Source organism: Streptomyces sp. KL116D, assembly GCF_030766975.1.
GTDB lineage: Bacteria > Actinomycetota > Actinomycetes > Streptomycetales > Streptomycetaceae > Streptomyces > Streptomyces longispororuber_A.
In genome coordinates this window covers 274,723-326,581 of the sequence record NZ_JASERH010000030.1, presented here as the reverse complement: position 1 = coordinate 326,581, position 51,859 = coordinate 274,723, and the positions used below count along the sequence as shown (strand labels likewise).

43 protein-coding genes and 1 pseudogene (1 of these 44 cut by a window edge) are annotated in these 51,859 nt (G+C 72.6%); 22 read left to right on the top strand and 22 right to left on the bottom strand.

Features of this window, described 5'->3' with window-relative positions; all coding sequences use genetic code 11:
- Nucleotides 1-1,062, bottom strand: a pseudogene (locus RBJ77_RS11610) (hypothetical protein); the annotation flags it as partial.
- Nucleotides 1,063-1,170: 108 nt separating this feature from the next.
- On the opposite strand from RBJ77_RS11610, the gene RBJ77_RS11605 reads away from it, so the two are divergent.
- Nucleotides 1,171-3,648, top strand: a complete 2,478-nt coding sequence (locus RBJ77_RS11605; RefSeq protein WP_372344928.1) for a hypothetical protein — start codon at nt 1,171-1,173, stop codon at nt 3,646-3,648.
- Here the strand turns inward: RBJ77_RS11605 and RBJ77_RS11600 are convergent.
- Nucleotides 3,635-3,877 (bottom strand): WhiB family transcriptional regulator, encoded by a 243-nt coding sequence (locus tag RBJ77_RS11600; protein ID WP_372344927.1) that lies wholly within the window; start codon nt 3,875-3,877, stop codon nt 3,635-3,637. The two genes, RBJ77_RS11605 and RBJ77_RS11600, sit on opposite strands and share 14 nt — an antisense overlap.
- A gap of 94 nt (nt 3,878-3,971) precedes the next feature.
- Nucleotides 3,972-4,763, bottom strand: a complete 792-nt coding sequence (locus tag RBJ77_RS11595; RefSeq protein ID WP_372344926.1) for a VOC family protein — start codon at nt 4,761-4,763, stop codon at nt 3,972-3,974.
- Between the two features lie 257 nt (nt 4,764-5,020).
- Here RBJ77_RS11595 and RBJ77_RS11590 point away from each other — a divergent pair, with 257 nt between their 5' ends.
- A complete protein-coding gene (locus tag RBJ77_RS11590; RefSeq protein ID WP_372344925.1) occupies nt 5,021-6,241 on the top strand; it encodes a glycoside hydrolase family 64 protein in 1,221 nt (406 codons plus the stop codon).
- 27 nt (nt 6,242-6,268) lie between these two features.
- Here RBJ77_RS11590 and RBJ77_RS11585 read toward each other — a convergent pair whose 3' ends face one another.
- On the bottom strand, nt 6,269-7,855 hold the full coding sequence (locus RBJ77_RS11585) for a GMC family oxidoreductase (protein ID WP_372344924.1): 1,587 nt from the start codon (nt 7,853-7,855) through the stop codon (nt 6,269-6,271).
- A 126-nt stretch (nt 7,856-7,981) separates the two neighbouring features.
- Here RBJ77_RS11585 and RBJ77_RS11580 point away from each other — a divergent pair, with 126 nt between their 5' ends.
- Nucleotides 7,982-8,860 carry a hypothetical protein gene (locus tag RBJ77_RS11580; protein ID WP_372344923.1) on the top strand — a complete coding sequence of 293 codons (879 nt, stop codon included), beginning with the start codon at nt 7,982-7,984 and terminating at the stop codon, nt 8,858-8,860.
- Here RBJ77_RS11580 and RBJ77_RS11575 read toward each other — a convergent pair.
- From RBJ77_RS11575 to RBJ77_RS11550, 6 genes are read right to left on the bottom strand one after another with little or no spacing between them, the layout of a single operon-like run.
- Entirely contained in the window at nt 8,847-9,980 is a 1,134-nt protein-coding gene (locus tag RBJ77_RS11575) for an LLM class flavin-dependent oxidoreductase (protein WP_372344922.1), read from the bottom strand. The genes RBJ77_RS11580 and RBJ77_RS11575 overlap by 14 nt on opposite strands.
- Nucleotides 9,977-10,852, bottom strand: a complete 876-nt coding sequence (locus RBJ77_RS11570; RefSeq protein WP_372344921.1) for an ABC transporter substrate-binding protein — start codon at nt 10,850-10,852, stop codon at nt 9,977-9,979. Before RBJ77_RS11570 ends, RBJ77_RS11575 begins: the two co-directional genes overlap by 4 nt.
- Nucleotides 10,853-10,857: 5 nt before the next feature.
- Nucleotides 10,858-11,646, bottom strand: a complete 789-nt coding sequence (locus RBJ77_RS11565) for an ABC transporter ATP-binding protein (RefSeq protein ID WP_372344920.1) — start codon at nt 11,644-11,646, stop codon at nt 10,858-10,860.
- Nucleotides 11,643-12,551 carry an ABC transporter permease gene (locus tag RBJ77_RS11560; protein WP_372344919.1) on the bottom strand — a complete coding sequence of 303 codons (909 nt, stop codon included), beginning with the start codon at nt 12,549-12,551 and terminating at the stop codon, nt 11,643-11,645. Before RBJ77_RS11560 ends, RBJ77_RS11565 begins: the two co-directional genes overlap by 4 nt.
- Entirely contained in the window at nt 12,548-13,549 is a 1,002-nt protein-coding gene (locus tag RBJ77_RS11555; protein ID WP_372344918.1) for an NrtA/SsuA/CpmA family ABC transporter substrate-binding protein, read from the bottom strand. The genes RBJ77_RS11560 and RBJ77_RS11555 overlap by 4 nt, the downstream gene beginning before the upstream one ends.
- 11 nt (nt 13,550-13,560) lie before the next feature.
- Nucleotides 13,561-14,613, bottom strand: coding sequence for an ABC transporter substrate-binding protein (locus tag RBJ77_RS11550; RefSeq protein WP_372344917.1), 1,053 nt, complete (start codon nt 14,611-14,613; stop codon nt 13,561-13,563).
- Between the two features lie 522 nt (nt 14,614-15,135).
- Between RBJ77_RS11550 and RBJ77_RS11545 the strand changes: the two genes are divergently transcribed.
- A complete protein-coding gene (locus tag RBJ77_RS11545; RefSeq protein WP_372344940.1) occupies nt 15,136-15,870 on the top strand; it encodes an IclR family transcriptional regulator in 735 nt (244 codons plus the stop codon).
- Nucleotides 15,871-15,904: 34 nt separating this feature from the next.
- Here RBJ77_RS11545 and RBJ77_RS11540 read toward each other — a convergent pair whose 3' ends face one another.
- Nucleotides 15,905-16,849 carry a multicopper oxidase domain-containing protein gene (locus RBJ77_RS11540; protein WP_372344939.1) on the bottom strand — a complete coding sequence of 315 codons (945 nt, stop codon included), beginning with the start codon at nt 16,847-16,849 and terminating at the stop codon, nt 15,905-15,907.
- Between the two features lie 269 nt (nt 16,850-17,118).
- Here RBJ77_RS11540 and RBJ77_RS11535 point away from each other — a divergent pair, with 269 nt between their 5' ends.
- Nucleotides 17,119-19,632, top strand: coding sequence for a ThuA domain-containing protein (locus RBJ77_RS11535; RefSeq protein WP_372344916.1), 2,514 nt, complete (start codon nt 17,119-17,121; stop codon nt 19,630-19,632).
- A 4-nt stretch (nt 19,633-19,636) separates the two neighbouring features.
- Nucleotides 19,637-21,847, top strand: coding sequence for an OmpL47-type beta-barrel domain-containing protein (locus RBJ77_RS11530; RefSeq protein ID WP_372344915.1), 2,211 nt, complete (start codon nt 19,637-19,639; stop codon nt 21,845-21,847).
- Between the two features lie 36 nt (nt 21,848-21,883).
- Here the strand turns inward: RBJ77_RS11530 and RBJ77_RS11525 are convergent, their stop codons facing one another.
- Nucleotides 21,884-22,165: a hypothetical protein gene (locus RBJ77_RS11525; protein ID WP_372344914.1), complete on the bottom strand. Its 282-nt coding sequence runs from the start codon at nt 22,163-22,165 to the stop codon at nt 21,884-21,886.
- A gap of 239 nt (nt 22,166-22,404) precedes the next feature.
- Between RBJ77_RS11525 and legP the strand changes: the two genes are divergently transcribed.
- Nucleotides 22,405-24,204 (top strand): Dot/Icm T4SS effector Zinc-dependent metalloprotease LegP, encoded by a 1,800-nt coding sequence (legP, locus tag RBJ77_RS11520; RefSeq protein WP_372344913.1) that lies wholly within the window; start codon nt 22,405-22,407, stop codon nt 24,202-24,204.
- Nucleotides 24,205-24,229: 25 nt separating this feature from the next.
- Here legP and ligD read toward each other — a convergent pair whose 3' ends face one another.
- Nucleotides 24,230-25,261: a non-homologous end-joining DNA ligase gene (ligD, locus tag RBJ77_RS11515; RefSeq protein ID WP_372344912.1), complete on the bottom strand. Its 1,032-nt coding sequence runs from the start codon at nt 25,259-25,261 to the stop codon at nt 24,230-24,232.
- A gap of 73 nt (nt 25,262-25,334) precedes the next feature.
- On the opposite strand from ligD, the gene RBJ77_RS11510 reads away from it, so the two are divergent.
- Entirely contained in the window at nt 25,335-26,396 is a 1,062-nt protein-coding gene (locus RBJ77_RS11510; RefSeq protein ID WP_372344911.1) for an ATP-dependent DNA ligase, read from the top strand.
- 91 nt (nt 26,397-26,487) lie between these two features.
- Nucleotides 26,488-27,369, top strand: coding sequence for a DUF3048 domain-containing protein (locus RBJ77_RS11505; protein ID WP_372344938.1), 882 nt, complete (start codon nt 26,488-26,490; stop codon nt 27,367-27,369).
- A 49-nt stretch (nt 27,370-27,418) separates the two neighbouring features.
- Here the strand turns inward: RBJ77_RS11505 and RBJ77_RS11500 are convergent, their stop codons facing one another.
- The gene (locus RBJ77_RS11500; RefSeq protein ID WP_372344910.1) at nt 27,419-27,886 is read right to left on the bottom strand and encodes a MarR family winged helix-turn-helix transcriptional regulator; all 468 of its coding nucleotides are present in this window, start codon (nt 27,884-27,886) and stop codon (nt 27,419-27,421) included.
- Nucleotides 27,887-28,032: 146 nt separating this feature from the next.
- Between RBJ77_RS11500 and RBJ77_RS11495 the strand changes: the two genes are divergently transcribed.
- The 8 genes from RBJ77_RS11495 to RBJ77_RS11460 all read left to right on the top strand — a co-directional run bounded on the left by RBJ77_RS11495 (nt 28,033) and on the right by RBJ77_RS11460 (nt 35,429).
- On the top strand, nt 28,033-28,788 hold the full coding sequence (locus tag RBJ77_RS11495; protein WP_372344909.1) for a CoA transferase subunit A: 756 nt from the start codon (nt 28,033-28,035) through the stop codon (nt 28,786-28,788).
- A 2-nt stretch (nt 28,789-28,790) separates the two neighbouring features.
- Entirely contained in the window at nt 28,791-29,435 is a 645-nt protein-coding gene (locus RBJ77_RS11490) for a CoA transferase subunit B (RefSeq protein ID WP_372344908.1), read from the top strand.
- Entirely contained in the window at nt 29,432-30,634 is a 1,203-nt protein-coding gene (locus RBJ77_RS11485; protein WP_372344907.1) for an acetyl-CoA C-acyltransferase, read from the top strand. Before RBJ77_RS11490 ends, RBJ77_RS11485 begins: the two co-directional genes overlap by 4 nt.
- 21 nt (nt 30,635-30,655) lie before the next feature.
- A complete protein-coding gene (gene pcaH, locus RBJ77_RS11480) occupies nt 30,656-31,429 on the top strand; it encodes a protocatechuate 3,4-dioxygenase subunit beta (protein WP_372344906.1) in 774 nt (257 codons plus the stop codon).
- Between the two features lie 9 nt (nt 31,430-31,438).
- On the top strand, nt 31,439-32,041 hold the full coding sequence (pcaG, locus tag RBJ77_RS11475) for a protocatechuate 3,4-dioxygenase subunit alpha (RefSeq protein ID WP_372344905.1): 603 nt from the start codon (nt 31,439-31,441) through the stop codon (nt 32,039-32,041).
- Nucleotides 32,038-33,348 carry a 3-carboxy-cis,cis-muconate cycloisomerase gene (gene pcaB, locus RBJ77_RS11470; RefSeq protein ID WP_372344904.1) on the top strand — a complete coding sequence of 437 codons (1,311 nt, stop codon included), beginning with the start codon at nt 32,038-32,040 and terminating at the stop codon, nt 33,346-33,348. Before pcaG ends, pcaB begins: the two co-directional genes overlap by 4 nt.
- A gap of 73 nt (nt 33,349-33,421) precedes the next feature.
- Complete coding sequence (gene pcaD, locus RBJ77_RS11465) at nt 33,422-34,555, top strand: 3-oxoadipate enol-lactonase (RefSeq protein ID WP_372344903.1); 1,134 nt, start codon at nt 33,422-33,424, stop codon at nt 34,553-34,555.
- 64 nt (nt 34,556-34,619) lie between these two features.
- Complete coding sequence (locus RBJ77_RS11460; RefSeq protein ID WP_372344902.1) at nt 34,620-35,429, top strand: SDR family NAD(P)-dependent oxidoreductase; 810 nt, start codon at nt 34,620-34,622, stop codon at nt 35,427-35,429.
- A 24-nt stretch (nt 35,430-35,453) separates the two neighbouring features.
- On the opposite strand, the gene RBJ77_RS11455 is transcribed toward RBJ77_RS11460, so the two are convergent.
- On the bottom strand, nt 35,454-38,129 hold the full coding sequence (locus tag RBJ77_RS11455) for an AAA family ATPase (RefSeq protein WP_372344901.1): 2,676 nt from the start codon (nt 38,127-38,129) through the stop codon (nt 35,454-35,456).
- 241 nt (nt 38,130-38,370) lie between these two features.
- Here RBJ77_RS11455 and RBJ77_RS11450 point away from each other — a divergent pair, with 241 nt between their 5' ends.
- Nucleotides 38,371-39,480, top strand: coding sequence for a DUF2510 domain-containing protein (locus RBJ77_RS11450; protein ID WP_372344900.1), 1,110 nt, complete (start codon nt 38,371-38,373; stop codon nt 39,478-39,480).
- 180 nt (nt 39,481-39,660) lie between these two features.
- Complete coding sequence (locus RBJ77_RS11445; RefSeq protein WP_372344899.1) at nt 39,661-39,903, top strand: hypothetical protein; 243 nt, start codon at nt 39,661-39,663, stop codon at nt 39,901-39,903.
- A 154-nt stretch (nt 39,904-40,057) separates the two neighbouring features.
- Here RBJ77_RS11445 and RBJ77_RS11440 read toward each other — a convergent pair whose 3' ends face one another.
- Nucleotides 40,058-40,690 (bottom strand): TetR/AcrR family transcriptional regulator, encoded by a 633-nt coding sequence (locus RBJ77_RS11440; RefSeq protein ID WP_372344898.1) that lies wholly within the window; start codon nt 40,688-40,690, stop codon nt 40,058-40,060.
- A 198-nt stretch (nt 40,691-40,888) separates the two neighbouring features.
- Between RBJ77_RS11440 and RBJ77_RS11435 the strand changes: the two genes are divergently transcribed.
- Both RBJ77_RS11435 and RBJ77_RS11430 read left to right on the top strand, forming a co-directional pair.
- The gene (locus RBJ77_RS11435) at nt 40,889-41,875 is read left to right on the top strand and encodes a phosphatase PAP2 family protein (protein WP_372344897.1); all 987 of its coding nucleotides are present in this window, start codon (nt 40,889-40,891) and stop codon (nt 41,873-41,875) included.
- A complete protein-coding gene (locus RBJ77_RS11430) occupies nt 41,872-42,786 on the top strand; it encodes a DMT family transporter (protein ID WP_372344896.1) in 915 nt (304 codons plus the stop codon). Before RBJ77_RS11435 ends, RBJ77_RS11430 begins: the two co-directional genes overlap by 4 nt.
- Before the next feature lie 384 nt (nt 42,787-43,170).
- Here the strand turns inward: RBJ77_RS11430 and RBJ77_RS11425 are convergent, their stop codons facing one another.
- Nucleotides 43,171-43,749 carry a TetR/AcrR family transcriptional regulator gene (locus RBJ77_RS11425; RefSeq protein WP_372344895.1) on the bottom strand — a complete coding sequence of 193 codons (579 nt, stop codon included), beginning with the start codon at nt 43,747-43,749 and terminating at the stop codon, nt 43,171-43,173.
- 259 nt (nt 43,750-44,008) lie between these two features.
- Here RBJ77_RS11425 and RBJ77_RS11420 point away from each other — a divergent pair, with 259 nt between their 5' ends.
- On the top strand, nt 44,009-45,376 hold the full coding sequence (locus RBJ77_RS11420) for an MFS transporter (RefSeq protein WP_372344937.1): 1,368 nt from the start codon (nt 44,009-44,011) through the stop codon (nt 45,374-45,376).
- A 68-nt stretch (nt 45,377-45,444) separates the two neighbouring features.
- Here the strand turns inward: RBJ77_RS11420 and RBJ77_RS11415 are convergent, their stop codons facing one another.
- The 5 genes from RBJ77_RS11415 to tgmA all read right to left on the bottom strand — a co-directional run.
- A complete protein-coding gene (locus RBJ77_RS11415) occupies nt 45,445-46,365 on the bottom strand; it encodes a phospholipid scramblase-related protein (RefSeq protein WP_372344894.1) in 921 nt (306 codons plus the stop codon).
- 97 nt (nt 46,366-46,462) lie between these two features.
- Nucleotides 46,463-48,517 (bottom strand): phosphocholine-specific phospholipase C, encoded by a 2,055-nt coding sequence (locus RBJ77_RS11410; RefSeq protein ID WP_372344893.1) that lies wholly within the window; start codon nt 48,515-48,517, stop codon nt 46,463-46,465.
- A gap of 700 nt (nt 48,518-49,217) precedes the next feature.
- Nucleotides 49,218-50,678 carry a carboxylesterase/lipase family protein gene (locus RBJ77_RS11405; protein ID WP_372344892.1) on the bottom strand — a complete coding sequence of 487 codons (1,461 nt, stop codon included), beginning with the start codon at nt 50,676-50,678 and terminating at the stop codon, nt 49,218-49,220.
- Nucleotides 50,679-50,710: 32 nt separating this feature from the next.
- A complete protein-coding gene (gene tgmB, locus RBJ77_RS11400) occupies nt 50,711-51,706 on the bottom strand; it encodes an ATP-grasp ribosomal peptide maturase (RefSeq protein WP_372344891.1) in 996 nt (331 codons plus the stop codon).
- Between the two features lie 14 nt (nt 51,707-51,720).
- Nucleotides 51,721-51,859, bottom strand: the 3' portion of a protein-coding gene (gene tgmA / locus RBJ77_RS11395) for a putative ATP-grasp-modified RiPP (RefSeq protein ID WP_255983191.1). 53 nt of this gene lie beyond the right edge of the window; the window shows 139 of its 192 coding nt (coding positions 54-192); its start codon lies beyond the right edge, outside the window; the stop codon is at nt 51,721-51,723.

Genomic DNA, 51,859 nt, shown 5'->3' with positions numbered 1-51,859 from the left:
GCGCTCCCGGGCCGCGCGTGCCTCGGCGCGCGCCACGTCGGCCGCGTGCCGTCGGGGCAGGGCGTCGAGGAGCACGCTGTCCACGGCCCGGTGCGCGGTGCCCCGCCCGGCGACGGCGGCCTCGTAGGTGGCGGGGCGGTCGGCGGGGGCCTGGGCGCGCAGCAGCGCGGCGAGTTCCTGGGGCCGCTCGGCCGCGGCGCTCGCGTACCCGGCGAGTTCGGGTGCGCCGGAGCGGGCCAGGGTGCGCAGCGCCGACGGGGTGAGACGCGCGGCGATCCGCTGCCGCCAGGGCCCGGTGGCCATCCGGAGCAGGCGTCCGGGGGCGGCGGCTGCGAGCAGGCCGAGGCAGTGGCTCATCGCGGGCGGGAAGTGCTGCGGGGGCCGGGTGTCGAGGAGGTCGAGGACGCGCAGCGGCGCGGCCTCGGCGAGCGCCGCGAGGACGGGCCCGTGGCGCAGCCACCAGCCGTCGCGGGAGGCTTCGGGCAGCTCGGCGAGTTCGCGCCCGGCCACGTCGAGCACCGTGCCGGGGTGGCGTCGGACGAGTCCGGTCCAGGCCCTCACGGCGTGGAAGACGTCCGGCAGGACGCGGGCGACGACCTGGGGCGAGCAGCCGGCGAGCAGCCGTCCGGCCGCGGCGTCGCCCCAGTCGGCGCGCAGGCCGTCGACCAGCCGGTCGGCGAGGCCGGTGCGCCGCTCGGCGACGATCGCGCGCAGCAGTTCGCCGCGGATCACCTCCGGCGCGTCCCGCAGCGCCTCCTCGAAGGCGGCGTCCGGGACGCCGAGGCCGCGCGCCGCGCGCCGGGCGTGGCCGCGGACGAACGGATCGGGGTCGGCGAGGTGGCCGGCCGCCCACGCGGTGTCGCGTCCGGCGCAGGCGAGCAGCGCGCCGACGCTCCGCTCGTAGGCACTGCCGCGGTCGAGTTCGGCGACGGCCGCGGGGAGGTCGCCGGTGGCGGCGAGCGTGCGGGCGCGGTGCGCGATCTCGCGGGTGCGCCGGGGGTACGGCAGCGGTTCGAGGTCGGCGAGGAGCCGGGCGGCCGGGCTGAGGTGCGGGACGGACATGGGGAGAGTGTGCCCGGCCGTCGTCGGGAGGCCGAGCGAATATCGCCCTGCGGGCGGACTGGCCGCACCGTCCGTGCGGTGCAACGGTGCGCCCAGGGGGTGAACTCCATGGCGCAGACGCACGAGTGGATGTTCTACGAGGTCATGTGGCGCAACTGGGCCGCGCGGGCCCGGGTTCCCTACCCGGTGCCGTGGTGGGCGCAGCAGGCGTTCCGGCGGTGGAGCGACGACTTCGACGCGGGGACGTACGACTCGAAGGAGGGGGCGTTCGCGTCGAACGCGCTGTACCGGTACTGGGGCATGGTCGGGGTCAAGGACCACCGGCAGGAGTCCCTGATCGGGCAGGCCGGGGAGATCGAGCCGGTCTACGACAAGTACTGCCTGACGTTCTTCCTGTTCGACCCGGCGACGGGCGCGCTGCACCTGCCGCAGCTGCCGGAGGGCGGCACGCTGGAGCAGCGGATGGAGGCGCCGCACCTGCCGGTGGTGCTGACCACGTTCCGTACGGCGGACGGCGTCGAGTTCGTGCAGCGCACGTTCGCCGTGCCGGTGGGTGCGCGGCGGCGGGACGCGGTGATCACCCGGGTGACCGTGGGGTCGCCGACGGGGCAGGCGCGCGAGGGTCTGCTGTGTGCCGCCGTGCTGCCGGCCGGGCCGAGCGGTTTCCAGCGGCACGACCGCAACGGGCGGGAGATCACCGACCGGCGGCTGACCTATCTGCGGTACCTGCGGGACGAGCGGCGGGTGGAGACCAACAGCGGCTGGGGCCCGGCGTTCGACACGGCGCCCGAGCAGTTCGGGGTGTACGGCAACCCGGACTTCGAGCAGGATCCGGAGACGTACCTCCGGCACAGTCCGTTCCACGACCTGGTGATGGGCGGCAAGCTCAACGCGGCGGACGAGGCGCAGGACCAGGTGGCGGGGCTGTGCAGCGCGGTGTTCGGCTGGCCGTACCGGGTCGTGGAGGACGAGACGGTGCAGATCGACGTGCGGCTGCCCGTCGATCTGTACAGCGGCGCCGACGACCTGGCCGAGCTGCGCGGCACGTCCGCCGTCGAGCTGGAGGTGACGAACCAGGACTTCTGGTCGGTGAAGCTGCTCCGGTTCGGGGTGCAGCCGCAACTGCCGCGCCCGGTGGCCCACTTGACGGACCTGTTCCGGCAGGCCCGCTCGCAGCTGCTGATCCTGTCCGACCTCGGGGAGATCCATCCGGGGCCGACGGTGTACGACTCGTTCTGGATCAGGGACTCGTCGGTGGAGGCGACCGCGTGCTCGCTGGTGGGCGACACCGCCCTGGCCGAGCACCAGTTGGGCACGCACTACCCGCTGAGGTTCAACCGGGGCGGCGGGCGGATCGGGCCGTGTGCCGAGTACGGCTTCTACGGCGGGCCGCACGAGAAGGACGACCGGGAGTGGGACAGCAACGGGCAGGCGCTGTGGGCGATCGGCCGGTTCGACCGCACGCGCGGCCGGGCCGCCGCGTTCGGCGCGAAGCTGTACCAGCCGTACGTCGTGGACGGGGCGCGCTGGCTGCGGGACAACCGCGACGGGTACGGGCTGCTGCACAGCGGGTGGAGCGCCGAGCACCTGGGCGAGCGGGACAAGCCGCACTACTGGGACGACCTGTGGGGGCTCGCGGGGCTCTACGAGGCGGCGCGGCTCGCGGAGCGGCTCGGCACCCCGGAGGTGGCCGAGCTCTGGGGCGCCTTCGACGATCTGAAGGCGGCGACGGCGGCGTCCGTGCGCTGGGTGCTCGACGAGCAGCGGCGGCGCGGGGCCTGGGAGACGTACATCCCGACGGGTCCCGGGGACGTGGGGCGGCTCGACTCGACGATGATCGGGGCGGCCGCGTACTTCCATCCGCTGCGCCTGCACATGGGCAGCAAGCTCGGCGACGACGTCGACCGGGCCGCGCGCTTCACCCTCGACACGATGTACGCGCACTTCGTGACGGGCGGGTACCGGCACGAGGCGGCGTGGAACGCCTACGGGCCCTATCTGACCATGCAGCTGGCGCACGCCTACCTGCTGGCGGGTGATCCGCGGCGGATGGACGAGCTGCTCGGCTGGGTGGTGGGCGCCGCGTTCCCGCGCACGCAGGACCGGGCGGCGGCGCTCGGCGCGTGGAACGAGCAGCACGCCTTCCCGATCGCCTCGGACTTCCACGAGGTCCCGGACCGGCACTGGTACATGGGCGACGTCCCGCACGGCTGGGCGGCGGCCGAGTATCTGCTGCTGTTGCGCGACATCCTCTTCTTCGAGGCCGACGAGGACCGGGATCCGCATCTGTACATCGCGCCGGGGGTTCGTCCGCACTGGGTGCCGGACGGGGAGCGCGTGGGCGTGGCCGACGCGCCGACCCTGTTCGGGGAGCCCTTCGGGTACGGGCTGCGGCACGACGCGGGCGCGCGGACCGTGACGGTGTCGATCGGGTCGGCGCCGGCGGGGGTGCGGTTCGTGTATCCGTGCCGGTTCGGGCCGGTGCTGTCGGCCGTCGCGGACGGGCGGGAGCTGGACGTGTCGCGGTTCGGCGACGACGTCCACGTGCCCGCCGGGACGGCCGAGTTCCGTGTCAGGTACGCCTGAGGTGGTGCCGCTCCTTCTCGGAGAGGCCTCCCCAGACGCCGAACCGCTCGTCGTGGCTGAGGGCGTATTCGAGGCAGGCGGGCCGGATCTCGCACATGCGGCAGATCATCTTGGCCTCGCGCACCGAGCTGCCCGGCTCGGGGAAGAAGAAGTCTCCGCCGGTCTGGGCGCACAGGGCCTGTTCCTGCCAGGTGGGGCCGGCAGGCGTGAAGGTCGTGTTGGCGTGCATGGGGTGAGCATGCGGGGTGGCGCAAAACGTTTGATCAACGCCGGATCAACGACACCGTCCTGCGTCACCCTGCGTGTCGATACGCACCCGTTCGTCACGTCTGGTTCGGGTCCCCCTTGATCACGGCGAAGCCCGCCCCGGACGGATCGGCCAGCTTCGCGATCCGGCCCACCCCGGCGATGCTCACCGGAGCCGACCGCACCGTGCCGCCCAGCTCCTGGGTGCGGTCGGCCGTCGCGTCCACGTCCGGTACGTGGATGTACGGCGTCCAGTGCGCGCCCTCCCGCTCCTCCGCGGGGTCCATCGCGAGCGGCACGATCCCGCCGAACATGCCGTTCTCGTCCGTGCCCGCCGGGTTGACCGTCGTGTACGAACCGCCGGGGAACTCCACGTCGAAGGCGCCCCAGCCGAAGACCCCGCCGTAGAACGCCTTCGCGGCGGCGACGTCGGGCACGTACAGCTCCGCCCAGTTCAGGCCGCCGTCCTGCGTGACGTACTCCAGGCCCTTGTTCCTTCCCGGCTGCCAGATGCCGAAGGACGCGCCCGCCGGGTCGGCCAGGATAGCCATGCGGCCCAGGTCGAGGACGTCCATGGGCTGCATGAGGACGGTGCCGCCGCTCTGCTCGACAGCCTTGGCCGTGGCGTCCGCGTCCGCGCTGCGGAAGTGGATGCTCCAGGCGGGCTCGCCTTGGTCGGCGGTGACGGTCATGGCACCGGCGACGGTCTTCCCGTCGAGCTGGAACGTCCCGTACCCGCCGACTTCGGGTCCGCCCGGCTGGAAGCGCCAGCCGAAGAGTCCGCCGTAGAAGGAGATCGCTCCGTCCAGATCGGGGGTGCCGAGGTCCATCCAGTTCGGCGAACCGTTCACGAAATCCGTGGTGATCATGGTTTTGCCCTCCTCGTCGAGGGTCCGTCGTGGGTTTCTTCTCCCGGACTGCCGAGTCTTCCACCGCCCACTGACAATCGCCGTCGCACCGCGCTGACCAGGGAAGGTACAGACCAAGCGGACGCATAGGCGCGGCCTTCAACTTCTGAACGGAATCAAATCGTGGGAGCGCTCCCGGTCATAAGTCTTGACGCTCTTCGTCACTCTCGCCACAGTGGGGCTCCCCCACTCACCCCCCACACTTCAGGAGTGCGATCGTGATATCGCGCAGGATGTTCCTCGCCGGCGCCTCGGCGACCGCCGCAACCGCCGCCGCCTCCCTGGCCGTTCCGTCGTGGACCGCGGGCGCCGCTCCCGCCACGTGCGAACTGGCGCTGGAGAACAAGTCGTTGACCGGCACCGTGCGCGCGTACGTCACCGGGCACGAGCAGTCGACCGGGAACTGGGTGCTGCTCAAGTCCGACGGCAGCGTCTACCGGCCCGAGTCGCCCAGCGCCCCGCAGACCCCGCTGCCCGTCGACTGTGCCATCCCCCTGGGCGCGGCCGGCTCGGCACCGAAGGTGGTGACGCTGCCTCAGATGTACGGCGCCCGGGTCTACTTCGTCCGGGACGACACCCTGGACTTCTTCCTCAACCCGGGCCCGTCCCTGGTCGAGCCGGCCTTCGCCACCAAGGCCGACCCGAACTACGGCAGGACCTGGTCCTTCTGCGAATTCACCTTCAACTCGGACCAGTTGTACGCCAACATCAGTTACGTCGACCTGGTCACGGCCCTCCCCATCGGGCTCACCCTGGAAGGCGACGCGACGCACACGGTCGCCCCGCTGCCGGACGGCGCCGTCGACCGGATCGCGGCGGACCTCGCGGCGCAGGCCGCCAAGGACGGACAGCCCTGGGACGACCTCGTCATCAAGGGCGACGACGGGAAGGTGCTGCGGGTGATCTCGCCGCAGAACCTGATGGCGCCGTACTTCGACCGGCCGGACGAGATGCCGTTCCGCGACGTCTGGAACGGGTACATCGACCAGGTCTGGAGCAAGTACGCCGGCACCGACCTGAAGATCGACCTCCAGGGCGGGCGCGGCGTGTTCACCGGCCGGGTCAGCGGCGACACGCTCACCTTCAACGGCGGCCACACCTTCACCAAGCCGACGTCGAAGGACATCTTCACCTGCAACCACGGCCCGTTCACCAACAACCCGGCCGACTCCGACGACAAGAAGGGCCTGCTGGCCCGGCTCGCCGCCGGATTCAACCGGAGCATCATGCTCACGCACCCCGAGCAGCCGAACGGCACGGCGTCCGGCGACTACTACCAGGACGCCACGACGAACCACTGGTCGCGCGTCGTGCACGCCAACTCGCCCATCGGGTACGCCTTCCCGTACGACGACGTCCGCCCCGACGGCCAGCCGGACGTGTCGGGCGCGGCGCACGACGGGAACCCGCGCCGGTTCACGGTGAGCGTGGGGTCCTGACCCGTCCTGGCTCCTCTCCCCCCGGGGCTACTTGACGGCGTCCTCGCGGATGAGTTCCACCGCTTTCTCCGCGAGGGCGACCGTCGGCGCGTGGGTGTGGCCCCGGGTGATGCGCGGCATGACGGAGGCGTCGACGACCCGCAGTGACCGGGTGCCGCGCACGCGCAGCCGCGGGTCGGTCACCGAGCCCTCGTCGGTGCCCATCCGGCAGGTGCCGACCGGGTGGTAGAGGGTCTCGGCCCCGGCCCGCACCGACCGGGCGAGCGCGTCGTCGTCGACGACGCCCGGGTAGGCGCCCATCGGCGCCGAGTGCAGCGGACTCAGTGCGCCGTCGGCGAGGAGCTCCTCGGCCCGGCGGACTCCGGCGACGAGGGTGCGCAGGTCCTCCTCGTCGGTGAGGTAGCCGGGGTCGATGCGCGGCCGGGAGCCCGGTCCCGTCGGGGTGATGCGGCCCTCGCTGCGCGGTTGCAGCAGGATGACGCCGATGGTGAGGCCGTGCTCGGTCGGCGGGGTCAGCCCGTGGTTCACGAAGGGCACCGGCGCGTAGAGCAACTCGATGTCGGGGGCGGCCAGTTCGGGGCGCGTCTTGACGAAGGCGATGGCCTCGCCGACGTTCGAGGTGAGCGGGCCGCGGCCGCCGAGCAGGAACCGGGCGATGTTCGCGGGCGAGTCCGCGCCGACCAGCGAGACGGGGCGCGGGCAGCGCACGGTCACCGCGTAGGCGAGGTGGTCCTGGAGCCGGCGGCCCACGTCGGGGGAGGCGACGAGCGTGTCGATGCCGGCCGCTTCGAGGACGTCCGGATCGCCGATGCCCGCCTGCTGGAGCAGTTGCGGGGAGCCGATGGTACCCGCGGCGAGGATCACCTCGCGGGTGGCGCGCAGGGTGCCCGCGGCGATGCCGTCGGCGACGACGCCCGCGGCGCGGGTGCCGTCGAAGTCGAGGCGGGTGACGCGGGCGTCGGTGTAGACGTCGAGGTTGGTGCGGCGCGCGGCGGGCTTCAGATAGCCGTCGGCGGCGCTCCAGCGGCGGCCCCGGTACTGGTTGAGCGGGGTGACGCCGAAGCCGGAGTGGTCGGGCTGGTTCAACTCGCCCAGTTCGCGCAGGTTCTGTGCGCGGCACGCGTCGAGGAACGACGACGTGGTCGGGTTCGGATGGCGGGGCGGGGAGATGTGCAGCGGGCCGAGCGTGCCGTACACGGACTGCTCGGTGCGCTCGCCGTGCCACCGCTCGGCGCGCTGGAAGTACCGCACGAACTGCTCGTACGCCCACTCCTCCCCCGCGGCCTCGCCCCACGCGTCGTAGTCGTCGCGGTGCCCGCGCACCCACATCATGCCGTTGATGGACGAGGAGCCGCCGAGCGTGTGGCCGCGCGGCCAGTACAGCTCCCGGTCGTCGAGCCCGGCCTGCTTGGCCGTGGCGTAGTCCCAGTCGTACGGCGTCTTGAACAGTTTCGGGAACGCGGCGGGTATCCGGATCTCGGTCTTGCGGTCGCGCGGCCCCGACTCCACCAGGGCGACCCGCACGGCCGGATCCTCGGACAGCCGCCCGGCCAGCACACATCCGGCGGACCCGGCCCCCACGATGACGTAGTCGTACGTACGGTCCTTGCTCAACTCGGCTCCCTGGGCGGCTCGTCGACTGGTTGGCGCGTACAGGTGTTACCGATGGTTTACACCCATGCGGGGGCGGGCGTACATATGCGGTTGTGCGGGGGCCTGACGGGCCCGGAGGATCTCGCCATGGACCTCCCCCTGACGGACTTCGCCCTGCGTCCCTACGCGCGGCTGCCCCCTCACCACCACGGTCGCCCCGTGGTGTCCTCGACCGTGGACGCGTTCGGGCGCGCCCACTGGCTGCTCAGGGACCGGGTACGGGGCGGCCCGTACGACGCTCTGGTCGTCACGGTGGAGGCGGGCGGGGGCGCGTACGAGACGACGCTGCACAACGTGCGGGCAGGGCTGCCGAAGCTCGACGCGCTGCCCGACGGCGGCTTCGTCGTCGCAGACGCGCGCGACCGTCACCGCACCGACCACGTGCAGGTCTTCGACGCGGAGGGCCACTGCCTGCGGTCGTTCCGTGTCGGCGACGCGATCGCGCACTTCCTCGCCGACGAACAGGGCACCCTCTGGGTCGGCTACTTCGACGAAGGGGTTTACGGGGACGACGAGTTGAGCCACCCCGGGCTGCGCAGGTTCAGCGCGACCGGCGAACCGCTGTGGGCATTCACCCCGGCGTCCGGCACCGAGGACATCAGCGACTGCTACGCGCTCAACGTGTCGGGCACCACCGCCTGGGCCTGCGCGTACCACGACTTCGCCCTGCTGGAAGTGCGGTCCGGGCGGCGACCGTGGCCCCGGCCGAACTCCGTGCACGGCGCGCACGCCCTCGCGGTGCACGGCGCGACCGTCGCTTTCTTCGGGGGCTACGGCGATGACCACGACCGGATCGCCCTCTGCACGCTCACCTGGAACGAGGCGCAGCCGACGGCCACCGGCACCCTCACCCGCCCGGACGGCGGGGTGATCGGCAAGCGGTGGGTCGTCAGCCGCGGGGCACGGGTCTACGTGCAGGAGGACACCCGGACCGAGTGGTCGGTTTTCGATCTCAGCGAGGTCTGACCACCCCCAGCGCGGGCAGCACCGTCTCCGCCACCCGGTACGCCTCCTCCAGGAGGGGGTTGCCGGAGAGGATGAAGGTGTCGACGCCCAGAGACCTGAACTCCTGCAAGCGGTCGATGACTTGGGCGGTCGAGCCGACGATCGCCGTGCCGGGGCCCGGGCGGAACAGGCTCATGCCGGGCCAGAGGTTGGGGTGGGTCTCCAGTTCGCGGGCGCGGGCGGGGACACGGCCGCCGTGCTGACGGAACTGGCGCTGCCAGCCCACCCCGTCCTCGCCCGCGCGGTCGCCGAGCTGACGGGCGTACGTCGCCTCGCTGGTGACGTCGAGGAGCCGGTCGGCGGCGGCCCACGCCTCGTCCTCCGTGTCGCGGACGATGAGGTGCAGGCGCAGACCGACGCGGAGCGTACGGTCGTGGGCCGCGGCGCGCGCCCGGACGTGGTCGAGCTTCTCCTTGAGGAGGTGCGGTGGCTCGCCCCAGGTGAGGTAGACGTCGACGTGTTCCGCGGCCATCTCGATGCCCGGCGCGGAGGAGCCGCCGAACCAGAGCGGGACGTGCGGCGTCTGGACGGGCTTCAGGTCGCGGAAGGACGCGCCCGCGTTCCGCAGGTCGTAGAAGCGGCCCTTGTGGTCGAAGACCTCGCCCGCGGTCAGGCGCTTGACGATCGACCAGTACTCGGCGCTGAGCTCGTAGCGTTCGTCGTGCTCCACGTGCAGCCCGTACTCCTGGAGGGACGTGGTGGAGCCGTTGACGACGTTGAAGCGGAGCCGGCCGCCGAAGAGGTTGTCGAAGCTGAGCGCCGTCTTCGCGAGGAGCGTCGGGGAGATCAGGCCGGGGTGCACGGCGAGGAGGGGTCGGAAGGCGGGGCTCGTCGACGCCGCGAGCGCACTGCCGAGCGGCCACACGTCGTAGAGGTCCGTGGCGAGCAACGCGCCGCTGTAGCCGAGGCGTTCGACCGTCGCGGCGAGGTGGGTGAGGTAGCCGAGGTCGACCTGGCGGCGGCCCTCCGGCTCCCAGGGGTAGGCGCCTTCGCGCGGAATGATGTACCAGAGGACCTCGGGCGGGGCTGTCGTGTCGGTTGTGTCCGGCGTGGTGGTCGTGTTCGTCGCGTCCGTTGTCATGCCGCGTCCTGTCCGGGGCGTGCCACCGCGTCGGCGACCCGCACCGGCCGCTCCACGAAGCCGACCCGCGCGAATATGTCGGCGGCCTCCTGCTGCTCCGCGAGGAACCCGTCCGTGACGTCCTCGATCCGCCACGGCAGGGCGCGCAGCGCGGTCTCCCAGTCGTCGACGCCACCGCCCTGGTGCCCGGCGGCGATCTCGGCCGCCTCGCGCGGGTGGGCCCGCGCCCAGTCGTCGGCGCGCCGGAGGGCCCGGACGAGGGCGGCGACGACCTCGGGGCGCTGTTCGGCGAGGTCGCGGCGGGTGAAGAACACGGACCGGTCGGTGATGACGTCCCCGGTGCGGACCAGGACGCGGACCCCTCCGGCGCCCAGGGCAGCGACGAGCTGCGGACCCTGGGCGACCCACGCGCCGATGTCCCCGGCCCGCAGCAGGCGTTCGCTGTCCTCGCCGGAGCGCACGGCGGTGATGTCCGTGGCGTACGAAAGGCCGTGCTCGTCCAGGGACTTGGCGACGAGGTGCGTCTGCCAGGAGCCGATCGCGAGGTGCACGGTGGCGCCCTTGAGGTCGCCGACGCTCCGGACGTGGCTGTCCGCCGCGACGAGGAGCGCGCCGTGGTCGGGGCGGGGTGCGGAGACGGCGACGTACACGATGTCGTGGCCCGCGGCCTGGGCGGTGACGGGCGGCGTGGAGCCGGTGCCGCCGAAGTCGATGACGCCGCCGGTGAGGAGTTCACCCGTGCGCACGCCGTTCGTGTACGGGTGGAAGGCCGCGGTCTCGCCGAGCGTCGCCAGTTCTTGCTGCGCGAAGTCGAGCCGCGAGAGGTAGTAGAGGGTCGGATTGCTGTTGTGGACACCGATGGTGACGGTCATTCAGTTCACTCCGAAGGAAGCGGTGTACGGGTGGCGGCGTGCACGCCGAGATCGGCGAGGAGTCGGTGGCGCAGTTCGGCGAAGGCCGGGTCGCCGGGGTCGCGGGGGCGGTCGACGGTGACGGGTTCGTCGGTGATCAGCCGGCCGTCGCGCAGCACGCAGACCCGGTCGGCGAGCCGGACGGCCTCGTCGACGTCGTGCGTGACGAGGAGGACGGCCGGGCGGTGCGCGCGGCACAGGTCGGCGACGAGGTCCTGCATGCGGAGCCGGGTCAGGGCGTCGAGCGCGGCGAACGGCTCGTCCAGGAGCAGGAGTTCGGGCTCGCGCACGAGGGCGCGGGCGAGCGCGACCCGCTGGGCCTCACCGCCGGAGAGCGTGCCGGGCCAGGCGTCGGCGTGCCGCTCCAGGCCGACCTCGGCGAGCGCCGTGCGGGCCCGTTCGCGGGTGGCGGCGCCGCGCGGCAGGGCGACGGTGACGTTCGCGAGGACCTTCTTGGACGGGACGAGCCGTGGCTCCTGGAACACGACGGTGCGGGCGGGCGGCACGAGGACCTCGCCCTCGTCCGCGCCGTCGAGGGCCCCGAGGATCCGCAGCAGCGTCGTCTTGCCGCTGCCGCTCGCGCCGAGAAGGGCGACGAACTCGCCGCGTCCGATGGTGAGTTCGAGCCCGTCGAGGACGTTCCGGTCGCCGAAGGTGCGGCGCAGGCCCGCGATCCGGACGGCGGTCTCCGGGCCGGTGCCGCCGGCGGTCCCGGCGCTGGTGGTGGCGCTGGTGGTGGCGCTGGTGGTGCTCATCGAGGTGCTCCGCCCTGCCCCGCGGTGCGCCACGGCATCAGGGCGCGTTCCAGGAGGCGCACGAGGGCGTCCGCGGTGAGCCCGAGGAGGCCGTAGACGAGGATGCAGACCGCGAGGACGTCGGTGCGGGCGTAGCTCTGGGCCTGCGCCATCAAGTAGCCGATGCCCGCGGTGGCGTTGATCTCCTCGGCGGCGATCAGGGCGATCACGCTCAGCGTCATCGACAGGCGGAGACCGGCGAGGAGCGAGGGCAGGGCGCCGGGCAGCACGACCTCGCGGACGATCGCGAGGCGGCCCATGCCGAAGCTGCGCATGGCCTCGACGAGCTTGCGGTCGGCGCCGCGGACGCCGCCGTACGTGGACACGTACATGGGGAAGGTGGTGGCGACCGCGATGAGCAGGATCTTCGCCGTCTCGTTGATGCCGAACCAGACCATGAACAGCGGGACGAGGGAGAGGAACGGGATGGTGCGCAGGGTCTGGACGGAGGAGTCGAGGAGTTCGTCGCCGAGGCGGGTGAACCCGGTGACGACGCCGAGGACGAGCCCCGCGGTGAGCCCGATGACGAGGCCGATGCCGGAGCGGGTGAGGGAGGTGGCGAGCGCGTCGGGCAGCTGACCGTTGCCCCACAACTCCCCTATCGAATCGATGACTTGGGCGGGCGACGCGAGGACGTCCGCGGTGAGCACGCCGGTCGCCGACGCCACCCACCACGCGGCGAGCAGGACGAGCGGGCCGAGGGCGCGCAGGGCCGCGGTGTGCCCGGGGCGGCGGGCCCGGACGCGCGGCGGACGCGGCCGCACCAGGGCCGTGGGTGCCGCGGACGCCTTGACGGCCGTGGGGGCGGTGGGCGCCGTGGGGGTGGTGGACGCCGTAGGGGCGGTGGACGCCGTGGGGGCCGTCACGACAGCTTCTCCACGTCCAGGACGTGGTCCGCGACGGCGACCTTCGTCGGGGTGACCTTCTGGTCGGCGTAGAACCGGGCGACGGCCTCGAACCGCTTCGTGTCGGCCGGGGTGATCGGGTCGACGGTGCCGCCCTGCCGGGTGATCTCGATCTGCCGCTGCTCGGCGGCGCCGGTGAGCGCCTGCGGGCCCGCGTCGGTGTTCACGTTCAGATACGCGGCGGGGTCCTTCTTCTCCGCGGCGCTGGCGGTGTGCAGGTAGCCGTAGAGGGCGCGGACGACCTCGGGGTGCCGGTCGGCGAACGCGGTGCGGACGGCGGTGAGGCTGTAGTTGTCGGAGCCGATCTCCTTGCCGGTGGCGACGAACTCCGCCTTGCCGGTGCCGAGTTCGGCGACCGAGTACGTCGCCCAGACCGCCCACGCGTCGACCTTGCCGCTGTTGAACACGGCGGCGGTCTGGTCGGGGCGCAGATAGACCCGCTCGACCTTCGAGGCCGGGATGTCGTGCTCGGCGAGGGCCTTGAGGAGCAGGTACTCGCCGGTGCCGCCCTGGTTGACGGCGACCCTCCTGCCGACGAGGTCCTCGACGGAGTCGATGCCGGAGCCCTTCCTCGCGAGGATGCCCTCACCGGCGCCGTCGGGTGCGGTGGCGGTGAAGAACGTGAAGCCGGGCGTCCGCGTCAGGGACGTGATGCCGGAGGTGATGGAGCCGGTGGCGATGTCCAGCTGGTTCGCGTTCATGGCCTGCGCGGCGGGCGCGAACGGGCCCGCGCTGCCGGTCCACGCGACCTTCGCGTGGACCTTGGCGAGGGCCTTGTCGAGGCTGCCGTCCTTCTTGCCGACGGCGAGGGCGCCGGAGTTTCCGGGGTCGGGGATGCGGACGGTGATCTGCTCGCCGCCCGTGCTCCCCGAGTCGGCCTCCGAGGTGCCGCAGCCGGAGGCGAGGGCGGTGAGGGCCGCGACTGCGGCGAGGGCGGCGACGGATTTCGGTGTGCGCATGACGGGCGTCCTCACGGTCCTTCTGGAGCAGGGGCAGAGGCGGGAGCAGCGGCGGGGGCGGGGCCTGGGTGGAGCAGGCGGGCGCGGCGCAGCGGCTGCGGGTCGGCCCACTCCCGTACGTCGACGGGCGCGGGCAGGAAGCCGTGGGCGCGCAGCCCGCTCTCCTGCCGGGCGAGCAGGTCGAGGCGGTCGGCGGACAGGTCGGGGTGGAGGCTGCGGTGGGTGCCGGGCCGGTACGCCCCGGCGACGCCCTCGGCACCCGCGCCGGTCTCGGCACCCAGGATGCGGGCGACGTCGCCGGGGTGTCCCGCGGCCCAGTCGGCGGCGCGCAGCAGCACGGCCAGGAACCGGTCGACGAGGTCCGGGTGGTCGTCGAGGAGGCGCCGGTGGACGGTGATGGGCCGCGGTGTGCCGTTGTTGACGCGGTGCGTGCGGTCCGGCAGTTCGTCGAGTTCGACGGCGACCCGGGCGCCGGCGCGGCGGGCCGCCTCGACGGCGAGGGCGCCCTTGACGTAGACCGCGTCGACGTCGCCGCGGCGCAGCGCGGCCAGTTCCGCCGCCCACTGCCCGTCGTGCCCGTCGGCGGGTACGTCGACGCGGCGGACGTCGTCGGGGCCGAGCCCCGCGGAGGCGAGCACGCCGTCGAAGCCGCGCAGCGCCATGGCCCGCCAGAAGTCGATGGCGATGGTGTGCCGGGGCACGGCGACGCGCAGTCCGCGCAGGGCGTCGGCGCCGCGGACGGGGCTGTCGGGCCGGACGAGGATCGCCTGGCGCTCCTCGATCCAGGTCAGCCCGATGAGCCGGGTCTCCTCGCCACGTGCGCGGGCCCACAGGGCGGGCACGTTGCCGCCCTCGCGGAACAGTCCGGGCAGGGCGTGCGTGTAGTGCGTCTGCCGGTCGACGTCGGGGGCGGCGTCCTGGAGGGAGCGGACGGCGATGCCGTCGGCGGCGAACTCCTCGGCCAGCCAGTGCCGGTCGGCGGCGATGCCGGTGGCCGTGGGCACGGGACAGCGGGTGAACCAGAGGGTGTCGGGGGTGGTGCGGGTGGCGGTGTGCGCGGGCATGGCGGATCCCGGGTGTCAGGGGTGTGCGCGGGCGTGGGCGTGCGCGGACCGGCGGGGACCGCCGGGCGGGGCACGGGAAGAGGTCGTACGGCGCTGCGCGTCAGGCGCGGCGGCGACAGGAGGTGCTGCTCACACGGCCGAGGTCGATGTGCCGACGCAGCGTGAACCCGGCCGTGACCAGGGGGACGGCGGGCGCGGCACGGTCGATGCGACGGCGCATGGCGCGGTTCCCCTCTCTGGCCCGGGCACGGGTGGTGCGATGACGTGCTGGTGGTTGCAGCGACGTGCTGGTGGTGCGGTGACGTGCTGGTGGCGGCAGCGTGCCACGGCCGGTGAGGACCCGGCAAGCTGCTTCCCATCATGTGGGAATGAGTGTGAACGCACTGTTGCGGAGCAGGATTTGGCGCCCGTTCCACTGCCGTAATGTGGGAGATCAAGTCGTCGTCCGACCTGGGGGCCGCCGTGACCGACCACCTCGCCGATGCCGCCCGTCCGGCCCGTGCGCCGAGCGGCGCCCAGGCGGTGCGCCGGGCGCTCGACGTGCTGCACTGCTTCCACGACAACGGGCCGGACCTGAGCGCGTCGGACCTGGCGCGGCGCCTGGAGCTGCCGGTGTCCACGGCGCACCGGCTGGCCCGCACCCTGCTGGCCGCGGGGTTCCTGGAGCAGGACTTCCGTACCGCCCGCTACCGGCTCGGTCCTGCGGTCACCGAGCTGGGCCGGCTCTCGTACCACCAGCGGGGCCTGCACCTGGCGGCGCCCGAACTCGCCGATCTGGCCGAACGCACGGGCGCGACGGCCGACTTGGCGCTGCGCAGCGGCCCGTACGCGGTGATCGTGGCGGGCGGCTCGGTCACGCCGAAGGTGGGCCTGCGCCGCCCGCTGCACTCGACGGCGCTCGGCAAGGTGCTGCTCGCCTGGCCGCGGCCCGGCGACGGCGACCTCGCCGCGCTGCCGCCGCTGCACGCCTTCACGGACCGCACCATCGTCGAACGGGAGCCGCTGGAGCGGGAGTTGACGCGCGTCCGAGCGGCCGGGCACGCCCGGAACGACGGCGAGTCCGCGCACGGGGTGCGCACCCTCGCGGTCCCGGTCCTCGACCACGCGGAGCACGCCCGCTTCGCCCTGGCGGTGCGGGCCACGCCGGAGCTGATCACGGACGCGCGGGAGCCCTGGTTCCTGGAGCGGGCCCGGGCCTGCGCCCGGGCCCTCGAAGTGCTGCTGCTCCCGCCGGGCGAGCGCAGGGCCCCGGCGTAGCCCGGGGCAGTGGTACGGCGCGTCGCAGTCCGGGTCAGTGGTGCGGCGCGTCGTAGTCCGGGATCGACCCGTCCGCCTTCTTCACCAGGAACAGCCCCGCCATCCCCATGTCCGAGTGGCTCTGGACGTGGCAGTGGTACATCCAGGCGCCTGCGCCGACGCCCTCGCCCGCGATGATCTGGAAGCCGAAGGAGTCGGCCGGGCCGCAGATCTTGTTGTCGAGGACCTGGCTGGGGTCGTCGGGTCCGGTGAGCATGCCCGTGCGGTTGTCCGCCCAGCGGTGACCGTGCATGTGGAACGTGTGGTAGTACTCGCCGTGCGTGATCATCACGATCTCGACGCGATCGCCCACCGTGGCCTCGAAGTTGGGCGCCTCGTGGGCCGCCTTGTTGTTGATCGTCATGTCGTTGAAGACGATCGTGAACGTCTTGCCGGGGTCGGGCAGGATGTCGCCCTTGCGCCGCACGATGACGGGCCCGTAGAGGCCCTTGCGGATGCCGCCGGTGCCGTGGTCGGTGCCCACCACGTGGTCGTGGTAGTGCCAGTAGCCCGCCGTGCCGGGGCGCCAGGTGCCGTCCTTGCGGCGGCCCGGGGCATGGGTGCGCCAGGTGTAGGTGCGGGTGCCGCCCGGCTCGACGTGGCTGCGGTTCATCCGGGTGCCGTCGCTGGAGATCTCGTAGTCCATGCCGTGGACGTGCAGGCTGGCGTCGGCGTCCGTGAGGTTCTCGAACTCGATGTGCAGCGTGTCGCCCTCGTTGAGCTCGATGAGCGGGCCGGGGACCGACGCCTTGCCCTTCTCGAAGCCGTAGCCGAGCTGCCCGTCCGCGAGCTTCTCCGCGTACATCTTGATCCGCTTGACCTCGCCGCCCGCCGGCGCGGTGCGCGGCGGGGTGTCGGCGCCCAGCGCCTCCGGGGCCGACGCCCCGATGGACAACGATGTCACGCCGGCGGTGGCCGCCACGGCGCCACCGATCAGCATGCGGCGGCTGAGCGCCCGTCTGTCCTGGTCGCTCGCCTTGTCACTCGCCCTGTCGCTCGCCTGGTTCGGTCCGTCGTGCTCCGTCACGGCCAACTCCCCACCCTCGTACGGGCTTTCACGTCGCGCTGTGCACCGTAGCCAGAGGATCTTCGTTTATCCACACTCAGGACAAAGTTTGTGCCATTGCGGTCCAACCTATTGGCGAGCCATGAAAAGAGGTCTAGCTTCATCCGCGCTGTTGCTGTGTCCGATGAGGGGTGGGTGAACACATGCGGCGGTTACCGCATCAAAAGCCGTTGCCCGTACGAGAGTTCAGAGCGAGCAGACGCAGACGTGCCCGGGTCTGGGCGGTCGGGGTCGCCACCACCGCGGTGGCCGCCGGGCTGCTCAGCGGTCCGGCCGCCAGCGCGCGACCGGCGCCCGAACCAGGCCTGACAACGATGTCCCTGCCGTCGCCGCCCGGCGGCGCCAACGTGCGGGTCCTGGTGTTCTACGGGTCCGCGGCCGGCGGTGACGAATCGCCCCTGGTGAACGCGGGCATCGAGGCCATCGAGAAGATCGGTCTTTCGGGGCCCGCCGGGCAGCGGTTCACGATCACCGCGACCGACGACGCCTCCGTCTTCACCAACGCCACCAAGCTGGGCCGGTTCAACTCCGTCGTGTTCCTGACCGGCGGGGGCGACGTCCTCGACCCGGACCAGGAGGCCGGCCTGGAGACGTACATGGAGGCCGGCGGCGGTTTCGTCGGCATCCACGACGCCGCGCGCGCCGAGCCGTACTCGGACTGGTTCACCGGTCTGGTCGGGGCCCGGCCCGCCGCCTCCTCGCCGACCGACGTGCAGCGCGCGACGGTCGAGGTCGGCGACCGGCAGCACCCGGCGACGAAGGACCTGCCGGTGCAGTGGAAGCGCCCCGACCAGTGGCTGAACTGGGTGAAGAACCCGTCCGGCGACGTGCACACGGTCGCGCGGGTGCGGGAGTCGACGTACAAGCCCGGCGACAGCAAGAACGGTGCGGACCACCCGGTGAGCTGGTGCCGTGACTACGACGGCGGCCGGTCCTTCTACACCGGGATGGGCGGCACCGTCGCCTCGTACGACGAGGTCGACTTCCGCGACCACCTGCGCGGCGCCCTGCTGTGGACGTCGCGGATCGTGCGCGCCGACTGCAAGGCCGCGATCAACTCCAACTACAAGGCGGAGCGTCTCACCCAGCCCAACCAGCCCGGGCAGAACGACCAGATCGGCGAGCCGCACGGCCTGGTGACGGCGCCCGACGGCCGGATCTTCTACATCGGGCGCGGCGGCGCGGACTCCTCGCAGCCGGTGATCACCGACTGGAACAACCCCGACATCGGCAAGGGCAAGGGCGAGATCCACGTCTACGACCCGAAGACCAAGAAGGTCACCCAGGCCGGCGCGCTCACCGTCTTCGGCAACAAGGGCGGCGGCGACGAGCTGATCAAGGTCGAGGAGGGGCTGCTCGGGATCGAGCTGGACCCGGAGTTCGAGCAGAACGGGTGGGTGTACCTGCACTACACGCCGCACTCGGGGCTCGACCGCGACAAGCAGATGGCCGTGCGGCAGGTCTCCCGCTTCACGCTCGACCGGACCACGAACAAGCTGGACATGGCGAGCGAGAAGGTGCTGCTCAAGTGGCCGGTGCAGGTGCACAGTTGCTGCCACGCGGGCGGCGGGATGGCCTGGGACTCCAAGGGCAACCTGTACATCGCGACCGGTGACAACAACTCCTCACAGTTCAGCGACGGTTACTCGGGCAACAACCCGCAGCCGAACTACAAGGGCGTCTCGTTCGCGGACGCGCGCCGCACCGCGGGCAACACGAACAACCTGAACGGCAAGATCCTGCGCATCCACCCGGAGGCCGACGGCACGTACACGCTGCCGGAGGGGAACCTCTTCACCGGGAAGGAGACCGCCGAGGGCGGCGGGAAGACGCGGGGCGAGATCTATGTGATGGGCGTCCGCAACCCGGCGCGCATCTCGATCGACAAGAAGACCGACACGCTCTACGCGGGCTGGGTCGGTCCGGACGCCGGCGAGCCGTCGACGACGTGGGGTCCGGCGAAGTACGACACGTTCGCCGTCATCACCAAGGCGAGCAACCGCGGCTGGCCGTACTGCATGGGCAACAAGCAGCCCTACCGCGACCGCAACCTGCCGGATCCGACGAAGCCGCTCGGCTGGTACGACTGCGACCACCCGAAGAACGAGTCGCCGAACAACGACGGTCTCGTGAACCTGCCGCCGGTCACCGGCAACAACATCTGGTACTCGCCGCAGGGCGGCGCCCCGGACTATCCGCGCGACGCCAACGGCGTCCCCTCGTACAAGAAGGAGGAGGCGACGTACCTGCTGCCGTGGCTGAAGGGCGGCGGCCAGGCCGCGATGGACGGACCGGTGTACCGGTACGACGCGGCGATCCCGAACGCGGACAAGTGGCCGAGCTACTGGGACGGCAAGTGGTTCGTCGGTGACTTCTACGACTCCGACCAGCCGCGCCACGCGGTCCTGACCGATCCGAAGACGCACGGCGACGGATCGATCCCGATCCACTCCGAGTCGCTGAAGAAGATCGTCCCGATCGGGAACGACGGCATCAAGAACCTGATGGACTGGAAGTTCGGTCCCGACGGTGCGCTGTACGTCCTCGACTACGGGCGCGGCTTCTTCACCTCCGACGCCAAGTCGGCCCTGTGGAGAGTCACTTACACGGGCGGCGAGGCGACCCCGGCGGCCGATCAGCTGGCCAGGAAGGGCTGACCTCATGCGCAGACATCGCATCCACGGCAGACACAGACTCCTGACCGCGCTGCTCGGCGCCCTGCTGATGGTCCTCGGGCTCGGGGCGCTGCCCTCCGCGAGCGCGGCTCCCGCGCCCGTGGCGGCGGCCGACCAGGTGCTCACCTGGACGGCCGGCGACGACATCACGAAGTACGCGTCGGCGCCGACGACGGCGGTCGCGGGCAAGACCACGATCGTCTTCGAGAACAGCGCGGCGACCGGCAACACGACGGGCATGCCGCACACGCTGACGTTCGACGTGTCGGACCCCGAGTACAACAACGACGTGCCGCTGAACATCCTGGCCAATCCGTTCGACGCGGAGGGCGGCAAGCACTCGGTGGAGGTCACGCTCTCCCCCGGCCGCTACCGCTTCCACTGCTCGATCCCCGGCCACGAGTCGATGCAGGGCATCCTCGTCGTCACCGACGGCGGCACCGACGACACGACGGCCCCGGAGACCTCCGCGAAGGCGGAGGGGCAGACGGACGCCGACGGCGCCTTCATCGGTTCGGCCTCGGTGAGCGTCGCCGCGACCGACGCCGGTTCGGGTGTCGACCGGATCGAGTACGCGCTGGACGGCGGCGCGTACACGCCGTACACGACGCCCGTGGTCGTCGACCAGGTGGGCGCGCACACGGTGACGTACAAGGCGACCGACAAGGCGGGCAACACCTCCGCCGAGAAGTCGCTGGACTTCACCGTGGTCGCACCGCCGACCGACGACAAGACCCCGCCGGAGACGTCGGCGACGGTCAGCGGCGAGAAGAACGCGGACGGCGCGTACGTCGGCATGGCGACCGTGACGGTCACCGCGTCCGACACCGGTTCCGGCGTCAACGCCATCGAGTACGCGGTCGGTGCGGACGGCGCCTGGCAGCCGTACACCGCCCCGGTGATGGTGCACGACGCCGGCGCGTACACGGTGCGCTACCGGGCGAGCGACAAGGCGGGCAACCAGGCCGCCGAGAAGTCCGTCGACTTCACGGTGGTGACGACGCCGCCGCAGGACACGACCCCGCCGACGGTCTCGCTCACGGTGGGCGGCGACAAGAACTCCGACGGCGCCTACGTCAACAGCGCGAAGCTGACGCTGGCGGCGACGGACGACACGTCGGGCGTCGACAAGGTCGAGTACTCGCTCGACGGCGGCCCGTACCTCGCGTACACCGCCCCCGTGGTGGTGGACCGGGTGGGCGCGCACTCGGTGGCGTACCGGGCGAGCGACAAGGCCGGGAACACCTCGGCCGCGCAGACCTTCGTGTTCGCGGTGGCGTCGGGCGGCGGGGTTCCGGCCCCCAACTGCCCGGAGTTCGACGAGCGGTTGACGGTCATCGTCGGCACGGTCGACACCGGCATCCCGAACCGGGTCACGAACAACCGGTGCCGGATCAACGAGTTGATCGAGGACGAGAAGGAGTGGACGTCCCAGGCCCTCTTCCTGAAGCACGTGAAGACGGTCACGGACGCGCTGCTCAAGGAAGGCGTCATCGACCAGCGCGAGTACAACAAGATCAACCGCGCCGCCAAGCAGTCCGGGATCGGCAAGCCCGGACAGACCGAGGGCTACCGGAAGATCATGGACGGCACCCCGGAGTCGTTCGCGAAGTGGGAGCAGGTCGGCGGCGGCAAGTTCCTGCTGAGCGGTGACGGCGCGATCACCAGCGACCCGACCGTCTCCGGCATGGGCATGCTGTGGCTGCCGACCCGCAAGTACGGCGACTTCTCGCTGAAGCTCCAGTGGCGGGACGACGCGCCGGGCACGGGCAACGCCAACGGTGGGGTGTTCGTGCGCTTCCCGTGGGTGCACGACAACCCGGAGGAGCCGCGCCCCGAGTGGGTCGCCATCAAGTACGGGCACGAGGTGCAGGTGCTCGACAAGCCCGACGGCGACATGTACAAGACCGGTTCGATCTACGGCTTCGACCGGGTCGGGCTCGCGGGAGCGGGCGTCACCCAGAAGGGCACGTGGAACGACTACGAGATCAAGGTGGTGGACCAGCACTACTCGATCTACCGCAACGGCGTACTGATCAACGAGTTCGACAACACGGCGGGCCAGGTCTTCGAGCCGCCGCGCTCGGACGACCCGGGCACCGACGGCCGGCGCTACGCCTCCGGCTACATCGGGCTCCAGGTGCACAGCACGACGGACGTCATCTCGTACCGCGACATCCGGATCAGGGAGCTGTGACGGCTCCTCGGAGGTAGGTGTGCGGCTCGTTCGCGTTCAGCGGGCGGGCCGCACTTCCACGTCCACGGAGTCCGAACTCCCGTGCGTGAGTACGGGGTTGCTCTGTACGGACACGAAGTCCTCCGGCGCGACGCTGCCCGAGCCGTCGACGTCGGCGTGCACCCGCACCGTGTAGCGCGCCCGGGGATCGGGCTCCGGCACCGCCAGCGTCACCTGAGCCGCACCGCCGAGGTCGACGTCCGGCGCGGTGGTGCGGGAGACGACGCGGGCCGCCGCGTCGGCGGCGGTGATCTCCTCGACCTGAACCCGCAGGGTCACGGGTGTGTCCGGCGGCCGGACGCCGGGCGCGAGACGGACAGCGATTTCTACGTTTGGCATACGCTCGCCCAGCCCTTGTTGGTCGGTGGCACCCCCACTACTTTCCGCAAAATAGCGCCCTTGACAGAGGGGCGGGAAGCCAAAAGGCCAGGGGGAAATGAATCATGCCTGCTTCCGAGACTCGTGTTCATGGCGAGGGACACGGTGAAGGACACGGGGAATTCCGTTCGTCGCGCGAGGTGAAAACCGGGCTGATCGACGGCGTCAGTTTCCAGATCAAGCCGGTCCAGTACGTGGAGATCGACGGGCTCGCGATGTTCGAGGGCGACATCGTGCTCGGCACGGTCGCCGAACTGGAGCGCCACACAGCGGAATTGAAGGTGGAGTCGGACGGGCAGCTCCCGCAGTCGGCCGTCCCGATCACGGGGCGGCAGTTCCGATGGCCGAGCGGCGTCGTGCCGTTCGAGATCGACGCGGGCCTGCCGAACCAGCAGCGGGTCACGGACGCGATCGCGCACTGGCAGTCCCGCACCCGGATCCGGTTCGTGCGGCGCACGTCCGCCAACTCCGCCCAGTTCCGCGACTTCGTCCGGTTCGTGCCGGGCGGTGGCTGCTCGTCGTTCGTGGGACGGCAGGGCGGGGCGCAGTCGATCACGCTGGGCACCGGCTGCTCGACGGGCAACGCCATCCACGAGATCGGGCACGCGGTCGGCCTGTGGCACGAGCAGAGCCGCGAGGACCGGGACCGGTTCGTGACGATCGTGTGGGCCAACATCACGGCCGGCTTCGAGCACAACTTCGACCAGCACATCAGTGACGGGGACGACGTCGGCGCGTACGACTACGGCTCGATCATGCACTACCCGCGGGACGCCTTCTCCAAGAACGGCCAGGACACCGTCGTGCCGACGGTGCAGGGCGCCGGCATCGGCCAGCGCACCGGTCTGAGCACCGACGACGTCGCCGCCGTGCACGCGATGTACGGTCCCTCGCCGGCGTCCGGGCCCGTGGTGTCGTGGGAGTCGGAGCGGCTCGACGTGTTCGGGATCGGCACGGACTCGGCGATGTTCCACAAGTGGTGGGACGGGAGTTCGTGGGGCCCGAGCGTGCAGGCCTGGGAGTCGCTCGGCGGGATCTGCACGAGCCCGCCGACGACCCTCGCCTGGGCCCACGACCGGCTCGACGCCTTCGTGACCGGCACGGACTCGGCGCTCTACCACAAGTGGTGGGACGGGAGTTCCTGGGGACCGAGCGCCAAGGGCTGGGAATCGCTCGGCGGAATCTGCACCAGCGCGCCCGAGGCCGTGTCGTGGGCGCCCGACCGGCTCGACGTCTTCGTCATCGGGACGGATTCGGCGACGTACCACAAATGGTGGGACGGGAATGCGTGGGGCCCGAGCGTCAAGGGATTCGAATCCCTGGGCGGTATCTGCATGACCAAGCCGAAAGCCGTCTCGTGGGGCGCGAACCGGATCGATCTCTTTGTGGTCGGCACGGACTCGGCGCTCTACCACAAGTGGTGGGACGGGAGTTCCTGGGGACCGAGCGCCCAGGGCTGGGAATCGCTCGGCGGAATCTGCATGAGCGAACCCGTCGCGGTGTCCTGGGGGCAGAACCGGCTCGATCTCTTCGTGGTCGGCACCGATTCCGCGCTCTATCACAAGTGGTGGGACGGGAGTTCCTGGGGACCGAGCGCCCAGGGCTGGGAATCGCTCGGCGGGATCTGTGAGCGCACGCCCGCCGCCGTCTCCTGGAGTCCGGACCGGCTCGACCTGTTCACGGTCGGCACGGACTCGGCGCTCTACCACAAGTGGTGGGACGGGAGTTCCTGGGGGCCGAGCGCCCAGGGCTGGGAATCGCTCGGCGGGATCTGCACCAGCTCGCCGACGGCCGTGTCCTGGGAGCAGAACCGGCTCGACGTGTTCGTCCGGGGCACGGACTCGGCGCTGTGGCACAAGTGGTGGGACGGGAAGAACTGGGGTCCGAGCGTCACCGGCTTCGAGTCGCTCGGCGGCATCCTGACCCGCTTCACCGACTGACGCGGCGGGAGTTCGACGACGGGCCCTAGTCCTCGTGCTTGGCCCGGCTCGGCTGTACCCGCTTGGGCTCACCCGGCATCTTCGGGTACTCGGGCGGGTACGGCAGATCGCCGAGGCCGCGGTCCTTCTCGTCCTTGTCGGCGAGTTCGAGGAGGGCGTCGAGGGAGTACCGCTCGTCGTCCATGCCGGCGTGCACGTCGCCGAGTTCGGCGTACCGCTTGGGCATGGTGAGGATGTCGAAGTCGCGGGGCAGCGCGTCGCCGAGCTCGTCCCAGGTGAGCGGGGCGGAGACGGGGGCGTGCGGGCGGGCGCGGACGGAGTAGGCGGAGGCGATGGTGCGGTCGCGGGCCGTCTGGTTGAAGTCGACGAAGATCCGCTCGCCGCGCTCCTCCTTCCACCAGGCCGTCGTCACGAACTCCGGCATCCTGCGCTCCAGTTCACGGCCGCAGGCGATGGCGGCGCGCCGTACCTCGACGAAGGTCCAGCGCGGTTCGATGGGCACGAAGACGTGCAGGCCGCGCCCGCCTGACGTCTTGGGCCAGCCGCGCAGGCCGCCGAAGTCGTGCAGTACGGAACGGAGTTCGCGGGCGGCGTGCACGGCGTCGGCGTAGTCGGTGCCGGGCTGCGGGTCGAGGTCGATGCGGAGCTCGTCGGGGTGGTCGGGGTCGGCGCGGCGCACCGGCCAGGGGTGGAAGGTGAGGGTGCCGTACTGGGCGGCCCAGATCACGGCGGCGATCTCGGTGGGGCACATCTCGTCGGCGGTGCGGCCCGAGGGGAAGGTGATGGTGGCGGTGGGGATCCAGTCGGGCAGGTTCTTGGGGGCGCGCTTCTGGTAGAAGGACTCGCCGGTCACGCCGTCGGGGTAGCGCTCCAGGGTCGTCGGCCGGTCCCGCAGGGCGCGCACGATGCCGTCGCCCACCGCGAGGAAGTAGTTCGCGAGGTCGAGTTTCGTGTAGGTCGTCGTCCCGCCGTCGGGGAAGAACACCTTGTCGGGGCTGGACAGACGCACCGTCCGTCCGCCCGCCTCCAGCTCCACTGCCGCACCCTTGCTGCCCATGCGCCCACGCTAGGCCGAAGGGACGTATCACGCATACCGGGCGATGAGTGTCGATAGAGGTCAGAATCGGTGCATGGATCTTCCCGTCATGCCGCCGGTCCGCCCGATGCTCGCCAAGTCCGCCGCCCGCATCCCGGCCGGGATGCACTACGAGGCGAAGTGGGACGGATTCCGGGCGATCGTGTTCCGCGACGGGGCCGAGCTCGACCTCACCAGCCGCTCCACCAAGCCCCTGACCAGGTACTTTCCAGAACTCGTCGCGGCTCTCGCGGAGCGGCTCCCGCAGCGCTGCGTACTGGACGGGGAGATCGTGATCGCGCGGGACGGCCGGCTGGACTTCGACGCGCTGACCGAGCGGATCCATCCGGCCGACTCCCGGGTCCGCACGCTGGCCGAGCGCACGCCCGCGTCGTTCGTGGCCTTCGACGTCCTCGCGCTGGGCGACGAGTCCCTGGTCGACGCGCCCCTGACCGAGCGCAGGGGCCGCCTGGAGGAGACCCTCGCGGGCACCACCGCCCCGCTGCACCTGGCACCGGCCACCACCGACGCCGAGCTGGCGCAGCGCTGGTTCGAGCAGTACGAGGGTGCGGGCCTGGACGGCGTCGTGGCCAAGCCGCTCGATCTGCGGTACCGGCAGAACGAGCGCCTGATGATCAAGATCAAGCACGAGCGGACGGCGGACTGCGTGGTCGCCGGGTACCGCTTCCACAAGAGCGGCCCCGTCGTCGGCTCGCTGTTGCTCGGCCTGTACGACGACACGGGCACGCTGCAGCACGTCGGCGTCTGCGCCGCCTTCACGGCGAAGCGGCGCGCCGAGCTGATCACCGAGCTGGAGCCGCTGCGCATGGAGTCCGCCGAGGGCCACCCATGGGCGGCCTGGACGGAGGAGGCCGCGCACGAGAAGTCCCGGCTGCCGGGCGCGACCAGCCGGTGGACCGGCAAGAAGGACCTGTCGTGGGTGGCACTGCGCCCGGAACGGGTGGCCGAGGTGGCGTACGAGCACATGGAGAACGGGGCCCGGTTCCGGCACACGGCCCGCTTCCGGCGCTGGCGCCCCGACCGGACGCCGCAGAGCTGCACGTACGCGCAGCTGGACGAGCCCATGAAGTTCGACCTGGCGGACGTGCTGCGCTGACGCGGTACGGGGGTGAGCGCGGTCGCCCGCTGGGTATGCAGTCGCCGTGGACGGGATACGCAGGCGTGCGTTCGTGGTGGGTGGGCTCGCGATGCTGGGAGCGGGGTGCGAGCCGCGCGACGGGAACGGACCGGCGACCCCGTCCGGGCGCCGCACCGCCCTGCTCGCCGTGAAGATCGACAACGTGGGCGCGGCCCGGCCGCAGACCGGGCTCGACGCGGCGGACATCGTCTACGCGGAGCAGGTGGAGGGCGGGCTCAGCCGCCTCATGGCGGTCTTCGGGTCCCGCGTCCCGGCGGTGGTGGGGCCGGTGCGCAGCGCGCGGGAGACGGATCTGGAGCTGCTGCGGCAGTTCGGCCGTCCGACGCTCGCGTACTCGGGGGCGCAGAGCAGGCTGCGGCCGCTGATCGAGGCGGCGCCGTTGCGCGCGGTGCCGCCGGGCGCGGCGGACGGCGCGTACTTCCGGGGCGGCGGCAAGCCCGCGCCGCACAACCTGTACCTGCGGCCGGCCAGGCTCGGCGGTGTGGCCGCGGGGCAGGACGCGGGTGCGGCGGCCGGGTTCCGGTTCTCCTCGGCGGTCCCGCGCGGCGGGCGGGCCGAGACGGCGAGGACGGTGCGCTTCCCCGCGGCCCGGTTCTCCTTCGACTGGTCGGCGGGGCAGCGCCGTTGGCTGGTGGGCATGGACGGGCGGGCGGCCCTGACGGCGGAGGGGCGGCGGCTGACCGCGGCGACCGTCGTCGTGCAGTACGTCGACGTCCGGCCGTCCCGCTTCCACGACCGGCTCGGCAACACGTCGCCGCTGTCCCGGACCGTCGGCTCGGGGCGGGCCGTCGTGCTGCGGGACGGGCGGGCCTACGAGACGCGGTGGGCGCGGCCGGGCGCGGGCATGGGCACGACGTTCAGGGCGGCGGACGGCGGGGAGACGGTGCCGTTCGCGCCGGGGCCGGTGTGGGTGGTCTTCGCGAAGAAGTAGCAGGGGCAGAAGGAGCAGGCGGAAGGAGCGGAAGGAGCGGGCGACCCGGTCAGCCGCGGCTCGCGGCCACCGGCTCCTGCGGGTTGCGGAGCCCCTCGGCCGCGTCGGCGACCCGCTGGATCAGGTCGAAGAAGACCGTCTGCTCGTCCGGGCTCAGCGGGCCCAGGAAGATCTGGTTCATCCGGGCCGTGCGCACGGTCAGCTTCTTGTGCGTGCGCAGCCCTTCCGCCGTCAGCCGCAGCAGCCAGCGGCGACCGTCCTGCGGGTCCCTGACCTTGTCGACCAGTTCGCGCCTGGTCAGCCGGCTGACCACCTCGGCGATCGTGGAGCGGTCCAGGCCGACCCGCTCGCCCACGGTGCGCTGGTCGAGGCCCGGCTCGGCCACCAGCGCGTTCAGGACCGCGAACTGCGGGGACGTGATCTCCTCCGAGACCATCGTGTTCCACAGCAGGTAGTGCGCCTGCTGGAGCCGCCGGGCGAGATGCCCGGGATGGGTGGTCAGATCCACCGCGGCCATCGTGGCCCTCCCTGCGTTTGTGCCGGTGTACTGAGCAATCGTAGACCCTTGACGGTTCACATACCCAGTGGCAACGTGAGGCCCGTTGCGGAAATGCTCAGTGCGCTGAGCAATTCCTGATGGTTCTAGAGACGGGTCTTGGACACATGGACAAGGTGGTCGCCACGGCGGCGCACGCCGTCGCCGACGTGGGGGACGGCGCATCCCTGGCGGTCGGCGGATTCGGCCTCAGCGGCGTGCCGAACGTACTGATCAGGGCACTGTACGAGCAGGGCACCACAGGCCTGTCCGTGGTGTCGAACAACTGCGGCGCCATGGAGTCCGGCCTCGCGGTCCTGCTGGCGGCGGGCCGCATCGCCCGGGTCACCGGCTCGTACATCGGCGCGAACAAGGAGTTCGCCCGGCAGTACCTGGCCGGTGAGATCGAGGTCGAGATGATCCCGCAGGGCACGCTCGCGGAGCGGCTGCGCGCGGGCGGCGCCGGCATCCCCGCCTTCTACACCCCGGCCGGTGTCGGCACCCAGGTCGCGGACGGCGGACTGCCGTGGCGCTACGACGGGTCCGGCGGCGTCGCGAAGGCCTCGCCGCCCAAGGAGGTCCGGGCGTTCGACGGCGTCGAGTACGTCCTGGAGCACGGCATCCGCACGGACTTCGCGCTCGTCCGGGCCGCGAAGGGCGACCGGCACGGGAACCTCGTCTTCAACAAGTCGTCCCGCAACTTCAACCCCCTCGCCGCGACGGCCGGGCGGATCACCATCGCCGAGGTGGAGGAGCTGGTGGAGCCCGGCGAGATCGAGCCGGACGCGGTGCACCTGCCGGGGATCTTCGTGCAGCGCGTGGTCGCCCTCACCCCGGAGCAGGCCGCCGACAAGGGCATCGAGAAGCGAACGGTGAGTGAGTGACGATGGCGTGGACGCGGGAGCAGATGGCGGCGCGCGCCGCGCGTGAGCTGCGCGACGGGCAGTACGTGAACCTGGGCATCGGCCTGCCCACCCTTATCCCCAACCACCTGCCCAGCGGCGTGGAGGTGATCCTGGAGTCCGAGAACGGGATCCTGGGCACCGGCCCCTACCCGGCGCAGGACGCGGTCGACCCGGACCTGATCAACGCGGGCAAGGAGACGGTGACCGTCCTGCCCGGCGCCTCGTTCTTCGACTCGGCGCTCTCCTTCGGGATGATCCGCGGCGGCCACATCGACGTCGCCGTGCTCGGCGCCATGCAGGTGTCCGCTGCGGGCGACCTCGCGAACTGGGCCGTGCCCGGCAAGATGATCACCGGGATCGGCGGGGCGATGGACCTGGTGCACGGCGCGCGCACGGTGATCGTCACGATGACGCACACCGCGAAGGACGGCTCGCCGAAGCTGGTCGAGGAGTGCTCGCTGCCGCTGACCGGCAAGGGCTGCGTGGACCGGATCATCACCGACCTCGCCGTCCTCGACGTCACGGAACGGGGCCTGGAACTCGTGGAGTCGGCCCCGGGAGTCGACGTGGCGGAGGTCGTCGCGAAGACCGCGGCGCCGGTCCGGGTCCGGGACGGTGTGCGGTGAAGGACGTCTACGTCGTCGACGCGGTCCGCACCCCGATCGGCCGGTACAACGGCGCGCTGGCCGCCGTCCGCCCGGACGACCTGGCCGCGCACGCCATCCGTGAACTGCTCGCCCGCACCCCGGAGTTGGATCCCGCACGGATCGACGACATCTATTACGGGAACGCGAACGGCGCGGGCGAGGAGAACCGCAACGTCGCCCGGATGGCCGGGCTGCTCGCCGGCCTGCCGACGTCCGTGCCGGGCGTGACCGTGAACCGGCTGTGCGCCTCGGGCCTGGAGGCCGTCGTCCAGGCGGCCCGCGCCATCGCCGTCGGCGACGCGTCGATCGCGGTCGCGGGCGGCGTCGAGTCGATGACCCGCGCCCCCTACGTACTGCCCAAGAGCGACCGGCCCTTCCCCGCCGCGCACACCGAGCTGTACTCCACCACGCTGGGCTGGCGCATGGTCAACCCGCGGATGGAGCCGCAGTGGACGGTGCCGCTGGGCGAGTCGGCCGAACTCGTCGCCGACAAGCACGGCATCACCCGCGAGCAGCAGGACGCGTTCGCCCTCGCCAGTCACCACAAGGCGGCCGCGGCGCAGCGCGACGGCCTGTTCGACGCGGAGATCGCGCCGGTGACGATCCCGCAGCGCAAGGGCGACCCGGTCGTCGTCGCCACCGACGAGTGCGTGCGCCCCACCGCGTCCCTGGAGGCGATGGCGAAGCTCCGGCCGTCGTTCCGCGAGGACGGCGGCACGGTCACCGCGGGCAACGCATCGCCGCTCAACGACGGCGCCGCCGCGCTGCTCCTGGTCGACGAGGAGGGCCTCGCGGCCACCGGGTGCGAGCCCCTCGCCCGGGTCTCCGCGTCCGGTGTCGCCGCGCTCGACCCGCACTACTTCGGACTCGCGCCCGTGGAGGCCGTGAACCGGGCACTCGCCAAGGCCGGAAGGGGATTCGACGACCTGTCGACCCTGGAGCTGAACGAGGCGTTCGCCGCGCAGGTCCTCGGCTGCGTCGCCGAATGGCCGGACCTCGACCCGGCGGTCCTCAACCCGCAGGGCGGCGCCATCGCACTGGGCCATCCGCTCGGCGCGTCCGGCGCCCGGCTCGCCGGCACCGTCGCCCACCAGCTCGCCCGCAAGGGCTCGGGGGTCGGCGTCGCCACCCTCTGCATCGGCGTCGGCCAGGGCCTCGCCCTCGTCCTGGAACGTTAGCCAGAAAGGTCAGGGACTCCCATGACGCTCACCCAGCACGACATGGACACCGAGATCGCGGCCGAGCGCGCCGCGTACGAGAAGCGGGTCGCCGACGGCGCGCCGGTCGAGCACCATCCGCGCCGCGACTACGCCCCCTACCGGTCCTCCACGCTGCGCCATCCTCTTCGGCCGCCGGTCGCCATCGACGTCAGCAAGGACCCGGAGCTGGTCGAGCTCGGTTCGCCCGCGTTCGGCGAGCGCGACATCACCGAGATCGACAACGACCTCACCCGGCAGCACACCGGCGAGCCGATCGGCGAGCGGATCACGGTCTCGGGCCGCCTCCTCGACCGGCGGGGCCGCCCGGTGCGCGGCCAGCTGGTGGAGATCTGGCAGGCCAACTCGGCGGGCCGCTACGCCCATCAGCGCGAGCAGCACGACGCGCCGCTCGACCCCAACTTCACCGGCGTGGGCCGGATGCTGACGGACAATCAGGGCCGCTATCACTTCACCACGATCCAGCCGGGCCCGTACCCGTGGCGCAACCACGTGAACGCCTGGCGGCCCGCGCACATCCACTTCTCGATGTTCGGTTCGGCGTTCACGCAGCGGCTCGTGACGCAGATGTACTTCCCGAGCGACCCGCTGTTCCCGTACGACCCGATCATCCAGTCCGTGACGGACGACGCGGCACGGGCCCGGCTGGTCGCGACGTACGACCACGGTCTGTCCGTGCCGGAGTTCTCCATGGGCTACCACTGGGACATCGTGCTCGACGGCCCGCAGGCCACCTGGATCGAAGAAGGGCGCTGAGCGACCACCATGACGAAGATCGACACGACCGATCCGGCGAACGTGCTGCCCACGCCGTCGCACACGGTGGGCCCGTTCTACGGCTACGCGCTGCCGTTCCCCGGGGGCGCGGACATCGCGCCCGCCGGCGCCGCGCACCAGGTCGTCGTGCGCGGCTACGTGTACGACGGCGCGGGCACGCCCCTGCCCGACGCGTTCCTGGAGATCTGGGGCCCCGACTCCGAGGGCGAGCTGCCGCGGGTCGACGGCTCGATCCGGCGCGACCCGGCCACCGGCGGCTACCTCGGCCGCAACGGCGTGGAGTTCACCGGCTGGGGCCGCAGCCAGACCGATGCCGACGGGCACTGGTACGTGCGGACGCTGGCGCCGGGCGCGCGCGGCGCCAACGCGCCCTATCTGAGCGTGTGCGTGTTCGCCCGCGGGCTGCTCGTTCACCTGTTCACCCGGATCTACTTCGAGGGCGACCCGGCGCTGGCCACCGACCCGCTGCTCTCGCGGCTCGCTCCGGACCGCCGCGACACGCTGATCGCCAAGAGGCAGGGCGACGGGACGTACCGTTTCGACATCCGCCTTCAGGGCGAGGGCGAGACGGTCTTCCTGGAGTTCACGTGACCCTGTTCGACCCCGGCACCGAGGACGCGCCGACCGAGGCCACCACGTCCGACGCGGCGTTCCTTCAGGCCCTGCTGGACGCGGAGGCGGGGCTGACGCGCGCGCAGTGCGCGCTCGGCCTGGCCCCCTCCGCGGCCGCCGACGCCGTGACGGCGGCGGCCGTCGCCGCGTCCTTCGACGTCCGGGACCTGGCGCGGCGGGCCCGCGCCGGGGGCAATCCGGTGATCCCGCTGGCCGCCGACCTCACGGCGGCGGTGCCCGCGGAGCACGGGCCGTACGTGCACCGGGGCGCGACGAGCCAGGACGTCCTCGACTCGGCGCTGATGCTGGTCGCGGCGCGAACCCTGGACGTCCTGCTCGCCGAACTCGGGCGTAACGAGGTCGAGTTGGCGACTCTCGCAGCCGCCCACCGGGACACCGTGATGCCGGGCCGTACGCTCACGCAGCACGCGGTGCCGACGACGTTCGGCCTGAAGGCGGCCGGGTGGCGCTCCCTGGTCCTGGACGCCCGCGACCGCGTGCGGACGGTCCGGGGCGGACTTCCGGTCCAACTGGGCGGCGCCGCAGGCACGCTGGCCGCCTTCGAGGCGTACGGGGCGAGCGACCCGCTGCCCCTGGTGGCGGAGTTCGCCCGCGAACTCGGTCTCAGGGAGCCGGAGTTGCCGTGGCACGTGCTGCGCACGCCGGTGGCGGACCTCGCGGGCGCGCTCGCGTTCACCGCGGGCGCGCTCGGCAAGGTGGCCGTCGACGTCCTGACGCTCTCCCGGACCGAGATCGGGGAACTGGCGGAGGGCACGGGCGGCGGATCGTCCGCCATGCCGCACAAGGCCAACCCGGTGCGGGCCACGCTCGTCGCCGCGGCGGGCCGCCGCGCCCCGGGTCTCGCCGCGACGCTGTACGGGTCGACGGCCGCCGAGGACGAGCGGCCGGCCGGGGCGTGGCACGCCGAATGGGCCACGCTGCGCGAGCTGTTGCGGGTGGTCGGCGGGGCGGCGCGGGACGTCGCCGAGCTGGTGCCCGCTCTGGTGGTGCACGGCGACGTGATGCGCGACCACCTCGCTCTCACGGGTGGGGCGATCGTCTCGGAGCGGCTGTCGGCGGAGCTGGCCGGGCTGCTCGGCCGGGGCCGGGCGAAGGCGCTGCTCGCCGCGGCGTCCGGGCGGGCCCGGGCCGAAGGGCGACACCTGGGCGCGGTGCTCGCCGAGGAACCGGACCTGGCGGACGTCGACGTGGCGGCACTGATGGATCCGGCGCGTTACGTCGGGGCGGCCGGCGCACTGGTGGACCGGGCACTGACACGCCGGTGAGCAGCCTCCCGCCCCACCTCGGGGCTCCTCCCCCCTTCCCCTTGTCCACCCCACCACCCCCTGGAGCCCACCCATGAACCACGCCGCCCCCACCCCGCTCCTCCACCACCGTGCCGAGGGCTCGCCCTCCGCTCCCCCGCTTCTTCTCGGGCCGTCCCTCGGGACGTCGTACGCGTTGTGGGATCAGGTCGCCCCCGAGTTGTCGAGTGCGCACCGCGTCGTGCGGTGGGACCTGCCGGGGCACGGCGGGTCGGACGCGGGGCTGATCGGGCGCGGGGCGAGCGTCGGGGATCTCGCGGGGCTGGTGCTTCGGCTCGCCGATGACCTGGGGATCCGTCAGTTCGCCTATGCCGGCGTCTCGTTGGGGGGCGCCGTCGGGCTGTACCTCGCCGTGCACCACCCGGAGCGGCTCAGCAGCCTCGCCGTGTTCTGTTCGTCCGCGCACTTCGGCGGGGCCAGGACCTGGGAGGAGCGGGCCGCGCTCGTGCGGAAGGAAGGCACGGCGGGGGTCGCCGAGACGGCGCCGGCCCGCTGGTTCACGCCCGGGTTCCGGGTGGACCGGCTCGTGCGGGACAACCGGGACGCCGACCCGGAGGCGTACGCGGCCTGTTGCGACGCGCTCGCCGCGTTCGACATCAGCGGGCGGCTCGGTGAGATCACCGTGCCGACGCTGGTCGTGGCCGGCCGCGACGACCCGGCCACCCCGCCCGCCCATCTGCGCGAGATCGCCGACGCCGTACCGGGCGCCGAGCTCGTCGAACTGGCCGGTGCCTCGCACCTGGCGGTCGCCGAGCGGCCGGACGCGGTCGTCGGACTGCTGCGCGCGCACCTCGGGCAGCGTGCGCGGCGCGGCATGGAGGTGCGCCGCGAGGTGCTCGGGGACGCGCACGTCGACCGGGCGCAGGACCGGCAGACGCCGTTCACGGCCCGGTTCCAGGACTTCATCTCGCGCTACGCGTGGGGCGAGATCTGGACCGATCCGACGCTCACCCGGCGCGAGCGCAGCATGGTCACGATGACCGCGCTCGTCGCGCACGGCCACCACGACGAACTGGCCATGCACGTACGGGCGGCCCTGCGCAACGGGCTCACGCCCGACGAGATCGGCGCGGTGCTGCAGCAGTGCGCCGTGTACGTGGGCGTCCCCGCCGCCAACTCCGCGTTCGCGGCGGCCCAGCGGGTCCTCGCCGAGGAGGGTCTCGGGTGACCCCGGCAGGCGTAGGACCAACTGTGCCTCCGGTACGGGGCGTCCGCGCGCCTAGCCTGGCCCCATGGCCACACTTCTGATCACCGGTGCCACCTCCGGCCTCGGCCGGCATCTCGCCTTCGCCCTGGTCCGCGACGGGCACACCGTCCTCGCCCACGGCAGGGACCGGGCCCGCACGGACGCGCTCGTCGCGGAGCTGCGGGCCGCGGCGCAGGACGGCGGGCACGCCGAGGGGTTCGTCGCCGATCTCGCCTCGCTGACGCAGGTGCGCGAGCTGGGCGCGCGGGTCGCCGCGGCCCACCCGGACCTCGACGTCCTCGTCAACAACGCCGGGGTCGGCGCCGGCTCGCGCGGCTCGGGCCGTGAGCTGAGCGCCGACGGGCACGAGCTGCGGTTCGCCGTGAACGTGCTGGCGCCCGTCGCGCTCACCCGTGCGCTGCTGCCCGTGCTGCGCGCCAACGCCCCGTCCCGCATCGTCAATTGCGGTTCCCTCGGACAGGCTCCGCTCGACTTCGACGACCTGGGCCTCGCCCGGGACTACAACGGCACCGAGGCGTACTGCCGCGCCAAGTTCGCCCTCGCCGCGCACACCTTCTCGCTGGCCCGCGAACTGTCCGGCACCGGTGTCACGGCCCACGTCGTCCACCCGGCGACGTACATGGACACGGCGATGGTCAGGGACGCCGGGATCCGGCCGTGGAGCAGCGTCGAGGACGGTGCCGTGGGCGTCCTGGCGCTGGCCACCGGGGCGCCGGGCGCCGAGTCGACCGGCCGGTTCTTCGACGGGCCGCGTCCGGCACGGGCGCACGAGGACGCGTACGACCCGGCCGTGCAGCGCCGCCTCGACGCCGAGCTGGAGCGCCTCGTCGGCTGAGCCGGGCGTCGGTCCGGTCGCGCGCTAGCGCAGTCCGCGGCCCGTCTCCAGCACGTCCCTGGCCCGCGCCGCCAGCCCGTCCGCGCCGCACGAACGGGCCAGCGTCAGACCGCGGTTGAGCTCCGACAGGGAGCGCCCGGCTATCCCGTACTCGACCCGTGCGAGGGCGTGCTCGTACGCGCAGGGAGATGCCTCCAGGTACGTCACCGCCTTGGCGTACAGGGTGAGTTGCTTCTGGCCGGTCTCCAACGCGGCGGCGCAGCGCAGCGCTTCGCCGATCGCGGTGTCCGTGCCGAACCGCTCGGCCTGGACGCGGGCCTCGGCGGCGAGTGCGGCGGCGCGGCCGGGGTCGCTGACGGCGAGGGCGCGGGCCAGGTCGAGGGCCCACGGCGCCATGATCGTGTTGTGTCCGCCGCGGGCGATGGCGGCCTTGGCCGCCGCCTCCAGCTCGTTGACGCCCTCGTCGGTCTCTCCGGTGGCGAGCAGCAGCCTGCCGCGGACCGAGTGCGCGTCGGGCAGCACGATCGTGGACGGGTAGGGCGGTCCGAAGGAGTAGCGGTCCGCGATCTCCATCGCCTCGCCCGCCTTGCCGCGGGCGAGCAGCGTGTCGATCAGCATGCAGGCCGCGTCCCAGTGCATCGGCAGGCCGCGGCCGACGCGGTCGGCGAGGCGCAGCGACTCGCGCAGGAACGCCTCGGCGTCGGTGAGGCGGCCGCGCCTGCGGTGGACGTAGCCGACGAAGGCGTGCGCGAGGGCGAGGTGGCCGCCGCTCCAGCCGGCCGTCTCGTACTCGCGGACGGCCTCGGTGAACAGGCTCTCGGCGCGGTCGAGCCGGTCGGCGAAGAGATAGGCGCTGCCGAGCATGGCGAGGATCTCGAAGCCCCACTCGGGGTCGGTCCAGCCGAGGCCGGGCGCCAGGCGGCCGTTGACGAGGGCCTTGTCGCAGCGCTCGACGACCTCCTCCGCGTTCTCCCCGCGGGTCATCGCGTCGAAGGCGCGCAGCACGAGCAGGACCCGCTCCGGGTTGTCCCGGCCGGCGAGCTGGTCGGCGAGCGCGGCGAGGCTGCGGGAGCGGCCCGGGGAGTCCACCTCGCCGGCGTGGATGCCCTCCCACATGAAGTGCATGGCCTGCAGCCGCAGCCGCGCGTGGCCCGGTTCGAGCCGTCCGGCCTCGGTGTCGATGAGGCGCAGCGCCTCCTCCAGCTGGTCGTTGTGGACCAGGGCCTGGGAGAGCCGGCAGACGGCGTCGACGCGCAGGTCGCCGACGAGTCCGGGCGCCGAGTCGAGCGCGGCGTCCAGGTGGCCGATGGTGGTGGCGGGCGAGGTGAGGAGCGTGGCGCAGCCCAGTTCGTAGTGCACCTGCGGGCGCACGTCGAGCAGCGGCGGCTCCCGCAGGGCGCGCTCCAGGCAGCGGCGGGCGGCCTCGGGCGCGCCGACGGAGAGGTGCTCGCGGGCCGCGGCGCGCCTCTGCTCGACGAGTTCGGGATCGTCGTCGGGGTGCACCTCCAGCAGGTGCCGGGAGGCCGCGGCCGGGCCGTGCCCGGAGGCGGTGACCGCCCAGGCGGCCTGCCCGTGCATGGCGGTGCGGGTGGCCGACGGGATCGCGTCGTAGACGGCGGAGGCGATCAGCGGGTGGACGAACTCCAGCGTGCCCGCGTCGCCGTACGTGGCGTCGGTCAGGATGCGCGCGGCGCGCAGCCGGTCGGCGCAGCGGCCCGCCTGTTCCGGGTTCATCCCGGCGAGGAGGGCGGCGAGTCCCGGTTCGATCCGGGTGCCGAGGATGGCGGCGGCCCAGGCGAACCGGGTCGCCTCCGTGCCGAGCCCTTCGAGGCGGGCGACGAGTCCGCGGCCGCGCGCCGACTTGTTCAGGGCGCGCAGCTGGGCCGCGGAGTCCTCTTCGGGGCGGAGGTCGCTGTCCTGGACCTTGGCGAGCAACTCGACGGTCTCGTACGGGTTTCCGCCGGTGACCGCCCAGACCTCGCGGCAGAACGGGTCGTCGGCGTGGTCGCCGAGCGTGGCGCGGGTCAGGCCCGCGGTGGCGTCCGGGGTGAGGGCGCGCAGCTGGGTGGCGCCGGGCCGGGCGGCGGCGCCCACCGCGTCGAGGCAGGCGGCGGCGCCCGCGTGCTCGGGGTCGCGCTGCGCCACCACGACGAGGACGGGCAGGTCGTCGAGGCGCTCGGCGAACGCGGCGAGCCACTCCAGGGTCTCCAGGTCGGCCCAGTGCGCGTCGTCGATGAGCAGCACCAGGGGCCAGTGCAGCCGGGCCAGCCGGGACACGGCGGCGACGAGGCCGTCGCGCACGCCCTGCGGGTCGGCGGGGCGCCCGGTGGGCTCCGCTATCCCGAGGGCGGGGCCCGCGATGTCGTACCAGTCGCCGAAGTATTCGCGGGCCTCTTCCTCGGTGAGGGCGAGCAGCGCGGGCTGCAGCAGTTGCCGTACGACGTTGAAGGGGACGGAGGTGACCGTCTCGCCGCCCCGGGCCGACCACACGGTGGCCCGTCCGGCGGCCATGTCGCTGACGCGGGAGAGCAGCGCGGTCTTGCCGATCCCGGCGACGCCCTTGAACACGACGAGGCTGCCGGAGGACGCGGCGTCCCCGCACAGGTCGTCCAACGCGCGCGCGGCGACGTCGAGTTCGGATTCCCGCTCCCACAACGGCGGGCCGGAGGAGGCGGCGTCGGCGTGCCGTCCCTGAGTCATCCCGCATCCTCCCGGTGTCGTTCACCCTCGGTCGATCGACGTACTGGTGTCGAGACTAGTAGGCGGGGACGGGCCGTGGTGGGGGGTCCGCGGAGCCGGTGACAATTGGCCGGACCTGGGGTCCGTCAGGTGCGGGCGGGTGGTGGCCGGATCCTGGCGGCGCGGTGCGGCGGGTAACGATCGCGACCGCGATGCGGACCCTCTCATCCCCCTTTCACGCGCGCCTCATACTGTTTCGTCCATGACGTCGCAGACTCCCGCAGGCTGGTATCCCGATCCCGGTCAGGTCCCCGACGGCCCGCGCACCGAACGCTGGTGGGACGGCGGCCGCTGGACGGACCGGACCCGACCCGCAACGACCCCGCCGCCGCTCCCGCCGCAGCCGGCCGGTCAGGCCCCGGCGCCGCTCGCCCAGCAGCCGACGGCTCCGGGTACGATTCCGGCGTACCCCAACCACCCGGCCCAACCTGACTATTCAGCACATCCGGGCCATCCCGCTCACCCGGGCTACCCGGGCTACCCGGGCCAGTTGCCGCCGAAGCCGCGCAACAAGGCCAGGATCGCGATCGCGGCCGGAGTCGCGGTGGTGGTGCTGGCCGGGATCGTCGGCGGCGTCTACGCGCTCACGGCCGGCGACGACAACGGCGGCAGCGGCAAAGTCAGCGCCGAGTCGAAGCGGCCGGAGGGCCCGCGCGGGAACGACGGCGGTCCGGGCGGCGGCAGCGGCGGGGGCGAGGGCAGCCCGTCCCCCGAGGGGCCGCAGTCCCCGCAGGCACCGCTCGACAAGGGCTACGCCACCGACGTCACGAACGGGGTCGCGCTGCCGGTCCTCGACGGCTGGACCGGTGCCGACGGCCCGGGCGTCGCGGGCGTGCAGACCGGCACGTACGCGTGCCCGGACGACGTGACGAAGAAGTGCGTGCGGGGCGGTGCCTCCACGTCGTCGGCCAAGGACCTCAAGCTGGACGCGACGACCGCGGAGGCCGCCGCGAAGGAGGACATCCTCAAGAACGCCAAGGCCTCCTACGGCGGCAAGGTCTACGGCGGGATCGTCCAGCACGACCAGCTGCTCGCGGAGAAGGTCACCGTCGCAGGACAGCAGGGCTACCGGGTGCGCTGGAACGTGGACACCAAGTCGTCCGTCGACGCCTGGGTGGAGTCGGTGGCGTTCCCGTCGCCGTACGACCCGAAGACCCTCGTGGTCGTGCGCATCGGCGTCGACATACCCCGGACCGCGAAGGAGAAGGCCGCGGGCCCCGACGACACCGCGATCGACAAGGTCGTCAAGGGGATCAAGAAGGCCCGGGTGACCATGGGCGGTGACCTGGGCGGCGACGGCCAGGACGTCTGAGGCGGTCCGTCGGTCTACGCAGGGCGACCGGCCCGGCGGTAGACCCGACGGCCGCCCCCGGCCCGCACTTCGGCCCCCTCGGCCGAGCGGTCGGCCCCGTCTCCTCCGGTCCGCACGGATGCGGGCGCGACCGCGGGGTACCGGGTGGGGCGTCCCAGCCCTTCACGAGGGAGCCCCAGAATGACAACGCCCGCTCCGGATTGTGTCGTGCTCGACATCCCGCAAGGACTGCGGCTGGATCTGCTGGGCCTCGTCGTCGAGGTCGGTCAGGTCCGGATCGTCGCCGACCGGGACGGTCTGCTCGGTGGCCTCATCGCTTCGTTGACGTGCGGGGGCGGCGCAGCCGCCGCGCAGAGTCTGGAGGCCATGGCGCAGATGGTGCGCGCCCGGGAACAGACCGCGGAGGCCAACGGCCGGACCTAGGGCCGGTCCGGACGGTGACGCACATGGGCCGGGCGGGTCCCCCTCCGCTCAGTGGAGGGACCCGCCCGGCCCGGGGGTGCGCGCCGCCCCCGTCCCCACGGTGCGGCGCGGGCAGACCACCGGCCGGTCATCCCTGCGGCCGGTGGTCTCCCGTCTAGGTGGTCCGCCCCGTGGGGGCCAGACCGAGTTGCGGAAGCAGCACGCGCTCGACGAAGCCCGACATGTAGTCGGCGTCGGCGTCGCGCCCCTCCAGGATGGGTCGGCTGCGCATCACTCCGAAGAGCTGCGCCGCCAGATAGGGCAGGGCCGGATGGTCGGCGGCGACCTCGCCGCGCGCCACGGCCCGCTCCACGATCGCGTCCACGGACGCGATCTCCGGCTCGATCAGCGCCTCCCGCAGCGCGCACTTCAGCTCCGCGTCCTGCTGGACGGCGTGCCCGAGCGCCTGCATCAGCGTGGTGTCCGGCTTGGCCTGCGTCGCCGCGTTGCGCGCGGCGGTCACGAGGTCTCCTGCGAGGGTACCCGTGTCGGCCGCGAAGAACTTCGTGCACCGGCCGGCCCGCAGCGCGGCGGCCACCAGCTGCGGCTTGGTCTTCCACTGCCGGTACAGCGTGGACTTGCTGCAGCACGCCTGCGCGGCGACGCCCTCCATGGTGAGCGCGTCGTAGCCGTTCTTCCGCAGCTGGTCGAGGACCGCGTCGTAGAACTCCTGCGCCCGCTCAGGGGTGATCTTGGAACGGCGCGAAGTGGTCTGCGCCGCCACGGCGGTCTGCTCTCGCGTCGTCATGACCCACTCACTCCTCGCTCGGCGTCCGTGTCGATGAGATCACATCCCCTATCGATACGCCAGTGTACCGGTACGCGAACGTTTCGGTACACTGGCGTATCGATGAGTACGACGACCGGTCGTGCTCGCCCCAGCGCGCCACAAGCGCGCCCAGGCACCATCACGCACAACCCAGTCGTCACGAAAAGGGGCCGGGGGATGAATTCCCTTACCGAGCCTGCCGAACCGGAGCCGGACGCATCCGTCGCCCGACCGCCCCTGGTCCGCGAGCTCCTGCTGGTCGTAGGACTCTTCCTCGTCTACAAGTTCGGCCGCCAGCTGGCCAACGGTCACGAGGCCGAGGCGTTCCACAACGCCGACCACGTGTGGAGCTTCGAGCGCGCCGTGCACCTGCCCGGCGAAGGAGCGGTCCAGGGCGTGCTGCTGCACAGCGACGCCCTGATCCACGTCGCGAACACCTACTACGCGACCGTGCACTTCCCCGCCACGCTCGCGTTCCTGGTCTTCCTGTACCTGCGCCGCCCCCGCCACTACGTGTGGACCCGGCGGGTGCTCGCCGCGCTGACGGCCGCGGCGCTCGTCCTGCACCTGTCGTTCCCGCTGGCGCCGCCCCGGATGCTGGACGCCGCGCACCTCGTCGACACGGCGCAGGTGTACGGGCCCTCGGTGTACGCGGCGAAGCCGGCCACCGACACGATGGCCAACCAGTTCGCGGCCATGCCCTCGCTGCACTTCGGCTGGGCGCTGATGGTCGCGATCGGCCTGATCGTCGCCACCCGGTCGCGGTGGCGGTGGCTGTGGCTGCTGCACCCGCTGCTGACGCTGCTGGTCGTCGTCGGCACGGCGAACCACTACTGGCTCGACGCGATCGTCGCGACGGCCCTGCTCGGCATCGCGCTCGCCGCGATCCGGATGCCGCTGACGGTGGGCGGGTCCGCCATCCGCCGCCATCTGCTGCCCGCGCCCGCCGAGCCGGTGGCGGCCGTCGCCGCGACGGCCCGGGGCGCTCTGCCGTCGGCGCCGTGGGTTCCGTCGGCCGCGTTCCGCACGCCCCCGGACGCGCTGTCCGCGTCCGACGTCCTGGCACGGATGCCGATCCGGATACCCGTCCAGGTGTCCCCCGAGCCCGGCTCCACGTCGGTCGCCACCGCGCCGCAGCTCGCCTCGACCGGGGCCCGCCGATGAGCGCCACGCTGCTCGCCGTCGCGCTGTCCCTCGTCTCCGCGGTGGCGTACGCCGCCGCGGCGGTGGCCCAGGAACGTCTCGCCGCCCGCACCGCCGGCGCCGGGGCGGGCCTGTGGCGGCTGCTCGGCACCGGGGCCTGGTGGTGGTCGGTCGGGCTCAACGCGTCGGCCGCACTGCTGCACGTCGCCGCGCTCAAGTACGGTCCGCTCACCCTGGTCCAGCCGCTCGGCGCGCTCACGCTCGTCGCCGCCGTGCCGCTCGGCGCCCGGATCGCCGGGCGGCGCGTCTCGTCCGGCGAGTGGCGGGGCACGGCGCTGACCCTGGCCGGGCTCGGCGCGATCCTGGTGACCGCGTCCGGACCCGCCCCCGACGACACGCTCGCGCTGCCCGAGGCGCTCGGGGTCGCGGGCGCGACGGCCGCGCTCATCGGCGTCCTGTCGCGGCGCGGCGCCAAGCCCGGACTGCGGCACGCCACCGCCTCCGGCGTCGCGTCGGGTGTGGCGTCCGCGCTCACCCAGACCGTCACCGTCGCCGCGACGGACCGGTCGGGGCCGCTGCTCTCCGTACAGGTGATCGTCGTGGCGCTGCTGGTCGCGGCGTTCGCGGCGGGCGGGCTGCTGCTGTCCCAGACGGCGTACCGGGGTGGGCTCGGCGCGCCGCTCGCGATGGTGACCCTCTCGAACCCGCTGGCCGCCGCGGTCATCGGCGTCTCACTGCTCGGCGAGCGGCTCCAGGGCGGGGTGGCGGGGCTGGTCCTCGCGGCGGGTGGCGCTGCGCTGGCCGGTCGGGGCGTGCTCCTGCTCACCCGTACGACGTCGGCTCCGCCGTCGGCGTCCCCCGCGGACGTGGTCCCACTCCCCGCGATCCCCACGCAACCGGACCCAGAACCGCTCGCCCTGCGGGCGTCCTGACGACCATCTCTGCGAGCGCACCACCGTCGTGGTCGCTCGCGCAGTTCCCCGCGCCCCTGACGGGCGCCTCGGCCACATCAAGCCCCTCCGGCGATTGAGGAGCGGGGACCGGGGCAGAGCCCCGGGGCGTCGCGCCGTTGCCGGTTGGCGGAACGGCGGCCCGTGCACCACCGTCGTGGTCGCTCGCGCAGTTCCCCGCGCCCCTGACGGGCGCCTCGGCCACATCAAGCCTCTCCGGCGATTGAGGAGCGGGGACCGGGGCAGAGCCCCGGGGCGTCGCGCCGTTGCCGGTTGCTGAATCGTCGCCCGGTGCACCACCGTCGTGGCTGCTCGCGCAGTTCCCCGCGCCCCTGAGAAGCAAGCTCGACCGCACCCACGCACCCGTCAACGGGCGCGGATGCCGTCCAGGGCGTAGCCGAGGACGCGGTCGCGTTGGGCCTCGTCCACGTAGGCCGCCGCCGTCACGCCGGACACCATGCGCAGCAGGTCGTCGAAGGAGAGGTCGGCGCGGGCCTCGCCGGCCTCGCGGGCGCGGCGCAGCAGAGGTTCGCCCGCGTCGAGCATGGCGCCGCGGCACGCCGTGAAGATCTCGGACTCGCCGCTGAGCGCCTCGCGGATGGCGCGCTTCGTAACCGTGTAGTCGACGAACCGGCGCAGCCACGCGACGAGCGCCTCCCACGGCTCCGCCGTCCCCGCCAGCTCGTCCGCGAGCCGGCACAGCGTGTCGACCTCCTCCGCGTAGACCGTCTCGAAGAGGACCTGGCGCGTCGGGAAGTTCCGGTACAGCGTGCCGATGCCGACCCCGGCCCGCCGGGCGATGTCCTCGAGCGATGCCTCGGCCCCCTTGTCCGCGAAGGCCGCCCGCGCCGCGGCCAGCAGCGCGTCGAAGTTGCGCCGGGCGTCCGCGCGGCGCGGGCGCTGCGCGAGGACGACACCTCCGACGCGCTCCCTGTCCGTGGTCATGCCTCTCCTCTACGCCCATGAGGTTGAACCGGAGGCACCCCTCCGGTATCGTTCCTTAAGTCGAGGGCACCCTCCACTTTAGCAAGGGTGCCTCTCCCTCCACCTGTCTCCACCCGACTCCGTCTGCCTTCATCCTTTCAGCCCGCGCAGCTCCGCGGGCCGCGGCCCCCTGCCGCCTTCCGCTCGGAAAGAAGCCGTCTTGAACCGGAACAACCGCCTCACCTTCGCGGTCCTCGCCACCGGTGCCGGTGTGTTCTCGATGATGCAGTCGCTGGTCGCACCGGCGCTGCCCACGATCCAGCACGCCCTGGACACCTCCCAGGCCACTTCCACCTGGGTGATGACCGCCTATCTGCTGTCCGCCTCCGTCTTCACGCCGATCCTGGGCCGGATCGGCGACCTCGTCGGCAAGAAGCGGACCATGGTCGCCGCGCTCACCGCCCTCACCGTGGGCTGTCTGCTCGCCGCGCTCGCCCCGAACATCACCGTCCTGATCGTCGCCCGCGTCGTCCAGGGCATCGGCGGCGCCCTCTTCCCGCTGTCGTTCGGGATCATCCGGGACGAGTTCCCGGCCCACCGCGTCAGCCCCAGCATCAGCAACCTGTCCGCCGTGATCGCCGCGGGCGGCGGCGTCGGCATCGTGGCGGCCGGACCGATCGTGGGCGCGCTCGACTACCGGTGGCTGTTCTGGCTGCCGTCCGCCGTCGTCGCCGTCACCGCGCTGATCGCCCTGCGCCACGTGCCCGAGTCCCCGCACCGCGGCACCGGGCAGGTCAACTGGACCGGCGCCGTCCTGCTGTCCGGCTGGCTCGTCGCCCTGCTCCTCCCCCTCAGCCAGGCCACGTCCTGGGGCTGGGGTTCGGCCAAGGTGACCGGACTGCTCGTCGCCGCCGTCGTCCTGTTCGGCGCCTGGGTCCTCGCCGAGGCGCGGGCCAAGAGCCCGCTGATCGACCTGCGCGTGATGCGGCTGCCCGCCGTGTGGACGACGAACACCGCCGCGCTGCTCTTCGGCGCCGGCATGTACGCGGTCTGGTCCTACCTGCCCGGCTTCGTGCAGACCCCGTCCGCGGCCGGGTACGGCTTCGGGTCGAGCGTGACCGGGGCCGGGCTGCTGATGCTCCCGATGCTCGTCGCCATGTTCCTGGCGGGCGTGGTCAGCGGCCGCCTCGAACCGGTCGTCGGCGCCAAGCCCCTGCTCACGACGGGCGCCGCGCTCGGCGCCGTGTCCTGCGCGATGCTCGCCCTGTGGCACGGACAGCAGTGGCAGATCGCCGTGGCCGCGGGGGTGTTCGGGCTCGGCATCGGGCTCGCCTTCGCCTCGATGGCCAACCTGATCGTGCAGAACGTACCGGCCGCCCAGACCGGCGCGGCCACCGGCATGAACGCCAACATACGCACCATCGGCGGCTCCATCGGCGCCGCCCTGATGACCAGCCTGGTCACCGGCAGCCTCCAGCCCTCGGGCCTGCCGTACGCCTCCGGCTACACGCACGGCTTCACGCTGCTGGCCTGCCTGTGCCTGGCTGCGGCGCTCGCCGCGCTCCTCGTACCGGCCGGCCGCCGCACCGCCCTGGTCGCCCGGGCCGCGTCGACGCCCGCGCCCCGGCGGGAGACCGCCGACCACTGACGGCCGGCGACAGCACGAAGGGGCGGGCCCGACGCCGGGCCCGCCCCTTCACGCGTGCGCCGTGCCGGTCACCCGAAGCCGCGCGAGTCCTGCTTCAGCGCGGTGTCCACCGTCAGGGCCGTCGCCACGACGAGGCTGAGCAGCGGCTCCGGCAGCTGGAAGTGGATCTGCAGCACGTAATTGTCCGCGGTCGTGAACATCGTCTTCGCGAGGCCCTCCCACGTCTTCGTGATGCGGGCGACCTCCTGGTCCGCGTGGTCGACGATCGCGAAGTTCCAGGCGCGCCAGTTCTCCGCCTTGATCGCGCCGATCTGCTGACCGTTCGCGTTCATCGCGAAGTTGATCTTGCCGATGGCGTTCTGCTGGACGATCTCACCGACCGGCGAGCCGTCCGGGCGCTCGACGAGCACCCGCGACTTGATGAACTTCGCGGGACGCGTCAGCACCAGCTGCGGCTGCCCGTAGGCGTCGCGGATCTCCAGCTTGTGGGTCATGAACTGGTCGACGCTGGAGACGAAGCGCAGCGCCTTCTTCAGGCCGCTCTGACCGATCTCGGTGACCGAACCCAGCTGGTTGCCCTGCTGGTCCATGACGCTGTACTCGTTCGTCAGCTCGATCAGCTTGGCCTTCTGGTTCACCACCAGGACCGGCTCGGTGAACAGCGTGCCGCCGCCCTGTCCGGTGGCCGCGACGCCGGCCTGCTGCTGGACCTGGCGCTGCACACGGGCCTGGTCGGCGTGCTGCTGGGCCTGCGCGGCGTACTGCTGCTGGGCGGGCTGCTGCTGCTGGCCGAACTGTCCCTGCGCGGCGTGCTGCGGCACGGGCTGGGGCTGCTGCGCCTGCGGCGGGACCTGGCCCGCGGCGGGCGCCTGGGCCTGACCCGCGTGGGTGTGCTCGGTCCACTGGGCACCGTCCCACCACCGCAGCGTCTGGGCGGCGCCCTGGGGGTCCGGGTACCAACCGGCAGGGGTGTTCGATTGCGTCGTCACCGGGGCACACTATCGCGAGGTCCCAGGAATGCATCCAGGCCACATGAATGTGATGTGCGCCCCTCCGGCCACACCGGTGGCCGGAGGGGCGCGGCGCTCACGCGGTCGCGATGCCCGGGTCGCTGACCCCGGCCTGACCGTTCTCCACGTGTCCGGCGAGGCGCCGCAGATATCCGGCGCTGCCGTCGAGGACGACCTTCAGGTCGTACCAGCGCTTGGTGGCCCGCAGGTCGACGGTCTGCTGGACCGTGGCGCCGGCCCGCACCGTGTACGTCTGCGGCGTCCCGCCGTAGGCGTTCGTGACGGTGAGGTGGGCGTCGGCGGTGCCCGGGTTGCGCAGGGTCAGCAGCAGGTTGCCGGTGGCGCCGTCGTGCCGCGCGGTGACCTCCGGCTCGGCCACCTTGTTGTTGCCCTTGAAGGCGCGCAGGAAGCCGTTCGGGCCGTGCGCGGTGAGGTCGTAACTCCCCGCCGAGTAGACCGAGTTCCAGCTGTCGGAGATCGACTTGGCGGCCTCCGCGGTGTACGTCCACGGGCCGTCGGTGCGGTTCTGGGAGCGGACCTGGAAGGCCGCGCCCGCCAGCTGGCCGCCGCTGAACGTCAGCTTGTACTTGCCCGTCGCCAGGTCCGCGGCGCCGTCGACGTAGGGCGCGTACGCGAGCGGGCGGCTGGGCCGGGAGCCCTTCTCCTGCTTGGGCAGCGCGCCCTGCGCGGGCGGTTTGGGGACGTAGCTGGAGTGCCGGTCGTGGTCGGGCGGGAGGTAGCCGGCGGTGTCCGGCAGGTCCGCCGGGTCGGTGACCTTGAGCGAGAAGTCGAAGGCCGAGGTGAGGTCACCGCAGATCGCGCGCCGCCACGGCGAGATGTTGGTCTCCTTCACCCCGAACCGCTTCTCCATGAACCGCAGGATCGAGGTGTGGTCGAAGGTCTCCGAGCAGACGTAGCCGCCGGTCGACCAGGGCGAGACGACGAGCATCGGCACGCGCTGCCCGAGACCGTACGGGCCCGCGGCGCGGCTGCCGCCCGGGTAGTAGTCGAGCTTGGTGTCGACCGTCGACAGGCCCTGGTTCGCCGAGGCGGGCGCGTACGGCGGCACGACGTGGTCGAAGTAGCCGTCGTTCTCGTCGTACGTGATGAACAGGGCCGTCCTGCTCCACACGTCGGGGTTCGAGGTGAGGGCGTCGAGGACCTGCGAGATGTACCAGGCACCGTAGTTGGCGGGCCAGTTGGGGTGCTCGGAGAACGCCTCGGGCGCCGCGATCCAGGAGATCTTCGGCAGCGTGCCCGCCTTCACGTCGGCCTTCAGGACGTCGAAGTACCCGTCCCCCGCCTTGGCGTTCGTGCCGGTGCGGGCCTTCTCGTAGAGGGCGTCGCCCGGCTTGGCGTTGCGGTAGGTGTTGAAGTACAGCAGCGAGTTGTCGCCGTAGTTGCCGCGGTACGCGTCGTCGATCCAGCCCCAGCCGCCCGCGGCGTCGAGGCCGTCGCCGACGTCCTGGTACACCTTCCACGAGACGCCCGCCTTCTCCAGGCGTTCGGCGTACGTGGTCCAGCCGTAGCCCGCTTCCTCGTTGCCCAGGACCGGTCCGCCGCCGGTGCCGTCGTTGCCGACGTACCCGGAGAGCATGTAGTAGCGGTTCGGGTCGGTCGCGCCGATGAACGAGCAGTGGTAGTCGTCGCAGACGGTGAACTTGTCGGCGAGCGCGTAGTGGAACGGGATGTCGCCGCGCGTCAGGTACGCCATCGTGCCGGTGCCCTTGGCGGGGATCCAGTTGTCGTACTTGCCGTTGTTGAAGGCGCTGTGCCCGCCGGCCCAGTCGTGGTCGAGCCCCGCGATGAACTGCATGCCGAGGTCGGCCGCGTCCGGGTGGTAGGGCAGCGTCTCCTTGCCGCCGCTCGTCTGGTTCCACACCGGCTTGCCGCTGGGCAGCGTCACCGGACGCGGGTCGCCGAAGCCGCGGACGCCCTTCATGGACCCGAAGTAGTGGTCGAAGGAACGGTTCTCCTGCATCAGCACGACGATGTGCTCGATGTCCTGGACGGTGCCGCTGCGCCGGGCCGCCGGGATCGCGGCGGCCCGGTCGATGGAGCCGGACAGGGCGGTGAACCCGGCCGTGGCCCCGGCGATCTGGAGGAAACGGCGCCGATTGAGTTCGGTCATGAGTGTGGGGGTCTCCTGTTGCTTCGGTGGTGGTCGGTCCACGAAGAGGGGCAACGGGAGTGTTCAAGACGAGCGGGGTTGAGGGAAAGGGGGCGGAAGTGACGGTCGCGCAAAATGTGCGCGACGGGGTGCCGCTGCCGCGGGGGCCAGGAGGGGGCTCGGGCAGCGCCGCCGGGTGGGGTGGGCGGCCGCCCGGGGCCTGGAGGAGCGGGCGCCCCATGTGCGTCCAGGGGCGGACGCCCCGGTGCGTGCAGGGACAGACGCCCAGGTGCGGACGCGCCGGTGCGTGCAGGGACAGACGCCCCGATGCGTGCAGGGACAGACGCCCAGGTGCGTCCAGGGACAGACGCCCAGATGTGTGCAGGGGCGGACACCCGGGACTTTGCAGGGGCGGACGCCCCGGTGCATGCAGGGGCGGATGCCCAGGTGCGTCCAGGGACGGACGCCCGGGACTCTGCAGGGACGGACGCCCAGGTGCATCCAGGAGCAGACACCCGGGCGTGTGCAGGAGCAGACGCCCGGGCGTGCGCGAGATCGGTGCTCGGGGTGCGGTGCAGCGGCGGTGCGGGGCCCGGGCGTGCGGCGGTGCCGGTGCTCGTGTGGGCTGTCGGCGGTGGGGCGTTGTGGTGTCGGGTCGGGCCCGGGCACGGGTCGGCCCCGACGTGAGCGGCACGGGAGTTCACCCGGCCCGGGCCGGAGGTCAGCGCCTGCCGTCCCACAGGGCTCGCTCGGCCGCCCGCGGATCGCTCTCCGTGCGGCACGCGCCCGCGTCGAAGACCCGGGTGGCCCGGTCGGCCGCCGGCTCGTACGCGGGCCAGCCCGGGTCGCCGGTCGTGGCGAAGGAGACCCAGGCGCCGTGCAGGGCGCGGGCCAGGTCGGCCGGGGCGTCCGCGCCCGTCATCGGGAGGTAGTCGGGGTCGCCGACGAGGTCGAAGACGAAGCCGAGTTCGAGGGCGTGGCAGGCCCCGAGCCGGCCGTCGAACTGCGGGGAGCGCCAGGCGAACTCGTAGACGTGGCTGCCCGGCACGGACTCGGCGAGACGGATCGCCGGGACGCGCCAGAACCAGTCGGTGACGATCGCGTCCAGGAGCTCGCCGGGGCTCGCGCCGGGCCGGTTCGCCCGGTATCCGGCGAGATCGGCGCCGTAGGCCCGGGCGCCCCGTTCGAGGCGCTCGTCCGTGATGGTGTCGAAGCGGCCGGTCGGCACCATGTACAGCCGGTTCTCCTCGCGGTTGGAGCCGACGAGGAGGTCGACGCCGAGGTCGGGCCCGGGCAGCCGACGGCCTTCGGCGACCGGCTCGAAGACCATGCCGTTGAGCGCCGCGTCGCCCCACACCGCCGGGTCGGGCCGCTTCGCGAAGTCGTTCCGCAGGTCCGCCTGCGCGGCGACGAGCGCGGGCAGCGGCACGGCGGCGAAGGCCTCGGCGGTGTGCGGGACGCCGAGCCGATCGGCCATCCGCTCGCCGATCCGGCGCGCCGTGTCCGGCCGCACGAAGTGGTGGCAGGCCCCGCTCTGCAGCACGGCCCGCCGGAACAGGCCACGGGCCCGCGGCTCCGCGAGCAGCTGCCCGATGCCCACGGCGCCGGCGGACTCGCCGAAGACCGTGACGCGGTCCGGGTCGCCGCCGAACGCCGCGATGTTGTCGCGCACCCACTCCAGGGCGGCGATCTGGTCGAGGAGTCCGCGGTTGTCGGGTGCGCCGGGCAGGTGCAGGAAACCGTCCGTGCCCAGGCGGTAGTTGACGCCGACGAGGACGACGCCGTCGCGGGCGAAGGAGTCGCCGCGGTAGCCGGAGGAGTTCGCCGAGCCGTTGGAGAAGGACCCGCCGTGCAGCCACACCATGACGGGCAGCCGGGCGCCGGGGCCCGGTTCGGGGGTCCACACGTTGAGGTTGAGACAGTCCTCGCCCGGCACGTCCGTCTCCGGGATGAGCGCGTCGAAGGGCGGTGTGTACGGGGCCTTGGGCGCGGTCGGACCGTAGGCGGTGGCGTCCCGCTCGCCGGTCCACGGCTCGGCGGGGGCGGGGGCGGCGAACCGGCGGGGCCCGAACGGCGGGGCGGCGTACGGCACTCCGAGGAACGCGCTGATCCCGTTCTCCGTACGGCCGCGCACGGCGCCCTGCCGGGTCGTGCACACGGGCGGTGTGGTGAGCGTGGTCATGACGGGAGCGTAGGCCCCACCGGTCCCACGGGTCAGGGGGCGGGGGACACGGCGACCCCCTCCTCGCCGTCCCCCGGGCCGGGCGGGCCGAACGGCTCTCCCGCGAGCCACTCGGCCACGGCCCGGCCGATGGGCTGCCCGGTCTCGATCTCCACGAAGCCGAACTGGCCCGACTGGTTGCACTCCAGGAACCACCACATGCCGTCCGCGTCCTCGGCGAAGTCGAAGGCGCCGTAGGCGAGTCCGGACCGGGTCAGATAGGCGTGCACCGCGTCGGCGATCCGGCGCGGCACGGGTACGGGGCGCCACGGGCCGGCGGCGCCGCTGAAGCGGACGTCGACGACCCGGTCCCCGGCATCGTTGTCGTCCGCCGCCCGCGCCGCGAACATCCGGTCGCCCACGCAGGTCAGCCGGATGTCCGCGGCCTTGCGGATCCTGCGCTGGAGCAGCGTCGGCCCGTGCGCGACGTCGCGGTAGTCCTCGCCGGGCCGCACCCGGGTGGTCGGCACGGCGAGTCCCTCGCCGCCGGGGTGCGCGCCGGACACCGGTTTGACGACCAGGTCGGGGTAGCGCTCGGCGAACTCCCGGGCCACGCGCGGGAACGTGGTGATCAGCGTGGCGGGCACGGGCAGCCCGCAGGTGCGTGCCAGCCACAGCTGCCACGGCTTGTGGCGGGCCTGGCGGGCGGCGTCCGGATGGTTCATCCACCGTGCGTCGGTGCAGCGCAGCATCCCGTACAGCGCCTGGGACGCCTCCTCGGTGAGCCACGGCGACGCGGCCCGGGCGCGGGCGGCCGGGGTCCCGGGCCTGCGCACCCAGATGGACCGCAGTCCGCCCATGCTGACGACGCGCCCGGCCACCGACAGATGGCCGTGGAACGTGCCGTGCGCGAACTCCCCCGACACCTCGACGCTGCCGGGCAGTTCGGCCGGGTCGAGCCGCAGGACGGGGATTCCGCGCGTGTTCAATTCGACGACCGCCAGGTCGGCGGTCACATCCTGTTCGGACGTCAGGATCAGGACTGTCATTTCCGCGCGGCCGCTCAGTCGTCGAAATGTGTTTTGGACCCTGCCGTGGACGTGGTGGCGGCGCATTCTCGCAACACTGCGTAGTCGCGCGCGGCCACTCCGCCGTCAGGCAGCAGATTCAACTGCAGCGCGGAGTCGTACGTGTACGGCGCG

Coding starts and splice junctions, on each gene's coding strand:
- RBJ77_RS11605 (WP_372344928.1), top strand. CDS start 1,171: ATGGCGCAGACGCACGAGTGGATGTTCTACGAGGTCATGTGGCGCAAC.
- RBJ77_RS11600 (WP_372344927.1), bottom strand. CDS start 3,877: ATGCACGCCAACACGACCTTCACGCCTGCCGGCCCCACCTGGCAGGAA.
- RBJ77_RS11595 (WP_372344926.1), bottom strand. CDS start 4,763: ATGATCACCACGGATTTCGTGAACGGTTCGCCGAACTGGATGGACCTC.
- RBJ77_RS11580 (WP_372344923.1), top strand. CDS start 7,982: ATGGACCTCCCCCTGACGGACTTCGCCCTGCGTCCCTACGCGCGGCTG.
- RBJ77_RS11575 (WP_372344922.1), bottom strand. CDS start 9,980: ATGACAACGGACGCGACGAACACGACCACCACGCCGGACACAACCGAC.
- RBJ77_RS11570 (WP_372344921.1), bottom strand. CDS start 10,852: ATGACCGTCACCATCGGTGTCCACAACAGCAATCCGACCCTCTACTAC.
- RBJ77_RS11565 (WP_372344920.1), bottom strand. CDS start 11,646: ATGAGCACCACCAGCGCCACCACCAGCGCCACCACCAGCGCCGGGACC.
- RBJ77_RS11555 (WP_372344918.1), bottom strand. CDS start 13,549: ATGCGCACACCGAAATCCGTCGCCGCCCTCGCCGCAGTCGCGGCCCTC.
- RBJ77_RS11550 (WP_372344917.1), bottom strand. CDS start 14,613: ATGCCCGCGCACACCGCCACCCGCACCACCCCCGACACCCTCTGGTTC.
- RBJ77_RS11540 (WP_372344939.1), bottom strand. CDS start 16,849: ATGCTGATCGGTGGCGCCGTGGCGGCCACCGCCGGCGTGACATCGTTG.
- RBJ77_RS11535 (WP_372344916.1), top strand. CDS start 17,119: ATGCGGCGGTTACCGCATCAAAAGCCGTTGCCCGTACGAGAGTTCAGA.
- RBJ77_RS11530 (WP_372344915.1), top strand. CDS start 19,637: ATGCGCAGACATCGCATCCACGGCAGACACAGACTCCTGACCGCGCTG.
- ligD (WP_372344912.1), bottom strand. CDS start 25,261: ATGGGCAGCAAGGGTGCGGCAGTGGAGCTGGAGGCGGGCGGACGGACG.
- RBJ77_RS11510 (WP_372344911.1), top strand. CDS start 25,335: ATGGATCTTCCCGTCATGCCGCCGGTCCGCCCGATGCTCGCCAAGTCC.
- RBJ77_RS11505 (WP_372344938.1), top strand. CDS start 26,488: ATGCTGGGAGCGGGGTGCGAGCCGCGCGACGGGAACGGACCGGCGACC.
- RBJ77_RS11500 (WP_372344910.1), bottom strand. CDS start 27,886: ATGGCCGCGGTGGATCTGACCACCCATCCCGGGCATCTCGCCCGGCGG.
- RBJ77_RS11495 (WP_372344909.1), top strand. CDS start 28,033: ATGGACAAGGTGGTCGCCACGGCGGCGCACGCCGTCGCCGACGTGGGG.
- RBJ77_RS11490 (WP_372344908.1), top strand. CDS start 28,791: ATGGCGTGGACGCGGGAGCAGATGGCGGCGCGCGCCGCGCGTGAGCTG.
- pcaH (WP_372344906.1), top strand. CDS start 30,656: ATGACGCTCACCCAGCACGACATGGACACCGAGATCGCGGCCGAGCGC.
- pcaG (WP_372344905.1), top strand. CDS start 31,439: ATGACGAAGATCGACACGACCGATCCGGCGAACGTGCTGCCCACGCCG.
- pcaD (WP_372344903.1), top strand. CDS start 33,422: ATGAACCACGCCGCCCCCACCCCGCTCCTCCACCACCGTGCCGAGGGC.
- RBJ77_RS11460 (WP_372344902.1), top strand. CDS start 34,620: ATGGCCACACTTCTGATCACCGGTGCCACCTCCGGCCTCGGCCGGCAT.
- RBJ77_RS11455 (WP_372344901.1), bottom strand. CDS start 38,129: ATGACTCAGGGACGGCACGCCGACGCCGCCTCCTCCGGCCCGCCGTTG.
- RBJ77_RS11450 (WP_372344900.1), top strand. CDS start 38,371: ATGACGTCGCAGACTCCCGCAGGCTGGTATCCCGATCCCGGTCAGGTC.
- RBJ77_RS11445 (WP_372344899.1), top strand. CDS start 39,661: ATGACAACGCCCGCTCCGGATTGTGTCGTGCTCGACATCCCGCAAGGA.
- RBJ77_RS11440 (WP_372344898.1), bottom strand. CDS start 40,690: ATGACGACGCGAGAGCAGACCGCCGTGGCGGCGCAGACCACTTCGCGC.
- RBJ77_RS11435 (WP_372344897.1), top strand. CDS start 40,889: ATGAATTCCCTTACCGAGCCTGCCGAACCGGAGCCGGACGCATCCGTC.
- RBJ77_RS11430 (WP_372344896.1), top strand. CDS start 41,872: ATGAGCGCCACGCTGCTCGCCGTCGCGCTGTCCCTCGTCTCCGCGGTG.
- RBJ77_RS11425 (WP_372344895.1), bottom strand. CDS start 43,749: ATGACCACGGACAGGGAGCGCGTCGGAGGTGTCGTCCTCGCGCAGCGC.
- RBJ77_RS11420 (WP_372344937.1), top strand. CDS start 44,009: ATGATGCAGTCGCTGGTCGCACCGGCGCTGCCCACGATCCAGCACGCC.
- RBJ77_RS11410 (WP_372344893.1), bottom strand. CDS start 48,517: ATGACCGAACTCAATCGGCGCCGTTTCCTCCAGATCGCCGGGGCCACG.
- RBJ77_RS11405 (WP_372344892.1), bottom strand. CDS start 50,678: ATGACCACGCTCACCACACCGCCCGTGTGCACGACCCGGCAGGGCGCC.
- tgmB (WP_372344891.1), bottom strand. CDS start 51,706: ATGACAGTCCTGATCCTGACGTCCGAACAGGATGTGACCGCCGACCTG.